Source organism: Streptomyces sp. NPDC031100 (assembly GCF_055570785.1).
Genome location: NZ_JBVIGN010000005.1, coordinates 399,145 through 454,733, shown reverse-complemented (window position 1 = coordinate 454,733; position 55,589 = coordinate 399,145). Strand labels below are relative to the sequence as shown.

General features: G+C 71.5%; 50 protein-coding genes and 1 pseudogene (2 of these 51 only partly in view). 26 read left to right on the top strand and 25 right to left on the bottom strand.

From position 1 onward, the window contains the following. Together ACZ5DS_RS17925 and ACZ5DS_RS17920 are read left to right on the top strand one after the other, a co-directional pair. On the top strand, nt 1–1,229 hold the 3' portion of the coding sequence (locus ACZ5DS_RS17925) for an MFS transporter (protein ID WP_468239180.1). It extends 382 nt beyond the left edge of the window; the window shows 1,229 of its 1,611 coding nt (coding positions 383–1,611); its start codon lies beyond the left edge, outside the window; the stop codon is at nt 1,227–1,229. Between the two features lie 113 nt (nt 1,230–1,342). Then, a complete protein-coding gene (locus tag ACZ5DS_RS17920; RefSeq protein WP_468239177.1) occupies nt 1,343–2,533 on the top strand; it encodes an acyl-CoA dehydrogenase family protein in 1,191 nt (396 codons plus the stop codon). Nucleotides 2,534–2,571: 38 nt separating this feature from the next. Here the strand turns inward: ACZ5DS_RS17920 and ACZ5DS_RS17915 are convergent, their stop codons facing one another. Together ACZ5DS_RS17915 and ACZ5DS_RS17910 are read right to left on the bottom strand one after the other, a co-directional pair. Next, on the bottom strand, nt 2,572–3,006 hold the full coding sequence (locus ACZ5DS_RS17915; protein ID WP_468239174.1) for a cell division protein SepF: 435 nt from the start codon (nt 3,004–3,006) through the stop codon (nt 2,572–2,574). Between the two features lie 294 nt (nt 3,007–3,300). After that, nucleotides 3,301–4,203: an ABC transporter substrate-binding protein gene (locus ACZ5DS_RS17910; protein WP_468239171.1), complete on the bottom strand. Its 903-nt coding sequence runs from the start codon at nt 4,201–4,203 to the stop codon at nt 3,301–3,303. Nucleotides 4,204–4,616: 413 nt separating this feature from the next. Here ACZ5DS_RS17910 and ACZ5DS_RS17905 point away from each other — a divergent pair, with 413 nt between their 5' ends. From ACZ5DS_RS17905 to ACZ5DS_RS17855, 11 genes and pseudogenes are all read left to right on the top strand, one after another. Further along, complete coding sequence (locus ACZ5DS_RS17905) at nt 4,617–5,474, top strand: amino acid ABC transporter permease (protein WP_468239169.1); 858 nt, start codon at nt 4,617–4,619, stop codon at nt 5,472–5,474. After that, nucleotides 5,471–7,255, top strand: coding sequence for an FAD/NAD(P)-binding protein (locus tag ACZ5DS_RS17900; RefSeq protein WP_468239166.1), 1,785 nt, complete (start codon nt 5,471–5,473; stop codon nt 7,253–7,255). The genes ACZ5DS_RS17905 and ACZ5DS_RS17900 overlap by 4 nt, the downstream gene beginning before the upstream one ends. Nucleotides 7,256–7,275: 20 nt before the next feature. Next, entirely contained in the window at nt 7,276–8,331 is a 1,056-nt protein-coding gene (locus ACZ5DS_RS17895; protein ID WP_468239307.1) for an LLM class flavin-dependent oxidoreductase, read from the top strand. Next, a complete protein-coding gene (locus tag ACZ5DS_RS17890; RefSeq protein ID WP_468239162.1) occupies nt 8,328–9,623 on the top strand; it encodes an NtaA/DmoA family FMN-dependent monooxygenase in 1,296 nt (431 codons plus the stop codon). The genes ACZ5DS_RS17895 and ACZ5DS_RS17890 overlap by 4 nt, the downstream gene beginning before the upstream one ends. A gap of 30 nt (nt 9,624–9,653) precedes the next feature. Then, nucleotides 9,654–10,204: pseudogene (locus ACZ5DS_RS17885) on the top strand (DUF1684 domain-containing protein); the annotation flags it as partial. Between the two features lie 215 nt (nt 10,205–10,419). Next, a complete protein-coding gene (locus ACZ5DS_RS17880) occupies nt 10,420–11,319 on the top strand; it encodes a S1 family peptidase (RefSeq protein WP_468239159.1) in 900 nt (299 codons plus the stop codon). 339 nt (nt 11,320–11,658) lie between these two features. Next, nucleotides 11,659–12,741, top strand: coding sequence for a S1 family peptidase (locus ACZ5DS_RS17875; RefSeq protein WP_468239155.1), 1,083 nt, complete (start codon nt 11,659–11,661; stop codon nt 12,739–12,741). A gap of 229 nt (nt 12,742–12,970) precedes the next feature. After that, the gene (locus ACZ5DS_RS17870; RefSeq protein WP_468239153.1) at nt 12,971–16,423 is read left to right on the top strand and encodes a DNA polymerase III subunit alpha; all 3,453 of its coding nucleotides are present in this window, start codon (nt 12,971–12,973) and stop codon (nt 16,421–16,423) included. After that, the gene (locus ACZ5DS_RS17865) at nt 16,420–17,418 is read left to right on the top strand and encodes a DNA polymerase Y family protein (RefSeq protein WP_468239150.1); all 999 of its coding nucleotides are present in this window, start codon (nt 16,420–16,422) and stop codon (nt 17,416–17,418) included. The genes ACZ5DS_RS17870 and ACZ5DS_RS17865 overlap by 4 nt, the downstream gene beginning before the upstream one ends. Nucleotides 17,419–17,468: 50 nt before the next feature. Next, a complete protein-coding gene (locus ACZ5DS_RS17860; protein WP_468239148.1) occupies nt 17,469–17,591 on the top strand; it encodes a hypothetical protein in 123 nt (40 codons plus the stop codon). An 11-nt stretch (nt 17,592–17,602) separates the two neighbouring features. Then, on the top strand, nt 17,603–18,040 hold the full coding sequence (locus ACZ5DS_RS17855; protein ID WP_468239145.1) for a response regulator transcription factor: 438 nt from the start codon (nt 17,603–17,605) through the stop codon (nt 18,038–18,040). Between the two features lie 7 nt (nt 18,041–18,047). Here the strand turns inward: ACZ5DS_RS17855 and ACZ5DS_RS17850 are convergent, their stop codons facing one another. Beyond that, complete coding sequence (locus ACZ5DS_RS17850) at nt 18,048–18,701, bottom strand: response regulator (RefSeq protein ID WP_468239142.1); 654 nt, start codon at nt 18,699–18,701, stop codon at nt 18,048–18,050. 215 nt (nt 18,702–18,916) lie between these two features. On the opposite strand from ACZ5DS_RS17850, the gene ACZ5DS_RS17845 reads away from it, so the two are divergent. Together ACZ5DS_RS17845 and ACZ5DS_RS17840 are read left to right on the top strand one after the other, a co-directional pair. Beyond that, complete coding sequence (locus ACZ5DS_RS17845; protein WP_468239139.1) at nt 18,917–20,419, top strand: sensor histidine kinase; 1,503 nt, start codon at nt 18,917–18,919, stop codon at nt 20,417–20,419. A gap of 84 nt (nt 20,420–20,503) precedes the next feature. After that, complete coding sequence (locus tag ACZ5DS_RS17840) at nt 20,504–20,917, top strand: hypothetical protein (protein ID WP_468239137.1); 414 nt, start codon at nt 20,504–20,506, stop codon at nt 20,915–20,917. Nucleotides 20,918–21,150: 233 nt separating this feature from the next. Here the strand turns inward: ACZ5DS_RS17840 and ACZ5DS_RS17835 are convergent, their stop codons facing one another. Then, nucleotides 21,151–21,525: a cupin domain-containing protein gene (locus ACZ5DS_RS17835; protein ID WP_468239134.1), complete on the bottom strand. Its 375-nt coding sequence runs from the start codon at nt 21,523–21,525 to the stop codon at nt 21,151–21,153. A gap of 85 nt (nt 21,526–21,610) precedes the next feature. On the opposite strand from ACZ5DS_RS17835, the gene ACZ5DS_RS17830 reads away from it, so the two are divergent. Both ACZ5DS_RS17830 and ACZ5DS_RS17825 read left to right on the top strand, forming a co-directional pair. Further along, nucleotides 21,611–22,057: a MarR family winged helix-turn-helix transcriptional regulator gene (locus tag ACZ5DS_RS17830; protein ID WP_468239132.1), complete on the top strand. Its 447-nt coding sequence runs from the start codon at nt 21,611–21,613 to the stop codon at nt 22,055–22,057. A gap of 170 nt (nt 22,058–22,227) precedes the next feature. After that, nucleotides 22,228–23,091 carry an esterase/lipase family protein gene (locus tag ACZ5DS_RS17825; RefSeq protein WP_468239130.1) on the top strand — a complete coding sequence of 288 codons (864 nt, stop codon included), beginning with the start codon at nt 22,228–22,230 and terminating at the stop codon, nt 23,089–23,091. A 55-nt stretch (nt 23,092–23,146) separates the two neighbouring features. On the opposite strand, the gene ACZ5DS_RS17820 is transcribed toward ACZ5DS_RS17825, so the two are convergent. Then, entirely contained in the window at nt 23,147–24,124 is a 978-nt protein-coding gene (locus ACZ5DS_RS17820; RefSeq protein ID WP_468239127.1) for a lytic polysaccharide monooxygenase auxiliary activity family 9 protein, read from the bottom strand. A 168-nt stretch (nt 24,125–24,292) separates the two neighbouring features. On the opposite strand from ACZ5DS_RS17820, the gene ACZ5DS_RS17815 reads away from it, so the two are divergent. After that, a complete protein-coding gene (locus ACZ5DS_RS17815) occupies nt 24,293–24,742 on the top strand; it encodes a GNAT family N-acetyltransferase (protein ID WP_468239125.1) in 450 nt (149 codons plus the stop codon). A gap of 41 nt (nt 24,743–24,783) precedes the next feature. Here ACZ5DS_RS17815 and ACZ5DS_RS17810 read toward each other — a convergent pair whose 3' ends face one another. Then, nucleotides 24,784–24,918, bottom strand: a complete 135-nt coding sequence (locus ACZ5DS_RS17810) for a hypothetical protein (RefSeq protein ID WP_468239122.1) — start codon at nt 24,916–24,918, stop codon at nt 24,784–24,786. Between the two features lie 138 nt (nt 24,919–25,056). Here ACZ5DS_RS17810 and ACZ5DS_RS17805 point away from each other — a divergent pair, with 138 nt between their 5' ends. Next, nucleotides 25,057–25,677, top strand: coding sequence for a class I SAM-dependent methyltransferase (locus tag ACZ5DS_RS17805; RefSeq protein ID WP_468239120.1), 621 nt, complete (start codon nt 25,057–25,059; stop codon nt 25,675–25,677). A gap of 19 nt (nt 25,678–25,696) precedes the next feature. On the opposite strand, the gene ACZ5DS_RS17800 is transcribed toward ACZ5DS_RS17805, so the two are convergent. Then, nucleotides 25,697–26,233, bottom strand: a complete 537-nt coding sequence (locus ACZ5DS_RS17800; RefSeq protein WP_468239117.1) for a ribonuclease FAU-1 family protein — start codon at nt 26,231–26,233, stop codon at nt 25,697–25,699. Next, a complete protein-coding gene (locus ACZ5DS_RS17795; RefSeq protein ID WP_468239115.1) occupies nt 26,214–27,143 on the bottom strand; it encodes a GNAT family N-acetyltransferase in 930 nt (309 codons plus the stop codon). Before ACZ5DS_RS17795 ends, ACZ5DS_RS17800 begins: the two co-directional genes overlap by 20 nt. Nucleotides 27,144–27,215: 72 nt before the next feature. On the opposite strand from ACZ5DS_RS17795, the gene ACZ5DS_RS17790 reads away from it, so the two are divergent. Next, nucleotides 27,216–27,584 (top strand): GntR family transcriptional regulator, encoded by a 369-nt coding sequence (locus tag ACZ5DS_RS17790; protein ID WP_468239113.1) that lies wholly within the window; start codon nt 27,216–27,218, stop codon nt 27,582–27,584. Between the two features lie 12 nt (nt 27,585–27,596). Here ACZ5DS_RS17790 and ACZ5DS_RS17785 read toward each other — a convergent pair whose 3' ends face one another. Together ACZ5DS_RS17785 and ACZ5DS_RS17780 are read right to left on the bottom strand one after the other, a co-directional pair. Further along, nucleotides 27,597–28,367, bottom strand: a complete 771-nt coding sequence (locus ACZ5DS_RS17785; protein ID WP_468239111.1) for a DUF72 domain-containing protein — start codon at nt 28,365–28,367, stop codon at nt 27,597–27,599. Between the two features lie 66 nt (nt 28,368–28,433). Further along, nucleotides 28,434–29,528 (bottom strand): DUF5925 domain-containing protein, encoded by a 1,095-nt coding sequence (locus ACZ5DS_RS17780; RefSeq protein WP_468239108.1) that lies wholly within the window; start codon nt 29,526–29,528, stop codon nt 28,434–28,436. A 110-nt stretch (nt 29,529–29,638) separates the two neighbouring features. Here ACZ5DS_RS17780 and ACZ5DS_RS17775 point away from each other — a divergent pair, with 110 nt between their 5' ends. After that, the gene (locus ACZ5DS_RS17775) at nt 29,639–31,063 is read left to right on the top strand and encodes a GH39 family glycosyl hydrolase (protein WP_468239105.1); all 1,425 of its coding nucleotides are present in this window, start codon (nt 29,639–29,641) and stop codon (nt 31,061–31,063) included. A gap of 18 nt (nt 31,064–31,081) precedes the next feature. Here ACZ5DS_RS17775 and ACZ5DS_RS17770 read toward each other — a convergent pair whose 3' ends face one another. The 5 genes from ACZ5DS_RS17770 to ACZ5DS_RS17750 form a co-directional block, all read right to left on the bottom strand. Continuing rightward, nucleotides 31,082–34,819 (bottom strand): lipopolysaccharide biosynthesis protein, encoded by a 3,738-nt coding sequence (locus ACZ5DS_RS17770; RefSeq protein WP_468239102.1) that lies wholly within the window; start codon nt 34,817–34,819, stop codon nt 31,082–31,084. Further along, on the bottom strand, nt 34,812–35,612 hold the full coding sequence (locus ACZ5DS_RS17765; RefSeq protein WP_468239100.1) for a polysaccharide deacetylase family protein: 801 nt from the start codon (nt 35,610–35,612) through the stop codon (nt 34,812–34,814). The genes ACZ5DS_RS17770 and ACZ5DS_RS17765 overlap by 8 nt, the downstream gene beginning before the upstream one ends. Next, on the bottom strand, nt 35,609–36,649 hold the full coding sequence (locus ACZ5DS_RS17760; protein WP_468239097.1) for a glycosyltransferase family 2 protein: 1,041 nt from the start codon (nt 36,647–36,649) through the stop codon (nt 35,609–35,611). The genes ACZ5DS_RS17765 and ACZ5DS_RS17760 overlap by 4 nt, the downstream gene beginning before the upstream one ends. Next, complete coding sequence (locus ACZ5DS_RS17755; RefSeq protein ID WP_468239094.1) at nt 36,646–37,467, bottom strand: glycosyltransferase family 2 protein; 822 nt, start codon at nt 37,465–37,467, stop codon at nt 36,646–36,648. The genes ACZ5DS_RS17760 and ACZ5DS_RS17755 overlap by 4 nt, the downstream gene beginning before the upstream one ends. A gap of 389 nt (nt 37,468–37,856) precedes the next feature. Continuing rightward, entirely contained in the window at nt 37,857–38,291 is a 435-nt protein-coding gene (locus ACZ5DS_RS17750; protein ID WP_468239092.1) for a hypothetical protein, read from the bottom strand. A 272-nt stretch (nt 38,292–38,563) separates the two neighbouring features. Between ACZ5DS_RS17750 and ACZ5DS_RS17745 the strand changes: the two genes are divergently transcribed. Further along, nucleotides 38,564–39,373: an SGNH/GDSL hydrolase family protein gene (locus ACZ5DS_RS17745; protein WP_468239089.1), complete on the top strand. Its 810-nt coding sequence runs from the start codon at nt 38,564–38,566 to the stop codon at nt 39,371–39,373. 4 nt (nt 39,374–39,377) lie between these two features. Here ACZ5DS_RS17745 and ACZ5DS_RS17740 read toward each other — a convergent pair whose 3' ends face one another. The 4 genes from ACZ5DS_RS17740 to ACZ5DS_RS17725 all read right to left on the bottom strand — a co-directional run bounded on the left by ACZ5DS_RS17740 (nt 39,378) and on the right by ACZ5DS_RS17725 (nt 46,811). Then, nucleotides 39,378–40,985: a serine/threonine-protein kinase gene (locus ACZ5DS_RS17740; RefSeq protein ID WP_468239087.1), complete on the bottom strand. Its 1,608-nt coding sequence runs from the start codon at nt 40,983–40,985 to the stop codon at nt 39,378–39,380. Nucleotides 40,986–41,029: 44 nt separating this feature from the next. Beyond that, the gene (locus ACZ5DS_RS17735; protein ID WP_468239084.1) at nt 41,030–42,592 is read right to left on the bottom strand and encodes a HoxN/HupN/NixA family nickel/cobalt transporter; all 1,563 of its coding nucleotides are present in this window, start codon (nt 42,590–42,592) and stop codon (nt 41,030–41,032) included. Further along, nucleotides 42,589–44,166, bottom strand: a complete 1,578-nt coding sequence (locus tag ACZ5DS_RS17730; protein WP_468239082.1) for a tetratricopeptide repeat protein — start codon at nt 44,164–44,166, stop codon at nt 42,589–42,591. The genes ACZ5DS_RS17735 and ACZ5DS_RS17730 overlap by 4 nt, the downstream gene beginning before the upstream one ends. 1,103 nt (nt 44,167–45,269) lie before the next feature. Beyond that, nucleotides 45,270–46,811: a DUF4331 domain-containing protein gene (locus ACZ5DS_RS17725; RefSeq protein WP_468239079.1), complete on the bottom strand. Its 1,542-nt coding sequence runs from the start codon at nt 46,809–46,811 to the stop codon at nt 45,270–45,272. Between the two features lie 211 nt (nt 46,812–47,022). On the opposite strand from ACZ5DS_RS17725, the gene ACZ5DS_RS17720 reads away from it, so the two are divergent. The 3 genes from ACZ5DS_RS17720 to ACZ5DS_RS17710 all read left to right on the top strand — a co-directional run bounded on the left by ACZ5DS_RS17720 (nt 47,023) and on the right by ACZ5DS_RS17710 (nt 48,776). Further along, a complete protein-coding gene (locus ACZ5DS_RS17720) occupies nt 47,023–47,565 on the top strand; it encodes a sigma-70 family RNA polymerase sigma factor (RefSeq protein ID WP_468239077.1) in 543 nt (180 codons plus the stop codon). Next, nucleotides 47,562–48,380: an anti-sigma factor gene (locus ACZ5DS_RS17715; protein ID WP_468239074.1), complete on the top strand. Its 819-nt coding sequence runs from the start codon at nt 47,562–47,564 to the stop codon at nt 48,378–48,380. The genes ACZ5DS_RS17720 and ACZ5DS_RS17715 overlap by 4 nt, the downstream gene beginning before the upstream one ends. Nucleotides 48,381–48,506: 126 nt before the next feature. Beyond that, nucleotides 48,507–48,776 (top strand): hypothetical protein, encoded by a 270-nt coding sequence (locus tag ACZ5DS_RS17710; RefSeq protein WP_468239072.1) that lies wholly within the window; start codon nt 48,507–48,509, stop codon nt 48,774–48,776. Between the two features lie 77 nt (nt 48,777–48,853). Here the strand turns inward: ACZ5DS_RS17710 and ACZ5DS_RS17705 are convergent, their stop codons facing one another. From ACZ5DS_RS17705 to ACZ5DS_RS17695, 3 genes are read right to left on the bottom strand one after another with little or no spacing between them, the layout of a single operon-like run. Further along, complete coding sequence (locus ACZ5DS_RS17705) at nt 48,854–50,050, bottom strand: CaiB/BaiF CoA transferase family protein (protein WP_468239070.1); 1,197 nt, start codon at nt 50,048–50,050, stop codon at nt 48,854–48,856. A 44-nt stretch (nt 50,051–50,094) separates the two neighbouring features. Continuing rightward, complete coding sequence (locus tag ACZ5DS_RS17700; RefSeq protein WP_468239068.1) at nt 50,095–50,877, bottom strand: ABC transporter permease; 783 nt, start codon at nt 50,875–50,877, stop codon at nt 50,095–50,097. Beyond that, entirely contained in the window at nt 50,874–51,830 is a 957-nt protein-coding gene (locus ACZ5DS_RS17695) for an ATP-binding cassette domain-containing protein (RefSeq protein WP_468239066.1), read from the bottom strand. Before ACZ5DS_RS17695 ends, ACZ5DS_RS17700 begins: the two co-directional genes overlap by 4 nt. 63 nt (nt 51,831–51,893) lie before the next feature. On the opposite strand from ACZ5DS_RS17695, the gene ACZ5DS_RS17690 reads away from it, so the two are divergent. After that, nucleotides 51,894–52,604 carry a TetR/AcrR family transcriptional regulator gene (locus ACZ5DS_RS17690; protein ID WP_468239063.1) on the top strand — a complete coding sequence of 237 codons (711 nt, stop codon included), beginning with the start codon at nt 51,894–51,896 and terminating at the stop codon, nt 52,602–52,604. 112 nt (nt 52,605–52,716) lie between these two features. Here the strand turns inward: ACZ5DS_RS17690 and ACZ5DS_RS17685 are convergent, their stop codons facing one another. The 3 genes in view from ACZ5DS_RS17685 to hmgA are tightly spaced (at most 45 nt apart) and all read right to left on the bottom strand, a layout consistent with a single transcriptional unit that may run on beyond the window. After that, complete coding sequence (locus tag ACZ5DS_RS17685; protein ID WP_468239061.1) at nt 52,717–53,871, bottom strand: type ISP restriction/modification enzyme; 1,155 nt, start codon at nt 53,869–53,871, stop codon at nt 52,717–52,719. Between the two features lie 26 nt (nt 53,872–53,897). Continuing rightward, nucleotides 53,898–54,647 carry a GntR family transcriptional regulator gene (locus ACZ5DS_RS17680; protein WP_468239059.1) on the bottom strand — a complete coding sequence of 250 codons (750 nt, stop codon included), beginning with the start codon at nt 54,645–54,647 and terminating at the stop codon, nt 53,898–53,900. Between the two features lie 45 nt (nt 54,648–54,692). Beyond that, a protein-coding gene (gene hmgA, locus ACZ5DS_RS17675; RefSeq protein ID WP_468239056.1) for a homogentisate 1,2-dioxygenase crosses the window boundary here: on the bottom strand, nt 54,693–55,589 show its 3' portion. Its footprint extends 417 nt past the window's final position; 897 of the gene's 1,314 nt are visible here — the last part of the coding sequence; the start codon falls outside the window, past its right edge; it ends in the stop codon at nt 54,693–54,695.

The window sequence follows — 55,589 nt, the reverse complement described above, 5'->3', positions numbered from 1 at the left end:
TGATCATGCCCGCGACCCTGTCGATCCTCCGCCAGGTCTTCCCGGACCGGCGCGAACGTGCGCTGGCGATCGGCATCTGGAGCGCGGTCGCGGCCGTCGGCGCCGCGGTCGGACCGCTGCTCGGCGGCTTCCTGCTGGAGCACTTCTGGTGGGGTGCCGTCTTCCTCGTCAACATCCCGCTGATGCTCGTCAGCCTGCCGGTCGGCCGGATGCTGCTGCCCGAGTCGCGGGGCGACCGCGACGGCCCGTGGGACGTGGTCGGCGCGCTGCTGGCCGCGGCCGGCCTGTTCGGTGTCGTGCTGGGCGTGAAGCGGCTCGGCGGCGGCGAGCCGGTGGCGAGCCCGTTCACCCTGGTGCCGCTGCTGGCGGGCGCGGCACTCCTCTTCTTCTTCGTACGACGACAGGGCCGGCGCCCGCATCCGCTGGTGGACCTGCGGATGTTCCGGCGGCCGGCGTTCAGCACGTCGGTGGGCTGCATCGTGCTGGCGATGCTCGCGCTGGTGGGCCTGGAGCTGATCGCGGCCCAGTACCTGCAACTGGTGCTCGGCCTCTCGCCGCTGGAGACGGGCCTGAGGCTGCTGCCGCTGACCATCGCGGCGATGGCGGCGGGCCTCGCGGGCGCAGGGATGCTGCGCCGCTTCGGACCGCGCCGGATGGTGTGCTTCGGCTTCTGCCTCACTGCGGCGGCGGTCCTGACGCTGACGGCGATGGGCGGCAGGGACAACGCGGGCCTGCTGCTGTGCGGCTTCGTCCTGCTCGGCTTCGGCCTGGAGACCACGCTCTTCGGGGCGTACGAGTCGATGCTGAGCGAGGCCCCGGCCGAGCAGGCCGGCGGCGCCGCGGCGATCGGCGAGACGTCGTACCAGCTCGGCGCCGGGATCGGCATCGCGCTGCTCGGCAGCGTGATGAACGCGGCCTATGCGCCCGGTCTCGCGTCGGTGCCGGGCGTCCCGCCGCACGCTTCGGACGCCGCGGGCCACTCGCTCGGCGAGGCCTACGAGGTGGCCGGACGCCTCGGCGGTTCCGCCGGGGCGGCGCTGCGCCGAGCGGCGCGGGACTCCTTCGTGCACGGTCTGCATGTGACGCTGCTGGTGAGCGCTGGTCTGCTGCTGCTGGGCGCGGTGATGGCGCTGCGGCTGCCCCGGGTCATGCACTGCGGAGAGATCGAGGGCCCCGAGGTGGAGCTGCCGTCCCCGCGGGAGGCGGAGCTGCCGAGGGTGTCGGCCTGACCCCTGCTCTGGACGTACGGGACACTGCACCGTAACGTCGGGCCCAGAGTCGTAACTAGCGTTGCTAGTTTTCACTGTGCCTCAGCGTGCCTCAGTGTCCCGGAGGGTGTTCCATGTCCGCGTCCGCGAAGTTGCCCCCGTTCGATGCCGCCGACCCGCTCGGGATCGACGACCTCCTGGAGCCGGAGGACCTGGCCGTTCGGGACACCGTCCGCAGCTGGGCGGCCGACCGCGTGCTGCCCTACGTCGCCGACTGGTACGAGCGCGGCGAGCTGCCCGGCATCAGGGACCTCGCGCGCGAACTCGGCGGCATCGGCGCCCTGGGCATGTCCCTCACCGGGTACGGCTGCGCGGGCGCGAGCGCCGTGCAGTACGGCCTGGCCTGCCTGGAGTTGGAAGCCGCCGACTCGGGCATCCGTTCCCTGGTCTCCGTGCAGGGCTCGCTGGCCATGTACGCGATCCACCGGTTCGGCAGCGAGGAGCAGAAGCAGGAGTGGCTGCCCCGCATGGCCGCCGGCGAGGTGATCGGCTGCTTCGGCCTCACCGAGCCCGACCACGGCTCCGACCCGGCCTCCATGCGCACCCACGCCAAGCGCGACGGCGACGACTGGGTGCTGAACGGCCGCAAGATGTGGATCACCAACGGGTCGGTCGCCGGGGTGGCCGTCGTCTGGGCCCAGACCGAGGAGGGCATCCGCGGCTTCGCCGTCCCCACCGACAGCCCCGGCTTCTCGGCCCCGGAGATCAAGCACAAGTGGTCCCTGCGCGCCTCGGTGACCAGCGAACTCGTCCTCGACGACGTACGGCTGCCCGCCACCGCCGTCCTCCCCGAGGTCACCGGACTGCGCGGCCCGCTCGCCTGTCTCTCGCACGCCCGCTACGGCATCGTCTGGGGCGCGATGGGCGCGGCGCGCAGCAGCTTCGAGGCGGCCCTGGAGTACGCGAAGACGCGGGAGCAGTTCGGGCGGCCCATCGGCGGCTTCCAGCTCACCCAGGCCAAACTCGCCAACATGGCGGTCGAACTGCACAAGGGGATCCTGCTCGCCCATCATCTGGGGCGGCGGATGGACGCCGGCCGCCTGCGGCCCGAGCAGGTCAGCTTCGGCAAGCTCAACAACGTCCGGGAGGCCATCGAGATCTGCCGCACGGCGCGGACGATCCTCGGCGCCAACGGGATCTCCCTGGAGTACCCCGTGATGCGGCACGCGACCAACCTCGAGTCGGTGCTCACCTACGAGGGCACCGTCGAGATGCACCAGCTCGTGCTGGGCAAGGCGCTCACCGGGCTCGACGCCTTCCGCTGACCCCTGGGGCCGAGGCGGGGCCGGTGAGCGGCCCTGCCTCAGCTCTGGTTGAAGAAGCCGTCGTCGCGGCGCGCGGGCTCGCCGCTGATGATCTCCGTGTTCGAGGGCGTCAGCAGGAAGACCCGGTTCGCGACCCGCTCGATCGTGCCCCGCAGGCCGAAGGTCAGCCCGGCTGCGAAGTCGACGACGCGCTTGGCGTCGGCGGGCTCCATCGCGGTGAGGTTCACGATGACCGGGACGCCGTCCCGGAACAGCTCGCCGATGGCTCGGGCGTCCCGGAAGCTGTCCGGCGTGACCGTGCCGATCCGGCGGCCCTTCTCCTCGGCCGTGTCCGTGGCCACCTTCACCCGGGGGTCCGTGACCCATGCGTCCCCGGACTCGGTGCCCTCGGTGTAGTCGTCGTCGTAGTAGCGCTCGTCATCGTTGTCGTCGACGAGGCCGAGCCACGCACTCGCCTTGCGTACCGATCCCATGGACGCCTCCTCTCACAGCGGTCCTTCTTGCTTCCGCATCCCTATGGTCATCCATGATGCGGACGGCGCGCCAAGTGGATAGACGCCGCGCGGGGGGTTTGTGACGGTACTGGTGCACAGGCGATCCGTCGAGAGTCCTTGTGTCCCAAGGGTCCTGACTCTTACGGCTGCTGACTGAGAGTGAAATATGATTGTCGTCGGCGGATGGGTGATGTGCCGTGCGTATGGGTGAACACGCCACGACGGGCTGCTGGTTCTCGGTTCTGACGGAGACTCAGACGTGGCCCCCTTCCTTCAGTTCTTCAGTTCGGGTGGGGAGATCCGGGACTTGTCGATCGCCGAGCCCGTCGTCCCCCACTTCTTGAGGATCTTGTCGTACGTGCCGTCGGCGATCAGCGAGTTCACCGCCGCCTGGAAGGCCGGGGCGAGCTTCGTGCCCTTCTTGAAGGCGAAGCCGACGTCCAGGCGGTGGAACTCGTTGAGGAATTTCACACCCTGCTGGTGGGCGACCGCGTAGCGCAGGCCGTTGATCGTGGACATCACGACATCGCTGCGGCCCTGCTGCACCGAGGACCAGATCGCGCTCTGCTCGGCGTATGTCTGCACCCGATACGCCTTCTTGCCCGCGTCGGTGCACACGTGCTTGTTCTCCTCCAGCGTGGCCTCGAAGGTCGTACCGGCGCCGGTCGCGACGTCGAGGCCGCACAGCTGGGTGAGGTCGGTGATCCTGGTCAGCTTGCTGTCCTTGCGGGTGGCGAAGCCCTGGCCGTCGTTGATGTACGTGACGAAGTCGACGGTCTTGCGGCGCTCGTCGGTGACCCCGAAGTTGCTCGCACCGACGTCGTACTTGCCGCTGTCCAGGGCCGGCAGGATCGCCTCGAAGCTCGCCTGCTCCACCTTGAGCCGGAGACCGAGCACCTTGGCGACCGCCTTGGTGAAGTCGACGTCCTGGCCGGTCAGGGTCCTGCCGTCGGACAGATAGGTGGTGCCGGGCGGGGTGCCGCCGACGCTGAACGCGACGGTGAGGTCGGTGACGCCCGCCGGCAGCAGCTTCACGGCCGCGTCGTTCTTCTTCTCGGCGGAGACGACGTCCGTCCCCTCCGAGCCACCGGACCCGGACCCGCAGGCGGTGAGCAGCAGAGCAGCCGACGTAATGGCGGCAAAGGGCAGGAAATGGCGATGAGCAGGCGTACGCATCGGGCAGCGGTCTCCTGGAGCAGAGGGGTGTGAAGGAGTGCGAGGGGAGGGGTGCGCGTGTGAAGGCGAATGAAGAAGGAGGAAGGGAGAACGCACAAGACGCCCACCCAGGAGGGCAGGCGCGCAGGGGGTCAGCTCAACAGGACGAGGACCACACGCGACCGAAGTCGATGTGGGAGCGGGTGACCAGCCACTGCTGTGGATGCATGGGCCAAGTGGAACAGGCATCCGGTTCTGCGTCAACTGACGTGAGACGTACGGCTCATAGTGTGGACGACCTTGACAGCGCACCGAAACTCGCACGTACTCTCGACGGACGGCCCTGCTGAGGGGCTCGGCCGTATCCGCGCCACATGGCGCCCCCGTGTGAAGGCACCCACCGTGTTCGACCTACCGTGTCACGGAGCCTTCGCATGTCATCCGACACCCTCGCCAAAGTCCCCGCCGCACCCGAGGTGCCCGAGCGCGCGGACACCCCGACGATCGTCCCGCAGCGCCATTTCGGCCAGTGGACCGCCGCCGTCGTCGTTCTCGTACTTCTCGGCCTCGCCGTCACCTCGGTCCTGCGCAACGAGGCGTTCCAGTGGAACGTCGTAGCCGACTACTTCACCTCGGACTCCGTGGTGCGCGGACTGTGGCTCACCCTGTGGCTGACCGCGGTGGTGATGGTTCTCGGGTTCGCCCTCGGCACCCTGCTCGCCGCCTTCCGGCTCTCCGCCAACCCGGTGCTGCGGGCGGTCGGTTGGGGGTACGTCTGGCTGTTCCGGTCGATCCCGATCCTGGTGCAGCTGCTGCTGTGGTTCAACATCGGGGCGCTGTACCCGCAGGTCTTCGGGGTGAAGACCGTGAACCTGCTGAGCCCGGTCGCCGTCGCGATCGTCGGGCTCACCCTGCACGAGGCCGCCTACGCCGCCGAGGTCGTCCGGGGCGGCATCCTCTCCGTGGACCGCGGGCAGATCGAGGCCGCCCAGGCCCTCGGCCTGAGCCACTGGCAGCGCCGGCGGCGGATCGTGCTGCCGCAGGCGATGCGCTCCATCGTGCCGCCCGCCGGGAACATGCTGATCGGCACCCTCAAGGGCACCTCGATCGTCAGCGTCATCGCCGTCGACGACCTGCTGTTCTCGACCCAGTTGATCTACCACCGCACCTACCAGGTCATCCCGCTGCTGATGGTCGCCACCCTCTGGTACACCCTCGTCACCTCGGTGCTCGGCGTCGGCCAGTACTACGTCGAGAAGCACTACGCGCGCGGCACGGAGTCCGCCCGATGAGGCCGCAGCTGGTGATCGTGGGAGCCGGGCCGCGGGGGACCGGACTCCTCGAACGCATCGCCGCCAACGCGCCCGAGCTGTACGCCGGTTCCGGCCTCGACATCCATCTGGTCGACCCCCATCCGCCGGGCGGCGGACGCATCTGGCGCCAGGCGCAGTCGCCGCTGCTGTGGATGAACTCGCACGCCGAGGACGTCACCATGTTCACCGACGAGACGGTGCTGATGGCCGGCCCGGTGCGCGAGGGCCCCACCCTGCACGAGTGGGCAGGGCTGGACGGCCGCACCTTCGCCGACCGGCAGCTCCAGGGCCGCTATCTGCGCTGGGTGTACGAGCGGGCCGTCGCCGAACTGCCCCCGGGCGTCACCGTCCACCACCATCCCCGGCGCGCCCTGCGGATCGGCGGCTCGCGCGAGGGGCGCCAGCAGGTGTGGCTGGAGGGCCGCCCGCGCCCCCTGCCCGCCGACCTGGCCGTCCTCGCCCTCGGCCATCTCGACTCCGAACTCGACCCCGATCAGGCCGAGTTGGCTGCCTACGCGCAGGCGCACGGCCTGGTCCACCTGCCGCCCGACTTCACCGCCGACAGTGACCTGTCCCCGCTGAAGGCCGGCGAACCCGTCCTCGTCCGCGGCTTCGGGCTGGCCTTCGTCGACCTGCTGGTGCTGCTGACGGAGGGGCGGGGCGGGCGCTACGAGGGCGACACCTACGTTCCCTCGGGGCGCGAGCCGGTGCTGTACGTCGGCTCGCGGCGCGGAGTGCCGTACCACTCGAAGATCGGCTACGACTGGAGCGGTGAACGGCCGCCGCTGCCCCGCTTCTTCGGTCCCGCCGAGGTCGAGGCGCTGCTGGCCAGGCCGGGAGGCTTCGACTTCCGGCGGGATGTGTGGCCGCTGGTGGAGAAGGAGCTGGGCTTCGCCCACTACCACCGGCTCTTCACCGCCCACGTCGAGCGTACGGCGATGACCTGGGCCGACTTCGAGGAGAAGTACGCGGCCGCCGCCGACCCCGCCGAGACCGGGGCGCTCGTCGTCGCCGCCGTACCGGACCCGGCCGACCGCCTCGACCTCGCCGCGCTCGACCACCCCCTCGACGGGGTGCGCTACGCCTCGCACGAGGCGTTCCAGGAGGGACTGCGCGGCTATGTCGAGGCGGACCTGAGCCGTCGTCACGACCCGCAACACAGCGCCGACCTGGGCGTCTTCCTCGGGCTGCTGTCCGTCTACGGGCAGCTGGTGCGGCTCGGGAACATCGGCCCCTGGTGGCACGGCTTCTTCAGCTACCTGGCGTCCGGGCCGCCCGGGCCCCGGCTGCGGCAGCTGCTCGCCCTGTCCCGGGCCGGCATCGTACGGTTCGTCGGCGCCGACATGACCGTCACTGCCGAGGACGGCGCGTTCCGGGCGGCCGGCCCCACCGTGCCCGGGTTCTCCGTGACAGCACGGGCGCTGGTCGAGGCCCGGCTGCCCGAGCCGACCGTGGGACGGGCCCGCGACACCCTGCTGCGCGAGCTGCACGCCGACGGGGCCGCCGAGACCCCCGACGGGCTGCTGCGCGTCGACCCCGCCGACGGCCGGATCCTCGACGGGGCCGGCCGACCGCATCCCCGGCGCTTCGCGCTCGGCCCGTTCACCGACGGCCGCACCCCCGGCGCCTTCACCCGGCCGCGCACCGGCGGGCCCGCGTTCCGGCAGAACGACGCGACGGCCCGCGCCGTGCTCCGGTTCCTGTCAGGTGAAGGCGGCCGGCGGGATCCAGGTGTGCGGAAGCAGGAGGTGCCGTCGTGAGTGTGCGGTACGGGCGTGGGATGGTGCATCTCGGCGTTGCCGTCGATCAGCCGGAGTGTTGTGACGCCGCCCCGTACGTCGAGCTGGCGCAGCTCGCCGAGCGCGGTGGGCTCGACTTCGTGACGCTGGGCGACTCCTTCGCGCGCCCCGGGCCCGACGCCCTCGCCGTGCTGTCACGCGTGGCGCCCGCCACCCGGCGGATCGGGCTGGTCCCCACCGTCACCACCACGCACACCGAGCCCTTCCGCGTCCAGGCCGCCGTCGCCACCCTCGACTGGGCCAGCAGCGGACGGGCCGGCTGGCGGGTCGACGTGTCCGCCACCGAGGGCGAGGCCCGCCTCTTCGGCCGCAGACACGCGGCCCCCGCCGAGGTGCTGTGGCAGGAGGCGGGCGAAGTCGCCGACGTGGCCGCGAAGTTGTGGGACAGCTGGGAGGACGGCGCGGAGATCCGGGACATCGCGACCGGCCGCTTCCTCGACCGGGACCGGCTGCACCACGTCGACTTCACCGGCAGTGCCTTCTCCGTCCGGGGCCCCTCGACCCTGCCCCGGCCCCCGCAGGGCCACCCCGTCCGCGTGGTCGACGTCACCGAGGAACCGGCCAGGCCCACCGCGGCCCGGCACGCCGACGTGGCCCTGATCCGCGCCGCCGACCCCGCGCAGGCCGCCGCCGTACGCCGTCAACTACGGGACCAGGCAGTGGAGTTCGGGAGGAGCGCGGACAGTCTGCGGGTCCTGGTGAGCCTGCTCGTCGACCTCGGCGACGGCGAGTACGCGGCCGAGCCCGGGCACGGCGGGGGAGGGCCCCGGCCGACCGCGCAGGGTCCGTTGTACCGGGGCGGGCCCGTCGACCTCGCGGAGCTGATCGCCGCCTGGCACGCGCAGGACGTCACCGACGGCTTCCACCTCATCCCCGTCGAGCCGCGCCGTGACTTGGAGCGGCTGGTCAACGGCACGGTGGCGCTGCTCCAGCACCGCGGCCGGTTCCGCACCTTCTACCCGGGCAGCACCCTGCGCGAGCACCTCGGCCTGGCCCGGCCCGCCAACCAGTACACCGTGACCGGGGGAACGTCATGACCGTACGACGGCAGGTCCATCTGGCGGCCCGTCTCCCGGCGGACGACGAGAACGCCGTATGGACGGATCCGCGCTTCGGCTCGCCGCTCGCGTTCGGCTCCTTCGAGCAGCCGGCGCGCACCGCCGAGCGCGGGCTGTTCGACTTCCTGCTCCTCTCGGAGCAACTGCGGCTGCCCGAGCACCGGGGGCGGATCCACGACCTCCACGCCACGGGCCGGCCGGAGCCGGTCACCGTACTGAGCGCACTCGCCGGCGTCACCGAACGGCTGGGGCTCGCCGCCACCGTGCACACGGCCTTCACCGAGCCGTACGACCTCGCCCGCAGGCTCGCGACCCTGGACCATCTCAGCGGGGGCCGGGCCGCCTGGCACGTGGAGCCCTCCTCGGACGCCCTCACCGGCGCCAACGTTCGCCACCGTCGCCGTATCGCCCCTGCGGAGCGAGAGGAACGGGCCGCCGAATTCGCCGTCGCAGCGAGGCGGTTGTGGAACTCCTGGACGGCCGACGGGGTGCCCCGGCCGTTCGCACACCAGGGCCGGCACTTCGACATCGCGGGCGAGTTCGGACTGCCCCGCTCACCGCAGGGCCACCCCGTGGCGATCCGGGCGGGTGACGCGGAGCAGGACCGGGAGTCCGCGGCGGCCTCGGCCGACGTACTCCTCGCCCGGCACCGCCCGCCCGCGGCGGGCCGCGCCTTCCGGGCCGACGTCCGACGCCGGCTCGCCGCGTACGGCCGGGCACCGGAGGACCTGAAGATCATGCCCGGTGTCACGGTCGTGCTCGGGGACACCGCCGCCGAGGCCCAGGAGCGGGCCGCGGAGATCAGACGGCAGCAGATCACCCCGCAGGGCGCACTGCACCGCCTGGAGCAGATCTGGGGCCTGGACCTCTCCGGCCACGACCCGGACGGCCCGCTCCCGGCAGCCGATCCGGTGCCAGGGGCGGGGACCACCGCGGACCGGACTCGGCTCACGCTCGCCGAGCAGTGGCGGGCACTGGCGAAGGAGAAGGGGCTGTCGATCCGGGAGACCGTGATCGAGGCGGGCGGCCGCCCGTCCTTCGTCGGTACCCCGGACGCGGTCGCCGCCGAACTCGCGGCGCACGTGGAGGAGGACGCCGCCGACGGCTTCGTTCTCCTCCCGCACCGCACCCCCGGCGGTCTCGACGAGTTCGTGGACCGCGTGGTGCCGCTGCTCCAGGAGCGCGGCGCGTTCCGCACGGAATACCAGGGCACAACGCTGCGCTCACACCTCGGGCTGCCCGACCCGGCAGGAGAGGAATGGACCGTATGACGACGGACGCCTCAGACGCGTGGAAGCGGTCCGGAGGGTCTACTTCCGGACATTCCCGGGACGTGGGGGACGGATGGTGAGGGGGTGGTGCTCACCGCCGCCGAGGGCGACGGCCTGACCGTGGAGGGCCGGCCCTTCTCCGGGGAGGTCCGCCTCGCCGCGGACACCGGACCGGTGGCCGGGGCACGGGTCGCGCTGGGCGAGAAGCGGCTGGCCGTGCTGGTCCGCGAGGGCGTCTGGGGGGGGGGGTGCGGGTCTACGACCCCGCCGCCGAAACCCGCCGCGCCTTCCGGGGCATCGAGGCCACGTCGTACGACCCGCGCTGGTCCGTGCCGGGGCGCTTCACACCGTACGACGACACGCGCACCGTGCGGGTCGGCAACGCGGACGGTCGGAAGCGGGGGCTCGACCTCGTCGGTGAACTCGCCTTCCACCTGGCCGGCCACGCGCTGACGCTCCAGGTCGGGCAGCAGGGCGACGGCCGGCTGTGGGCGGTGTTCGCCGATGCCACCAGCGGTGACGCCGGCTTCCGGTTCCTCTTCCCGCAGGCACCGGACGCGGAGGGCCGCACCACGGTCGACCTGACGCTCAAGTGGCCCCAGGTGGCTGGTCCGTTCGGGTGGTTCAAATGTTGACGGCCGAAAGGCACCCTTGTCCGGACCGGGCGTTCGGCCGAATACTCCCCCCAGCGCTTGTCAGGGGCATGCGTGTTCGGAAACCAGGACCGGCCCCTGGCTGCGCCTCACGGGCCCCGACCCCACGCGGGCCCCCGACTTCCCCTGGGAGGGAACGAAAAGTGAGGATCAAGCGCACCACCCCCCGCAGTGGCACCGCGAGACGGACCCGGCTGATCGCCGTGGCCACGGGCTTCCTGGCCGCGGCTGCGTTCGCCGCCCCCACCGCGAACGCCAGCGACTCCGACACGTTCAGCGTCAGTCAGCTCACCAAGGCGAGCGACTCCGTCCTCAAGGCCGACATCGCCGGTACGGCCTGGGCGGTGGACAGCAAGACCAACCGTGTCGTCGTCACCGTCGACAGCACGGTCTCCCGGGCCGAGATCGCCAAGATCAGGCAGCAGGCCGGCAGCAACGCGGGCGCGCTGACCATCAAGCACACCCCCGGCAAGTTCAACAAGCTGATCAGCGGCGGCGACGCCATCTACGGCGGCTCCTACCGCTGCTCGCTCGGTTTCAACGTGCACAGCGGCAGCACGTACTACTTCCTGACCGCCGGTCACTGCGGCGAGGTCGCCTCGACCTGGTACAGCAACTCCAACCACACCACGACGCTGGGTACGAACGTCGACTACAGCTTCCCCGGCAACGACTTCGCGCTGGTGCGCTACACCAACTCCTCGATCTCCCACCCGAGCGCGGTCGGCAGCCAGACCATCAGCAGCGCGGCCACCCCGTCCGTGGGCACGACCGTCTACCGGCGCGGCTCGACCACCGGCACGCACAGCGGCCGGGTCACCGCGCTGAACGCGACCGTCAACTACGGCAGCGGTGACATCGTCCGCGGCCTGATCCAGACCACGGTCTGCGCCGAGGGCGGCGACAGCGGCGGTCCGCTCTACGCGGGCACCGTGGCCTACGGGCTGACCTCCGGCGGCAGCGGTGACTGCTCCTCCGGCGGTACGACCTTCTTCCAGCCGGTCACCGAGGCGCTGAGCTACTACGGTGTGACCCTTCCCTGAGGCTGCGGCCGAGTTCGGCTGGTTCGGCTTGACGAGCCCCCGCGCGCGGGTTGCGTGCGGGGGCTCGTTCGTGTCGTGGCGGAGGGGTGCATTCCGGCCAGGGGTAACCGTCACTGTCCGCCGATGAGCTACTCGCACGTGGTGTTTGCAGTGCGAATTCCCTGAGGTGACCGTCGTCCGTCAAGTCGACGGGGGCGTGCGGCCACTTCGTGTGCGCGTCCTGAAGTCGACCTTGTGTGCTCCCTGTGCTGTTCGGAAGAGTGGGCGCCCGTCAACCAGCCTTCCGGTCCTCGAGGTCCCCACAACCTTCCGGACCGATCCCCCACAGGAGGACGTGAGTTGAAGCACCGACGCATACCCAGACGGCGGGCCGCCATGGCCGGCGCGGGAATCGCCGCACTGGTCGCAGCGGGTGTCACCTTCCAGACTGCGAACGCCAGCGAGCCCGGGAAGTCCGCTTCGGAACCGCAGGTTCTGTCGGTCCCGGCGGCCGGAAAGCTCGCCGCTGCGCTCGTGAAGGACCTCGGGTCCGACGCGGCGGGCACGTACTACGACGCCCGGGCGAAGAGCCTCGTCGTCAACGTGCTCGACGCCACCGCCGCCAAGGCCGTCCAGGCGGCCGGGGCCAAGGCCAGGATCGTCTCCCACTCGCTCGCCGAACTCGATGGTGCGCGGGCGACGTTGAAGAAGGACGCGACCATCCCCGGAACCTCGTGGGCGACCGACCCGGTCACCAACAAGGTCGTCGTCACCGCCGACAAGACCGTGTCCGGGACGGAGTGGGCCAAGCTCAGCAAGGTCGTCGACGGGCTCGGGGCCAAGGCCGAACTGAAGCGGTCGAAGGGGGAGTTCAAGCCCTTCATCGCCGGCGGCGACGCGATCACCGGGTCCGGCGGGCGCTGCTCGCTGGGCTTCAACGTGGTCAAGGACGGGCAGCCGTACTTCCTGACCGCGGGGCACTGCACCGAGGCCATCTCCACCTGGTCGGACTCTTCCGGCAACGTCATCGGCCAGAACGAGCAGTCCAGCTTCCCGGGTGATGACTTCGGGCTGGTCAAGTACACCTCCAGCACCGACCACCCGAGCGAGGTCGACCTCTACGACGGGTCCGCCCAGCAGATCACGGGCGCGGCCGAGGCCACCGTGGGGATGAAGGTCACCCGCAGTGGCTCCACCACCCACGTGCACGACGGTACGGTCACCGGGCTGAACGCCACCGTCAACTACTCGGAGGGCACCGTCAGCGGTCTGATCCAGACCGATGTGTGTGCCGAGCCCGGTGACAGCGGTGGCTCGCTCTTCTCGGGGAGCAACGCTGTCGGGCTGACCTCGGGTGGCAGTGGTGACTGCACCTCCGGTGGGGAGACCTTCTTCCAGCCGGTCACCGAGGCGCTGTCGGCCACGGGCACGCAGATCGGCTGACCTGTAGTTCGTCGGAGTCCCGCCCCGTGAGGGGCGGGACTTTTGCGTTGTCATGCCTGCGGCGGCCTGTTGCTCGCCATTGAGCCGGCCGCTTGCCTCGTCAAAGAATCGCTGATGTGTTCGAATCTGAGTCGCTGACCGGGGCTGATGGGGTTAGAGTAATCGAACGAGAGTACGATGAACGTATTGGGCAAATGACCGAAAAGGGGTGGAGTGATGGAGGTGCGGCATGGTGGGCTTCGCCCATGTGCACGTCGCGTCCGGTTACTCCGCTCGCTACGGCGCCGCCCATCCGGAGCACCTTGTTCGAAGGGCGGCCGAGCGGGGCATGGCGGCGCTCGCGCTGACTGATCGGGACACGGTCACCGGTGTCGTCCGGTTCGCTCGGGCGTGTGCGAAGGAAGGGGTTCGGCCGGTCTTCGGTGTCGATCTGGCCGTGGAGGCCATCGCGCCTCCGCCGCCCGGGCAGCGGCGTCGTACTCCGGCGCGTGGTGGTGCGCATGTCGTCGAGCCGCCGCTGCGGTTCGTGCTGCTCGCGCAGGACCGGGAGGGGTGGGCTCGGCTGTGCCGTATCACGTCGGCTGCCCATGCGGGTGCAGTGGGCGGTAGGGCGCCGGTGGTGCCGTGGGAGGCGTTGCGTGAGTACGGCGGTCCGGGGCTGGTGGTTCTGCTGGGTCCGCTTTCGGAGCCGGTGCGGGCGCTGTCGGTGGGGCGGGAGGACGTTGCGGTGAAGCTGCTGGCGCCGTGGCGGGAGATCTTCGGGAGGGGGGTCAGGTTGGAGGTTGTTGCGCAGAAACGTTTTGGCACCGGGCCGGGATCTCTTCGGCTGGCTGCTCGGACGCTGGCGCTGGCCGACCGTACCGGTACGACCGCCGTGCTCTCCAACGCCGTCCGCTACGCCGACCCCGACCAGCACCGTCTCGCCGACGTCCTGGACGCCGCGCGGCTGCTGCGCCCCATCGACCGGCGCCGCCTGGACAGCGGGCAGCGCTGGCTCAAGGACGAGGGAAGGATGGAGAGCGTCGCACGGATGATCGTCGAGTGCGCCGGAGGCGATGTCCGGCGGGCGCGTCGTCTGATGGCGGACACCGCCGCCACGGCGGCCGCGTGCACCGTCGATCCGGTGGCGGATCTCGGGCTGGGCGCCCGGCACTTCCCGGAACCGTCGCTCTTCGGCGCTGATCCGGGGGCAGGCGGTGCGGCCCGGCTGCTGCGTCTGCGGTGCGAAGAGGGTTTGGCCCGGCGTGGTCTGGCCCGTGACCGCGCTGCGGTGGAGCGGCTGGACCAGGAACTCGATGTGATCTCCCGGCTGGCCTACGACTCGTACTTCCTCGCCGTCGGCCAGGTCGTCGCCGACATCCGGGCCAAGGGCATCCGGGTCGCGGCCCGTGGCTCGGGCGCCGGGTCGATGGTCTGTCACGCGCTGGACATCGCCACGGCCAATCCGCTCGACCACCGCCTGCTGTTCGAACGCTTCCTGAGCGTGCGCCGGGCTTCGCTGCCCGACATCGACATCGATGTGGAGTCGGCCCGACGGCTCGAGTGCTACGACGCGATCTTCGAGCGGTTCGGGAAGGAGCGGGTGGCGGTCACCGCCATGCCCGAGACCTACCGGGCGCGCCGGGCCCTGCGCGACACCGGCCTTGCCCTCGGCATCGCGCCCGCGGACGTCGACCGGATCGCCAAGAGCTTCCCGCACCTGCGGGCCTGCGACATCACCGGTGCGCTCGCCGAGCTGCCCGAGCTGCGGCAACTGGCCGCCGAGGCGCACCGGTACGGGCCCCTGTGGGAGCTCGCCGAAGGCCTCGACTCCCTGGTCCACGGCATGGCCATGCACCCCTGCGGCGTGGTCATCAGCGACGCGACCCTCCTGGACCGGCTGCCGGTGCAGCCGACCCCGCAGGGCGACTATCCGATGGCGATGGCGGCCAAGGAGGAGATCGAGGCGCTGGGCAACATCAAACTCGACGTTCTGGGTGTGCGGATGCAGTCCGCGATGGCTCATGCCGTCGCGGAGATCGAGCGGACGACCGGCCGGCACATCGAGCTGGACGATCCGAAGCAGGTACCGCTCGACGACGTCTTCGCGTTCAAGCTCATCCAGGAGAGCCAGACCCTGGGGCTGTTCCAGTTGGAGTCGCCCGGTCAGCAGGATCTTCTGTCCCGGTTGCAGCCGCGTAATCCGCAGGACGTCATCGCCGACATCAGTCTCTTCCGTCCCGGGCCGGTCGCCGGTGGCATGCCCGAGCGGTACATCGCCGCCCGGCACGGCGGCGCACCCTCCTACGCCCACCCCGACCTGGAGCCGGTGCTCGCCGACACCTACGGTGTGACCATCTGGCACGAGCAGATCATCGAGACGCTGTCCGTGATGACCGGCTGCGACCGGTCCTTCGCGGAGATCACCCGGCGGGCGCTCGGCGACAAGGACCAGCTGCCGAGGATCAAGGACTGGTTCCACCAGCTGGCACGCGCGCGTGGCTACAGTACGGCCGTACGGGACGAGGTCTGGAAGACCGTCGAGGCTTTCGGGGCGTACGGCTTCTGCCGGGCCCACGCGGTCGCCTTCGCCGTGCCCGCTCTGCAGAGTGCCTGGCTCAAGGCGCACTATCCGGCTTTCTTGCTGGCCGGTCTCCTCGAACACGATCCCGGTATGTGGCCCAAGCGGGTCCTGGTCTCCGACGCCCGTCGGCGTGGTGTCCCTGTCCTGCCCGTCGACATCAACCGCTCCAAGGTGAAGCACACCGCGGAGATGGCCGAGGGGGAGCAGTGGGGTGTGCGGCTTGCGCTGTCCGCGGTGCACGGCATCGGCGAGGAGGAGTGTGCGCGGATCGAGGAGGGGCAGCCGTACGGATCGCTGTCCGACTTCTGGCAGCGGGCCCGTCCCAGCAGGCCCACTGCCGAACGCCTCGCGGAGATCGGCGCCCTGAACTCCCTCCACGACGGCCGGCTCACCCGGCGTGACCTTCTGCTCCAGATCGCCGAACTCCACCGGCAGTCCCGCAACCGAACCGCGAGCAAGGGGCAGCTGCCCATCGACGCGGGTGCGGTCGGTGGGGCGGAGCCGAGCGGTCTGCCGGAGATGACCGGTCGTGAGGCGCTGAACGCGGAGCTGAGCACCCTGGGCATCGACGTCTCCAAGCATCTGATGGAGCACCATCACCGGCTGCTGCGGGAGATCGGCGCGACGGACGCGGCGCACCTGGCCGGGATGCGCGCCGGTCAGCAGGTGCTCGTCGCCGGTGTGCGGGCCTCGACCCAGACCCCGCCGATCGCGAGTGGCAAGCGGATCATCTTCGTCACGCTGGAGGACGGCTCCGGCCTGGTCGACCTGGCCTTCTTCGAGGACTCCCACCCGGCCTGCGCGCACACCGTGTTCCACAGCGGGCTGCTGCTGGTCCGTGGCACGGTCCAGGTACGCGGCACCCGCCGTACCGTCGTCGGCACCATGGCCTGGGACCTGGACCGGATCGCCGCGGCCCGCCGTGACCACGGCCCCGAGGCCGCGCTCGCTCTCCTCGGCGAGAGCCGTCCGCATCCGACCCCCGCACAGCCGCAGCGCACCCTGGTCAACGGCACCACCGGTGCCCGGCTGCACCCGTACGCCGATCTGCAGCCCGCCGGCAGCCGTTCGGCCGACCTGAAGAAGTTCGGTTACACCAGTCCGGGGAGTGCGGGATGACCACACGTCAGCGGCACATCGCCCACCTCTATCTGCACGCCTCACTGACGGAGGATCAGTACGGTGATGTAATCGAACTGATGTCTGGTATCACGCCTCATGTGCAGGCCGTCCCGCCCAACGCCGTGCAGATGGACCTGACATCGGCGCTCAGGTACTTCGACCTGTCTCCCTACGACGTGGTCCAGCTGGCGAAGATCAGGCTGAAGGCCCTCTACGGCATCGACTGCAGCGCCGGGCTCGCGGGCAACCGCATGCTGGCGGCCATGGCGGCCGACGCCTCCGCTCCGGGAGAGACCACCTGGGTCCCCGCCGAGCGGGCCGCCGAATGGCTGTATCCGCGGCCGGTCACCGCGCTGCCCGGGATCGGCCGCACCACGGCCACCACGCTCGGCAGATACGGCCTGCACACCATCGGCCAGGTCACCGACCTGCCCTCGGGGACCCTGCAACGGCTCCTCGGCGTCGGCCAGGCGCGGCTGCTGGCCGAGCGCGCCCGCGGCCACGACCCCCGCCCGGTCACCCCCATGGAACCAGCGATGTACCTGACCGCCGATCTCGTGCTCGACCGGGACTGCCTCGATCCGGCACAGCATCACCGAGCCGTTCTGGGGCTCGCCGACCGGATCGGTCAGCGCCTGCGCGGTGAAGGCCAGGTCGCCGGCCGCATCGCCCTCACGGTGCGGTACGCCGACCGCAGTTCCACCACGCGCGTGCGGACGCTGCCGGAACCCACCAACCACTCACCGGCCCTCGCCGCAGCTGCTGTGGGTCTGCTGACCGCCCTCGGGCTGCAACGCGCACGAGTCCGTGCCTTCGCCGTCCGCGCCGACGACCTGCTGCCGGCCGGCGATGCTTACCGCCAGCTCTCCCTGGACCCCGGTGACGCCCGGGCCCGCGCCGCCGAAGCCGCCGCAGACCGGGCCCGTCGGCGTTTCGGAGCGGAGGCCGTACGTCCCGCCGCCCTGGCTGCTCCGACCGCACTCAGAGCCTGAACCCGATCCGTGTGTGTCACAGCGTCGGCTCCGCCCAGAGGTCGGGCGGGATGACGCCGGCGGAGCGGCCATGGGGTCCAGGAGGTGTCCGAGCAGCACTGCCGGCCGAGGCCGGCCTGCTCATGGCCGTCGACGGCTACCCCACCCTCGCCGACCTCACCCCTGACACCTGAACACACCGGATATGGCGGACAGCTGCAATGCCTGCCCTACCCGGATGTGGGACGCTCACGCTGTGGTGCGCTGCCTCATCGTCGACGACAGCCTCTGCTTCCTGACAGCCGCTCGCGATCTGCTGGAGCGCGAGGGCGTCACGGTGGTGGGGGTTGCGTCGACTGGTGCCGAAGCGGCCCAGCGGGTCGAAGAGCTACGGCCGGACGTCGTCCTGATGGACATCGAACTCGGTGCGGAGAACGGCATCGAACTCGCGGATCGTATCCATCAGCACGCCACGGCCGAACCGCCTCGGACCATCCTGATCTCCACGCACGCGGAGCAGGACTACGCGCACCTGATCGCCGCCTCCTCGGCGATCGGGTTCCTGTGCAAGACATGCCTGTCCGCCGCGGCGATCCGCGCCCTGCTCGGCGAGGGGCGGAACAGCCGCGCCGGCGAAGGGTGAAACTCTGTCAGGGGGCCTGCAGAAAGGTCAGCACAGCCCGTACCCGCCGGTGGTCGTCGTCGGTCTCGGACAGGCCCAGCTTGCCGAGGATGCTGTGCACGTGCTTCTCCACGGTGCCCTCGGTGACCCAGAGACGGCGTGCGATACCGACGTTGGACCGGCCCTCCGCCATCAGGGCCAGCACCTCGCGCTCGCGGTCGCTCAGCACGTCGAGGGGATCCTCGCGCCGTTGCACCGACACCAGTTCCTGGATCAGGGCGGGATCCACGACGGATCCGCCCTTGGCGATCCTCCTGACCGCCTCCAGGAACTCCTCCGCATCGGCGACCCGGCTCTTGAGCAGGTAGCCGATCTGCCGACCGCCCGCCAGCAGCTCCATGGCGTGCTCGACCTCGACGTGCGCGGACAGGACCAGGATGCCGACGCCCGGCAGCTCACGGCGGATGACGCGGGCCGCCTCCAGTCCCTCCGTGGTGTTGGTCGGCGGCATGCGGATGTCGACCACCACCAGGTCGGGCACGGTTTCCCTGGCGAGTTGCAGCAGCGCGCGGCCGTCCCCGACCTGCCCCACGACGGACACCTCGGACCGCTCGAGCAAGCTGGCCAGGCCCTGGCGGAGCAGGACGTCGTCGTCCGCCAGAACCACCCGCAACTGCGTCATACCGTGCCTTCCGCCGTCCTGTGCGGCATGGACGGCCGGCCTCCCGGCCCATGGCAGGGTGGCCCGCCTACCAGCAGGCTCTCACGGGCATCGGCACCGAGGCGACCGCGGAACCGCCCCGCCGCGGGGCCGGTGCCACGGCCCGCGATGCCGCCGGGATTCGGTGTCACACTTGATGGACGAAGTCTGACAAGCCGGGCAAGGGAAGCGACGCGATGGCGCATCGCGTGACGGAGGTGCTGAGCCGGCGCCGGCTGACGGGGCTGCTTGCCGGTACGGCGATGGTGGCTGCGGTGACAGCCCTCCTGGACGCCCTCGACACGTACGTTCTGCCATTGCACCTCATGGCGCTCTATCTGCTCGTGGTCCTGGCCGTGGCGGTGGTATGGGGAGCCGCACTCGCTGTCGTCACCTCGGTACTGAGCGTCGCAGCCTATGTGTACCTGTTCGCCGGGCCGCACGGATTCCAGATCGCCGACGCGCAGACGGCCGTCGCTCTGTCCGTCTTCCTCCTCACTGCGATGGTCGTGGGACGGCTGGCGGCCCGGTTGCGGCAGGCGGCGCTCGTGTCGGCGCAGCTGTCGCAGGAGCAGTCCGCCCTGCGCCGGATCGCGACCCTCGTCGCACGGTCGGCTCAGCCGTCGAGGGTGTTCGGGGTCGTCACCCGCGAGGTGGGGCTCCTCTCGGGCGCCGATCTGGCCTGCATGGAGCGTTACGAGCCGGACGGCACCGTGAGGGGCGTCGCCGCCTGGTGCCGCCGGAGAGGCCTGGATCCGCCGACCGTCGGCAGCCGCTTCGCCCTCGACGGGCTCGGCCTCGCCTGCAGGGTCCGGCAGACCTGCGATCCGGTCCGCATCGAGGACTTCCAGGACGCCGCGGGTCCGGTCGCCCGGGAGGCGCGTGCCGTGGGCATCCGCTCGTCGGTCGCGTGCCCGATCATCGTGGCCGGGCAGGTGTGGGGGGTGATCGCCGCGTCGAAGACGAGCGACAAGCCCTTCCCGGCGAACACCGAGTCACGGATCGCCGCATTCACGGACCTCGTCGCGATCGCCATCGAGAACGCCAAGTCCCATGCGGAACTGACCGCCTCGCGGGCCCGCATCGTCACCGCCGCCGACGAGGCGCGCCGCCGCATCGAACGTGATCTGCACGACGGCGTCCAGCAGCGGCTCGTCTCGCTGCTCATCCTGCTCACCAACGCGCAGGCGACGGTCCCCCCGCATCTGGACAGACTCCGCGCGGAACTCCATGACGTCGCCGCCGGGCTCGGTGACACGTTCGACGAACTCCGTGAGGTCGCGCGCGGCATCCATCCGGCGATCCTGGTTCAGGGGGGCCTCGCTCCCGCGCTCAAGGCGCTCGCCCGCCGATCGGCCGTTCCCGTCGAACTCGAGGTGCACGTGGAGGACCGACTGCCCGAGCCTGTCGAAGTCAGCGCGTACTACGTCGTCTCCGAGGCGCTGACGAACGCGGTGAAGCACGCGCAGGCCTCGACCGTCACCGTCACCGTGGACGCCGACTCCGAGGTACTGCGTGTCCGTGTGCAGGACGACGGCGTCGGCGGCGCCGACCTGGCCGCCGGCACCGGCCTCGTGGGCCTCAAAGACCGGGTGGAAGCGCTCGAGGGCAGGATGTCGCTGGACAGTCCGCGGGCCGCGGGGACCACCCTCAGCGCGGAGCTGCCGCTTGTCGGGACCGGCCGCGCCGGACGCGACTAGAAGGCTCGGCGGAAAGGCGCAGCAGAGGGGGCCGGCTTCAGGCCGGCCCCCTTGGCGACGGGGCTACCACCCCCAGTCGTCGTCGTGGTCGTAACCGCCGTGGTCGTGGTCGTCATCGTCGTGGCCGTGGCCGTAGCCACCGCCGCCGTGGTCGCCGCCGTGGCCGTAACCACCGCCGCCGTGGTCGCCGCCGTGGCCGTAACCACCGCCGCCGTGGCCTCCGCCACCGTGGCCTCCGCCACCGTGGCCTCCGCCACCGTGGCCTCCGCCACCATGGCCTCCACCTCCACCGTGGCCTCCGCCTCCGCCGCCGTGGTCGCGTGCGAAGTCGACGTAGGCGACGGTGTAGCCCTGGTGGTGGTCTGTATGCACGGAGGCCGGCGCGGCGAAGGCCGACGTGGCGGCACCTCCCAGGGCCAGAGCGAGGCCTGCAAGGGCGGCGAGAGGCCATTTGACATTACGCATGATCAATCTCCTGGAACGGATGGAAGAAGCTGAGAGCACACCGAAGATGCGCACGGTGGAGGGGGCGGCAGGCCCTGGGCCTGGAACGTGCCCTGGACGGGCAAGGGCCCTTGTGGATCGGACACAGACCTCGTGTCAGGAACATCCGTTTGGTTCCTTTTATGTGCCTTCCACGGTGCCTTTCGGGCAAAGTGCGGGGCAACCCCGGAGGCTGCAAGCGGCTCTACCGGCCAGCTGTAATGAGGTGTCCCTAACGGCGGAACAGGTCAGTTGGCCCAGGGAGGGGCGATGAGCGTGCCGTCGGCCATTTCCGCCGTGAGGCCGACGGAGGTGGTGACCCAGGAGATCGCGGAGTGGTCGGTGGGGTTCTCCACGGTCAGGGTCGCGCCCGGGTTGACGATCGCCGTGTCGCCGGCGGAGAGGCGTTCGGTGCGGCCGTCGAGGGTGATCAGCAGCTCGCCGACGAGCAGATGGAAGATCTCCTCCCGGCTGACGGTGTGCGCGGGGGCCTTGTGCCTCGCGGGGATCTCGCCTCGCCAGGCGCACAGCTCCCTGCTCCCGGCGAGCGGGGAGGCGTACGAGACGAAGCGGGCGCCGTGGATCTCGTGGGTCACGGCCTCGGACGAGCGGACGACGGGCATCGGGGTCTCCTGTTCGCATGGTCAAGTAGCTTGACTATATGGTCAAGCAGCTTGACCTGTTCGTCAAGGGTGTTTCAATGCCTCCGTGCAGAACTCCGAAGCCATGGCCCTGTCCGCCGCCCTGCTCGCCGTCGCGGGCGACCTCACGCAACGCATCAACGACGGGGTCGTGGCCCGCGGCTTCACGGACATCCGGCCGGCGCACGGCTTCGCCTTCGCGCGGCTCGCGCCCGGCGGCGCCACCGTCACCGATCTCGCCGCGCACCTCGGCGTGACCAAGCAGGCGGCCAGCCAGCTGGTGGACGAGATCGTACGCAAGGGATACGCCGAACGGCGCCCGCACCCCGAGGACGCGCGGGCGCGGCTCATCGTGCTCACCGAGCGCGGGTGGGCCTGCACCCGCGCGGCGGAAGAGGCGGCCGGTGAGGTGGTCGGGCAGTGGGCCGAACTGCTCGGCGAGCGTGAACTGGGCGTGCTGCGGGAGCGTTTGGTGCAGATCGCGCCCTACGGCCCCATCAGGCCCGCCTGGTGACGGTTGGTCAGTGATCGAGTGGGGCTCCGGTTATCACTGGAAGTTTTTACTGGCGCGTAACTTCACATCCGCACTACTCGCCCGTAACTTGACGAGTGAACAGCATCCTCGTGATCCGGATCACAAGGTTAGGCCGTCGCACCTCCCTTGAGCCGCAAGGAGATCACACGATGCTGCCCTGGAAGCGAGTCTTCAGACCCCTCGCCGCGCTGCTCCTGACCGCCGCCGTGGCCGCCGTTCCCGCCGCCACCGCTCATGCCGCCGACGCCGCCCCGAGCAGCGGCTGGAACGACTATTCCTGCAAGCCTTCCGACGCCCACCCCCGCCCCGTCGTCCTGGTCCACGGGACCCTGGGCAACTCCGTCGACAACTGGCTGTCCCTCGCCCCGTATCTGGAGAGCCGCGGATACTGCGTCTACTCCCTCGACTACGGCCAGCTGCCCGGCGTCCCCTTCTTCCACGGCCTCGGCCCCATCGACAAGTCGGCAGAGCAACTGTCCGCCTTCGTCGACAAGGTGCTCTCCGCGACCGGAGCCGCCAAGGCCGACCTGGTCGGCCACTCCCAGGGCGGCATGATGCCCCGTTACTACCTGAGGTTCCTCGGCGGAGCCGCCAAGGTGAACGCCCTCGTGGGTATCGCCCCCGACAACCACGGCACCGACCTGGACGGCCTCACCAACCTGCTGCCGTACTTCCCCGGCGCCGCGGACCTGATCAAGGCCACCACCCCCGGTCTCGCCGACCAGGTCGTCGGCTCCGCCTTCCTCACCAAGCTCAACGCGGGCGGCGACACCGAACCCGGCGTGCACTACACGGTCATCGCCACCAAGTACGACGAGGTGGCGACCCCCTGGCGCACCCAGTACCTGAGCGGCTCGGACGTCCACAACGTCCTGCTCCAGGACCTGTGCCCGCTCGACCTGTCCGAGCACGTGGCGATCGGACTGTTCGACCGGATCGCCTTCCACGAGGTGGCCAACGCCCTCGACCCGGCCCACGCCAAGACCACCACCTGCGCATCGGCCTTCAGCTGACGCGCCGCCGGGGCCTGTCCGACCTGAGCCGCCGGACAGGCCCCGGAGTCCTGGATCACCGCCCGTGCCGGCCACCTGCGGCACGCCGCCGCACCGACAGGAACAGCGCCGCCGAACCGAGCGCCAGCGCCGCCGCGCCGCCGATCGCGACGTACGAGGTGCCGGTGGAGGCACCTGTCTCGGCGAGGTTCTCCGAAGTCCCTGCGGCCTTGGGCTCGTTGGCCGGGGCCGCCGGGATCGCGGTCGTCGGCTCCGCCGAGGTGCTCGCATCGTCGTCCCCGTGCCCGTGGTGCTCGATCGTCGACTTGTCGGCACCGTCCGCGATCTGCTCGTCGGAGGGCGCGGAGGCGCTCGGGACCGGGGTGGCGCCGCCGGCCGTGTCCCCCTTGCCGGTGCCGCCGCTCGTGCCGCCGAAGTCCACGTCGGAGCAGGAGTAGAAGGCCTCCGGGCTGTCCGAGCGCTGCCACACCGCGTACAGCAGCTGCTTGCCCGTGCGCTCCGGAAGGGTGCCCGAGAAGGTGTAGAAGCCGCCCGAGGCGGCCGGGTCGGTGGCCGTGGCGACCGGGTTCGCCAGGTCCAGGTCTCCCCAGGCCAGCGGCTGCGACGGGTCGTAACCGGGCTTGGTGACGTAGACCTTGAAGGTGCCCTTGTGCGGGGCGGTCACGCGGTACTCGAAGGTGTACGACCCGCTGTGCACGTTCGTCGCCGGCCAGTCCGCGCGGGCCAGGTCGAGCCCCTTGAACTCCTCGTTGTTCGCGCTGCAGAGCTTGCCGTCCGGGATCAGCTCCTGGTGCCGTCCGGCGGCGTCGCCGATCCGGATGCCGTTCCAGTCGTACAGCGCCTGCGTGCCGCCCGCCGCCACAGCCGCCTTGCACGCGCCCGACTTCGGGCTCTCCGGGCCCTCCGCGTAGCACTGCGAGACCCGGCTGACCGGATCGCCCATCGAGCCGTGCGCGGACGCGGGCACGACGGAGAGTGCGAGCGCGGTGCTGCCGAGGGCGGCGACGACGGCGACCTTGCGGCGTGCGGACATGGGGAACTCCTCGGAACGGTCCTCGGGGGGTGGGGTGAATCCCGTGGGGGCGATCAGAAGCTAGCCCCAAGAAACCGCGAAATCGCCTGCTGAGGGCGGGGGATGGAGATCCTTATGGTGGCGTTAAGGGAGTGCTCAGGCTGCGCTGAGGTAGATAGCGTGCGCGTCATGACGAACGACGAGATCCGGCCCGCCCGGCACGCCGACGTGCCGGCCGTGAAGGCCGTGACCGATGGGGCGTACCACCACTACATCGAGCGCATCGGGGTGGTGCCGCAGCCCATGGAGGCGGACCACGCGGCGAACGTGGCCGCGGGCAGGGTGTTCGTCCTGGGGGAGCCGGTGATCGGGCTCGTCGTCATCGAGGCTCACGACGGCCACCTGTTCCTCGACAGCATCGCCGTCGATCCCGACGCGCACGGCAAGGGGGTGGGGCGGCGCCTGCTGGAGTTCGTGGACGCACGCGCGCGTGCGCTCGGTCTGCCCGAGGTCAGGCTCTACACGAACGCGCTGATGTGGGAGAACCAGCAGATCTATCCGCGGTTCGGCTATGAGGTCGTGGAGCGGCGCGTGGACGGGCCGTACGACCGCATCCACTACCGGAAACGGCTGGTCTGAACCGGGCACGGCTGGTCCGACACCGGGAACGGCCGGTCCGGTCAGCCGTCCGGCCACCAGGTGCGTGCGATGTCCTTGCGCACCTCCGGGCGCCCCGCGGGGCGTTCCTCCGCCTCTTCGCGGGTCCGGCGGCTGTCGGTCCTCTTCAGGGGCTTCTGCACGGTCATGCGGCGCATGGCTGCCTCCTTCAGTGCCTACCGATGTCCGTGGTGTCACGGCGGTAGACCCTTTCGGGGAGAGTTCCTCATCGGTGCCCGTCTGTCAGTGGCGGCTGTCACGTCGGGACTGTCAGTGGCAGGTGTCACTCTGGGGGAATGACGAACGGGAGTGAGCACATGGTTGCGGTGGGTGCCGAGGTGGACTGGGACGCGGAGGCCGCCGCGTTCGACGACGAGCCCGATCACGGCCTGCGCGCACCCGAGGTGCGTGCCGCCTGGGCGGACAGGCTCCGGTCCTGGCTGCCGGAGCGTCCCGCCGACGTCCTCGACCTCGGCTGCGGCACCGGCAGCCTGTCGCTCCTCGCGGCCGAGCAGGGACACCGGGTGACCGGGGTCGACGGCTCGCGCGCCATGGTCGAGCGGGCCCGGGCCAAGCTCGCCGGACGGGACGCAGTCGTCCTGCACGGGGACGCCGCCGCCCCGCCGGTGGGGGAGCAGCGCTACGACGTCGTCCTCGTCCGGCATGTCCTGTGGACCCTGCCCGACCCGGCGCGCGTGCTGCGGCACTGGCGGAGCCTGCTGCGGCCGGAAGGCCGGTTCGTGCTGGTCGAGGGCGTCTGGGGCACCCTCAGCCCGGTCGGCATACCCGCCGACCGCCTCACCGCGCTGCTGGCGCCGGTCGCCCGGCGGGTGCACGTGGAGCGGCTGTCCGACGACCCCGTGCTGTGGGGGAAGGCCGTGGACGACGAGCGGTACGCGGTGGTGGCGACCGTATAGCCGAGCGGGCCGGTGGCCCTCAGGCCAGCAGGTCCTCGAAGCCGCCCCGGCGGGCGAGCGTCTCCAGCTCGTCCAGGGCGGCCACGGCGGCGGCCGCTGCCTCGGGATCCGTCCGGGCCAGCCCGCTCTCGGCGAACTCGTCCTCGTCGAGGCGCCGTACGTCCTTGCCGTCGGCGGAGCGCCACAGGTCCAGGTCGAGGTCCTCGACGACCAGCTCGGCGCCGATGGGGGTCCCCCCGCTCGAGCATGTCCGAGAGTGGGAGAGGACGGCCGGGCGGGTGATGTCGCAGTACCAGCCCTTGACGGTGCCGTCGCCGGCCCGGACCTCCTTCACCGAGTACCAGCGGTCCCGCCAGTAGTGCTCGGTGAACACGTCGCCCGCCTCGAAGCGCACGAAGCCGAAGTCGCGGGCGCCCTCGCCCGCCCACGGGGCGCGGACGGAGATGCGGACGCCGTCGTCGGCCAGCAGTTCCGCGGGGTAACGGATCTTCGTACGGCCGCCCTTGACGAGGACGACCTCCACCCGGGCCGTGGGCTCAGCCGAGTTCGCGGACATAGCGCACCTCCGTCGCGCAGATCTCGTACCCGATCCACTTGTTGATCGCGATCATCGGATCGTTCCCGGCGTCGTTGCCCGTGAAGGCCTCGGTGATGCCGGCAGCGCGGGCCCGGTACAGGGAGTGGATCTTGGCGAGCTTGGCCAGGCCGCGCCCCCGGTGAGCCCGGGAGGTGCCGGTCATCGCGGTGGAGTACCGGGTGGCGCCGTCGGTGTAGGCCACGCTGAAGGCCACCGGACGGCCGTCGACGACCGCGGCCATGGTCAGCTCGCGGTCGAGCAGCGGATGTTTCCAGTACTGATCGAGCCATGCGTCGTAGTCCGTGAACTCGACGGAGACCTCGCCGGGTTCGTCCGACACCGTCTCCGCGTCCAGTTCGAACAGCGGGCGCGGGTCGTCCGCGAAGTCGGCGGCCGGGCGCAGCTCGACGCCCTGCGGGACCTCCGGGAGCGGCGGGAGGGTGCCGTTCGCCAGGTCGAGGCGGAGGAAGTGGGCTGTGCTGCCTCTGGTGTAGCCGTGCCGCTCCGCGAAGGGGTGGTTGGCCGGCTCGTCGAGGACCCAGGTGAACACCTTCGTCGCGCCCTCGGCGGCGAGGTGCTCCTCGCCGGCCCGCAGCAGGAGCCGGCCGGCACCGCGCCCGGTCCGGTCCGGCCGGACGTAGACGTTCAGGAGGCCCTGGCCCGGCTCGGGGCTGTCGTGGGCGAGGAGCACCTGGGCGGTGCCGATCACCTCCCCGTCCTCCTCCGCGATCAGCGGGCGGTAGCGGGCGTCGGGGTGCGTGTGGACGGCGTTGTGACGGACCGAGTCCGCGGTGAACAGGATGTACGGAAGGGCGAGCCGGCGGACCCGGGCGAAGCCCTCGGTGTCGGCCGGGACGTCGGGTCGGAGGTCGCGCACGATCACTGTCATGAGGAGGCACCGTACGGGGTGATGTGCCGGTGATGCCTCTGATTTTCCTGCGGGTGCGGGACAATCGGCCCTGTGAGCCTGAAGATCCACATCGATGACAGCGCGCCGCCGTACGAGCAGGTGCGGGCGCAGATTTCCGAGCAGGCGCGGTCCGGGGTGCTGCCGGTGGGGTACCGGCTGCCGACCGTGCGCGGGCTGGCCGAGTCGCTGGGGCTCGCGGTGAACACGGTGGCCAAGGCGTACCGGGCGCTGGAGGGCGACGGGGTGATCGAGACGCGGGGGCGCAACGGAACGTTCGTGGCTGCCGCCGGCTCGGCAGCGGTGCGTGAGGCGTCCTTGGCCGCTCAGGCATACGCCGAGCGGGTTCGGCGGCTTGGGCTGACCGAGGACGAGGCGTTGGTGGCCGTGCGGGATGCCCTGCGGGCGGCTTATGGGGAGTAGGGGGTTTTCGGTTTACCGGTGTGTCGTCAGCTCCGGTGTTCGCGTCACCGTCAACCCCGCCCTTCCCGCCGCCCTCCCGAACACCACCGCATCCTCCACCGCCGCCCCGCCCGGATCGTTGTTGAAGTACGCATACACATCGTGGCCGTCGGACCAGGTCGTCGCGATGCGGTCCACCCATGTCTCCAGGGACCGTTTGCCGTAGCGCGGCCAAGGCTGGGCCCGGCCCTCGTGGAAGCGGACGTAGCCCCAGTCGGCGGTGCGCCACAGCGGGATCACCGGGTGCGCCTGGACGTCGGCCCAGCACAGGGCCGCGCCCCGGGACTCGAGCACCGTGCGCACCTCCGGCGTCCACCAGGAGTCGTGGCGCGGCTCGACGGCGACCCTCGTGGCCGAGGGGAACGCGGCCAGGCAGGCGTCCAGCAGGGGCGGGTCCGCGCGCAGGGTCGGCGGGAGCTGGAGGAGGACCGGGCCCAGGCGGTCGCGCAGGCCCGCCGCGTGGGTCATCAGGCGGTGGACCGGCTCCTCGGGGTCCTTCAGGCGCTTGATGTGCGTGAGGTACCGGCTCGCCTTCACCGCCACCACGAAGTCGTCCGGCACCCGGTCCCGCCAGGCCTCGAAGTTCTCCCGCGTCGGCAGGCGGTAGAAGGCGTTGTTGATCTCCACCGTGGCGAAGCGCGTCGCGTACTCCTCCAGCCACAGCCGGGTCGGACAGTCGCCCGGGTACAGCACCCCCCGCCAGTCCTTGTACTGCCACCCGGACGTGCCGACGAACAGGGTCATACATCCATCAAAGCACCCGAAGCATCCGTCACAGCACCCGAAACCGGCTCCTGCAGATCTACCGATCTACAGATACAGCCCCGCGTCCGCCCCGTCCCGCGCCCCCGGCACCGACGTCGGCGCCGTGCCCCGGCGCAGCGCGTACAGCTCGGCCAGGGTCGCGCCCTCCCGCCCGACGCCCTCCTCCGAGCCGAGCCAGTTCACCGCCTCGCGGCGGGTCAGCGGGCCCACCTCGATACGGGCCAGGCAGCGGCCGGGGCGGACCACGGCCGGGTGCAGGCGCTCCAGGTCCTCGTTGGTGGTCACGCCGACCAGGACGTTGCGGCCCTGGCCGAGCAGGCCGTCGGTGAGGTTGAGCAGCCGGGACAGGGCCTGGCCCGCGGTGTGCTTGGCCTCGCCGCGGATCAGCTCGTCGCAGTCCTCCAGAAGGAGCAGTCGCCAGCGGCCCTTGCCCGCCGAGTCCTCCTCACCGATCGCGATGTCCATCAGATAGCCGACGTCGGAGAACAGTCGCTCGGGATCGAGGACGCAGTCCACCTGGCACCAGTCCCGCCAGGAACGGGCGAGCGTGCGCAGGGCCGAGGTCTTGCCCGTGCCCGGCGGGCCGTGCAGCAGGAGCAGCCGGCCCGCGATGTCCTCCGGGGTCGTCTTCATCAGGCGGTCCATCGCGTCCGCCACGGGAGCCGTGTAGTTGGGGCGCACCTCGTCCCAGGTGCCCGCGGAGATCTGGCGGGTGGTGCGGTGCGGGCCACGCCGCGGGGACACGTACCAAAAGCCCATGGTCACGTTCTCCGGCTGCGGCTCCGGCTCGTCGGCCGCGCCGTCCGTGGCCTGGTCGAGGACCCTCTTCGCCAGCTCGGCGGTGGTCGCCGTCACCGTCACGTCCGCGCCGCGGTTCCAGCGGGAGACCAGCAGGGTCCAGCCGTCGCCCTCCGCGAGGGTCGCGCTGCGGTCTTCGTCGCGGGCGACCCGCAGCACCCGGGCGCCGTCCGGCAGCAGGGTCGCGCCGGAGCGCACCCGGTCGATGTTCGCCGCGTGCGAGTACGGCTGCTCGCCCGTCGCGAAGCGGCCGAGGAACAGCGCGTCGACGACGTCGGACGGCGAGTCGGAGTCGTCGACGTGGAGCCGGATCGGCAGAGCGTCGTGTGGGTTGGCAGACATGCCGCCATGATCCGGCACAGGTGCGCTCCGCGCACGGCATTTCCTCCGCTTGTTCCGGGTGTTCCCAAGACCTGCCCCCACCGCGCTGTCCGCCCTTACTGTTGTCCTTGATGGGACGTCATGGGTGGTATACGAAGATGGGGCGTTGGCGGCTCACCGCCCTGCTCGGTGTGGGTGTGGCCGCTCTGGCCCTGGTGGTGACCCTGGTCAACACGCTGCCCGGGAGCGGCGCGAGCACCGAAGGGACCTCGCGCGAGGGCGACAAGGTGCACGGCACGCCCGCCACCCCGCCCGCGCGCCCGCAGCCGTACGTGGGCTGGGGGTTCACCCACACCCGGCACAGCGCCGACGAGGGCAGCGGCACGGCCGTCGCGCGGGTCGAGCAGCTGCTGGCGAAGGACGGCGGGCTGCCGCAGGACCAGGCCCTCATGGGCTGGGGCGCCGACAACCCCGAGCCGGTGAAGGGCCGTTACGACTTCGCTGCGATGGACCGCCGGATCGACTTCATCCGCAGGTCGGGCGGCACCCCCGTGGTCACGCTGTGCTGCTCGCCGGACTGGATGAAGGGCGGCCGGGCCGGCGTCGGCAACACCGACTGGAGCCAGACCGCGCTGGAGACCGCGCCCACTCGCGACCACTACCAGGACTTCGCCGACCTCGCCGCGACCGTCGCCAGGCGCTATCCCGACGTGCGCCACTTCATCGTGTGGAACGAGTTCAAGGGCTTCTGGAACAACGTCGAGGGCCGCTGGGACTACGAGGGCTACACGGCGATGTACAACCTCGTCCACAAGGCGTTGAAGAAGGTCGACAAGGACATCATGGTCGGCGGTCCGTACCTCGTCATGGACAGCGTCGACCCACGCAGGAAGGAGAACGCCTCGACCACGTTCCGGGGTGCCTGGGGAGCCATGGACCAGCGGGTTCTCGACGCCTTCGACTACTGGAACCGCCACAAGGCCGGCGCCGACTTCGTGGTCGTCGACGGTGCCAGCTACACCGACGACGACGATCTGCTGCCCGACGAGTTCGCGGCCACCGACAAGCTCACCGCGGTCGGGGAGTGGGTACGGCAGCGGACCCACGACCTGCCCCTGTGGTGGGCCGAGTACTACGTCGAGCCCGCCGACGGCAACGACGAACGCCGGGGCTGGTCCGAGGCCCGTCGCCTCGCCGTCCACGCCACCGGTCTGATCGCCATGGCCAAGGGCGGCGCCGACTCCGGCTTCTACTGGAACCCGGAGGAGGAGAAGGGCACCGACTGCCCCGGCTGCCTGTGGACCCCGACGGACGGCGCCGACGGGGGCAAGGCACTCCCCATGTACGACCTGCTGTCCCGGTTCGACCAGGCGTTCCCGCCGGGGACCGCGTACCGGACCGTGCCCGTCGCCCAGGACGACGTGCCCAACGTGCGCGTGCTGGCCAGCGCCGAGAAGGTCCTCGTGGTCAACACCCTCGACCGGGCGATCAGCGCGCAGGTCGACGGGAAGCGGTTCGACCTGCACGCCTACGAGGTGAAGTGGCTCGACCGCTGAGCCACCACCCCGCACCCGTCACTTCAGCGTCAGGAACCGCTGCACCAGCGAGGCCAGCAGCACCGCCAGCAGCGGCAGCGAGAACCAGAAGCTGCCCTGCAGCCGGCGCAGTCGCCGCGAGCTCGGCCGCATCGCGACCCGGAGGACCACCTCGCGCGCGGTGAGCAGCAGGATCAGCGCGACGGCGGCCAGCGCGCCGACCACCGACCACGGCGTCCAGGTCACCTGCGGCCCGATGGGGCCCGGGTTCGGCTTCGGCACCGGGCCCGCCGGCTGCCTGCGCAGCGCGTAGACGGTGACGTCGTCGTTGACGAGGACCTTCGTCAGCTCCTGCCGGTCGTCCAGGTGGTGGATCAGCCGGGACTCCCAGGTCGGCGAGTAGCCCGCGTCCAGCTCCAGATACGTCACCTGACTCTCGTTGATCATCAGGTACGAGTCGGGGCCCGCGTCCTTGAGCGCCTTGACCAGGCCCGACACCAGCACCGGGTCGACCGGTGCCTGGGTCGGCAGGTAGTTCACCCGTTCCATGTCGCGGGCGCCCCACGGCAGCGCCGGAGTCACGTCGTTGACCGGGTCCTGGCTCAGCCACAGCAGCCGCAGGGTCGGCCGGTCGTGGGCGTACACCCAGTCCATGGCCGCGACCTCGCCGGGCCGGGTCCGCTCGAACGTCTCGTTGCCCCACCGGGCCACCAGGAAGCCGCCCATCAGCAGCAGCCCGGCCAGCAGCGCGGCCAGCGGAGCGAGGCCGACCCGCTCCTTCGCGCGCTCCTGCGCGGTGGCACCGGTGCGCGGGAACAGGGCGAGGCCGCCCAGCAGGGCCGCGCCGGGCACGGCGAACATGAAGACGCGCAGCGCCATCTCGCCGCCGTACGACTGCATGCCGAAGCCCAGGAACGGGACGAAGGTGAGCACCAGCAGGGACCGCTCGCGGTACCGGTGCAAGCGCCGCCGCCACCAGCCCCAGCAGGCGAACGCCATCACCGAACCGGCCAGCAGCACCCTGGTGTACAGGACCAGCTTGTGGGTCGAACTGCCCCCCTGGATACGGCCGGAGACGGAGGTCGAGACATTGCTGCCGACCCCGCCGACCCCGCCGAAGAGGTCGTCGAAGTGCCCGGACCAGTACGGCTCCGCCATGAAGCCGACCCAGACCGCGACCAGCACCGCGAACAGCAGCGGCAGGCCGCGCAGTTCGGAGCGGCCGAGCAGCACCAGCGCCGCGAGCACGCCGAGCATCACGAACGGGGTGAGCTGGTGCGCCGGGACGCTCGCCGCGTACAGGCCGATCACCACCATCAGCAGCACGGCCCGCTGACGCCGGTCGGTGGGCTGCACCTCGGCTTCCCCGGGGCGGAACTTCACCCAGATCACCTGCGGAGCACGGAACCAGACCAGCAGGATCGCCACGAAGACGAGGTAGAGGAGGTAGGTGAAGCCCTGCGGGGAGAAGTAGTCCTGGCCGACCCAGCCGCTCAGCACGAAGATCCAGACGCCGGTCCACTTGGCCCGCCAGCTCGCCCGCAGGGAGCGGGTGAGCAGGAACAGCGGGGCCAGATAGGCGAGTTGGATGGCCGTCGGCCACCAGCGGATGATCTCCGTGAAGTCGTCGACCCCGCACGCCCTGGCGACGAACGCGGCCGCCGCGAAGAAGCCCGGCCAGCTCCAGCGGGCGTCCAGGTCGGGCACGGCGGATCCGGTGCGGTCGATGTAGTCGATGAAGCCCAGGTGCTGCCAGGCCGTGGGGAAGCGTGGCTCGGTCTCCAGCACCGCGGGCAGCGCGTGCAGGGACACCACGGTCGCCAGCAGCGTGACCAGCAACAGGGCCCGGTGCTCGCGGCGCAGCCAGAGCAGCGAGGCGAACACCGTGATCAGCAGGCCGGCCCCGACCAGCGTCGGCAGCGGCAGCACGGAGACCAGGCCGAGCCCGCCCATCCCGGCCAGGTCGGCCTCGCCGAGCCGCAGCGCGGGCACCCAGTACAGCAGCAGCGCGGCGATCAGCAGACAGCCGAGGACGACTCCGGAGCGGGTGGGCGTCGGCCGGGCGGCCGGCTCCTCTTCCACGACGTCGTCGGCTACGGCGTCGGCGGGGGGTGCCGCCTCCTCGAACGGCGCGTCGGCCCCCGCCTCCCTCAGCAGCGCCGCCTCGGCCGGACCCAGCGACGCCTCGGCACCCGGTTCCGTCCCCCACTCTCGGCCCCGCTCGACCGGCGGCGGTACGGGCGTGCCCGCGGGCGGGGTGCCGGGGCCGGGGCGGACGTCCGGCCGGCGTTCGACGTGGTCGAAGTCGACGTGGATGCCGAGGGCGAGGGTGTCGTTGTCCAGCGCCCAGGCCGGGCTGTGCCGGTGCGCCGGGGCGGTCGCAGGGACCAGGTCGGCGAGGTCTCCGTCCGGTGCCGCCGTCTCCGGCGGGTCGGCAGGTGCGGACCGGAGGGTCTGCCACAGTTTCGGCGCGGCGATCGCCACGATCACCGCGAGGCTGGAGATCTCGGCGACGCCCGCGCCGGTCAGGCCCATGCGGGGCAGGAGCAGCAGCGTCAGACCCAGCACCAGCACGCACAACAGGCCCTGCAGCCAGGCGAGTCCGGCGGTACGGCTCTGCGCGCGCAGCACCGCGAAGTACGTCTCCATGACGACCCGCAGCACCGCGCCCACCGCGAACCAGCGCAGCAGCGGGGTCGCCGCGTCCGCGTAGCCGTCGCCGAAGACGCCCAGGATCCAGGGCGCGCCGGCGAACAGCACGCCCGCGATCGGCAGCATGATCCGGGCCATCCGCCTGAGCGCGGCGCGGGTGTCGGCGGCGAGCCGCCCCGGGTCGTGCGAGCCCTCGACGGTCAGGGACGCGCCCATGTTGATGGCGAGCAGGTTGGTCGTGCCGCCGATGGTCGTCGTGATGTAGAAGTACGCGTTCTCCTCGGAGCTGACCTGCGAGGCGATGATCACCGGGACCAGGTAGACCACGGCGAGCGAGAACAGGGAGCCGGTGTAGTCCCCGGCCAGGAACCGCCCGATCTCCTTCAGCGCCGGCGGTTCGGCGTGGCCCTCGGTCGCCTTCACGTGCCGGGGCACCAGCCGCCGGAACACCAGCCAGCCCAGCGGCACCACCGAGGTGGCGATCGCGGCGACCCAGGACACGAAGACGCCGGTGGCCGGGATCGCCACGGCGAACGCGACCAGCAGCCCCAGCTTCACCGCCGAGAACAGGGTGTTGCCCACCGGCACCCAGGGCGCGCTGCGCAGCCCGGTCAGCACGCCGTCCTGGAGGGTGAGCAGGTTCCAGGCGACGACTGCCGCGATGAAGCCGAGCCCGTTGACCGGCCCGTGCAGGAAGCGGTACGACGGCCCCCACACGTCCAGGGTCAGCAGGAACACGCCCGCCGCGACCGCCACGACGAGCGAACTGCCCGCGTACGTACGGAAGATCAGCCGTCCGGTGCGCCGGCCGGACACCGGGATGAAGCGGGCCAGGGCACCGGTCAGGGTCACCGCGGTGAGTCCCGCGAGCAGCTTCATCGCGGCGATGGCGGCGGAGCCCTGGCCGACCGCCGACTCGGAGTAGTAGCGTGCCGCGGCCAGCCAGAAGCCGAGCCCGAGGACGGCGGAGATGCCGGTGTTCAGCATCAGCGCGTAGGCGTTGCGGAACAACGGGCTGCCGCCGGACGACCGGCCCGTCCCGGGCAGCCGAAGACGGCGCCCGGAGGATGCGGGCGCCTCGGGCCCGGACGTCGCGGACTCGGTTGTGGTGGTCGTGTCAGACACGGGAACGGATGGCCTTCCGGCGGACCTGGCGTGCTCTGCGGAGGAGGGCGTACCCCTTGGTGAGGGCACGGTCCCTGGCGAAGGTGCGGGCGATCGCGCGGCCCTGGAGCAGCCGCTCGAACTCCTCGACGCCCGTGCTGCGCCGGACCGTGACGCGGTGCAGGGCGTAGGGACCCTGCCGGCGGCGGGCGAGGCCGTTGCCGACGGCGAGGGCCTGGGCGTACCCGGCAGCGCGCACCGCGGTGCGGACCCGGCGGCTGGAGTAGCCGTACGGGTAGGCGAACGACACGGGACGCGCACCGAGTTCGCCGGTGACGATCTCCGTGCAGCGGACCAGCTCCGCGCGCAGGGTGGCGTCGTCGAGCTGGTCGAGCTGCGGGTGGGTGTGGCTGTGCCCGCCGATCTCGACCCCGGTGTCCGCGAGGTCGCGCACCTGCTGCCAGTCGAGCATGGCGTCCAGGCCGCCTCCGGTGTCGTACGCGCCCTTGATCCAGCCGGTGGAGACGAACAGCGTGGCCGGGAAGCCGTGCTTGGCGAGCACGGGCAGGGCATGCCGATGGACACCTTCGTAGCCGTCGTCGAAGGTGATCAGCACCGGCCGGTCGGGCAGCGGGCGGCCGGACCGCCAGCGCGCCGCGAGGTCGGCGGTGGTGACCGGGGTCAGGCCCAGGTCACCGATGACCGCCATCTGCTCGGCGAAGGCCTCCGGCGCGACCGACAGAACCCGGGTGGCGTCGTTGGGCGCGCTCGCCACCGCGTGGTACATGAGGATCGGTACGGCCGTGTCACTCATGGGCGTTCCCCCTCGATCCGTCCGCCCCTGTCGCTCAGGTCCACCCCTTCGCTCCCCGCGCCCGTGCCCACCGGCACCACGGAGAACGTCGGCGCACCTCGTCGTGCCCGTACGCTGCCGATCACGTACCCGCCCGCCGCCGTGAGCGCCCCCGCGACGATCGCGCCCGCGCGCCCCGCGCCGCCCGGGCGGGCCAGCAGGGCGTCCCGCAGGCCGCGGGCGACTCCGGCGGGCAGGACCCGGGTGGTGTAGCGGCGTTCGGACTCCAGCCCCTTGTCCGCGCCGACGCTGCGGGCCACCAGCGCCTTCGACAGTCCCTCGGCGTAGGCGCGGGTGCGGAAGTACGCGAAGTGCTCGCGGTTCTCGGGCACCCGGTGGTGGATCACCGCGCGGTCGTCGATGAGCAGGACCGCGTCGGGGCGGGCCCGGGTGAGGCGGATGCACAGCTCCGTCTCCTCGCAGCCGAGCGGGCGCCGGTCGCCGTCGCGGCCGATGCCGGTCGCGAAGCCGCCCGCCGCCTCGAACGCCGTACGCCGGAAGGAAGCGTTTCCGCCCAGCACGTTGCGGACCCGGACCCGGCCGGGCGGCAGCCCCCGGTAGGTGCAGCCCACCACCCAGTCGAACTCCTCCGGGAACCAGGCCGGGCGCCGCCCGGACGCCCAGACGGGCACCGTACGGCCGCCGACCGCCATCACGCACGGATCGGCGTATCCCTCGGCGAAGCGGCGCAGCCAGTCCCGCTCGGCCACGGCGTCGTCGTCCAGGAAGGCGATCACCTCGCCGCGGGAGCCGGCGATACCGGTGTTGCGGCCGGCCGAGAGGCCGCGCGGCCCGGCGTTGGCGAGCACGCGCACACCGGTGGCGTCCTGGTACTCGCGGGCCAGCCGGTCCAGCAGGGCCGGGTTGTGGTCCACGACCAGGAGTGTCTCCAGCGCCGGATACGACTGCGCGCGCACCGAGGAGACCGCTGCGAGGATGTCCTCCCAGCGGTCCTCGGTGTACACACAGATCACGACGGAGATGTCGGGATCTCTCAAGACACCTCTCCCTGCCCGGTGTTCAGCAGTCGCGCGTGTCGGGCCTCGCGGCGCAGGGCACGCCGGTTGGAGCGCTCCCCGAGGATGACCTTCAGCACCCGGAACCCGTCCCGCACGGCCCGCAGGTTGCTCGTGCCGTGGATGCGCAGGTACTCGTGGCTGGGTATCTCCTGCACCTTCAGCCCCGCCTTGACCACTCTGATGTTCATCAGCGTCTCGACCTCGAAGCCGGTGCAGTCGAGGTCGATCTTGTCGAGGCAGTGCCGCCAGAACGCGTTGTAGCCGTAGCAGAGATCGGTGTAGCGGGCGCCGAACTTGCCGTTGACGATGGTGCACAGCGCCCAGTTGCCGAGTTTGCGGATGAAGGTCATGTCGTCCGTGCCGCCGCCGTTGGCGAAGCGCGAGCCCTTGGCGAAGTCGGCGCCCGAGACGAGGGCGGAGACGTACGACACGATCTCGTTGCCGTCGGCCGAGCCGTCCGCGTCGACCATCACGATGATGTCGCCGGTGCACGCCTCGAACCCGGTGATCAGGGCATCCCCCTTGCCCTTGCCCTGCTGTTCGACGACCCGCACCTCGGGCCACAGCGAGCGGGCCACCTCGACGGTGTCGTCGGTGGAATTGCCGTCCACGAGAACCACTTCGTGTATCCAGTCCGGAAGGGTCTTGAAGACGTAGGGCAGATTCTCCGCCTCATTCATGGCGGGAATCACCACGCTCACCGGCGGAGTGATCGCCAGGTGAGAGGAGATGGGCCGATAGTGGGCGGCCAGTAAAGGATCACGGCCCGAACTCGGCGGATGCAGAACAGAACTCATGAGTGTGGTCCCTCTCGTCCGGTGGACCGCCCGCCCCTGGGCGGCCCGGCTCTGTGTCCGGTTCGAAAGGGGGGTTCTCATCTTCGGCACGGCGAAATGATCTCCGTGCATTCGGACGAGCTGGCAAAGCTGGCCGGTCTGCCGGAAAGAGACGGCAGCCGGTCGCGCGGCACGACTCGGTCACAAGTGCGGTCACCGAGCACGGCACCCCCCTACCGCGCCCCGCGCCGGAACGTCACGGCCCTGAGCCCTCCCCTGAACCGTGTGCTGACGGACCGATGCGGGTGAGATGTACGACGGTATTGACGATTGAAGCAGAATGGCAAGACCTGGAACGGCGTCTCACGTTTTTGTTGGTTTGGCCGTTACGCAACTTTGGCCACTGTTCGTCACCCTTGTGGGTGTTTCCTCGAACGGAATTTCTCCCGGCCGAGGACGAGCAGGAGCAGTGACAGGCTGAGCGCGGTCATGGCGACGACCCCGCCCCGGGCCGACCAGCGGTGCACGGCCAACATGCCCTGGGCAACCAGCATGTTCACTACGACCGCGCCCGCAAGCGCGGTGACCGCCCGGCCGAAGCGTTCCAGCCCGCGCAGCGCCGCCCAGATCGGCACGGCCGGCGCCATGAGCAGGAAGGACAGCGTGCACGGTCCGCGCAGCGGTGAGCCGATGTCGGCGAGCGCGAGCAGGGCGCCGACCGCGCCGACGGCGGTGGCCGCCCCTGCGAGCAGCGGCGACAGGTCCCTCCCCGGCCCTGACCCGGCTCGCTCGGTGTCGTCCCCGGCGCCGTCTGATGAAGGTGTCTTGATGCCTAACGTCTGCATTGGCGACTTTGCCCCCCGACGCGCCGGATGCCGGACTTCAATGTGGCGCAGGGCGACGCGGGCCGTCAAGACGACGGTCCTTGTCGGAAGTCGGTGAGCTGACGAGCTGTCAACCGATCTGACATGCACACGCTATAACCGGAGCGTGAACGTCCTGGATCGATCCCGTCGAGACGTCGTTGAGGCATGAAAAGTCTTGGCATGAACACTTCCCGTCAACACGCGTAGTTGCTACGACAGTTGTGGCAGAGATCCTGCTAAAGGGAGGTTCCATGAGACGTTCCCGATTTGCGGCATACGTGACCTCACTCCTCCTCGCCGCCGGCCTCGCCCTCACCGGGGCCGCCACGGCGCAGGCGTCTTCGACGGCCGCGACCGGTGGCTATGTGGCACTCGGCGACTCCTACTCCTCCGGAGTAGGAGCGGGCAGCTACATCAGCTCCAGCGGCAGCTGCGACCGCAGCACCAAGGCGTACCCGTACCTGTGGAACGCCGCGCACAGCCCGTCCTCGTTCGCCTTCAACGCCTGCTCGGGCGCCACGACGGACGACGTGCTCGCGGGCCAGCTCGGCTCGCTCAACTCCGCCACCGCCCTGGTCTCGATCACCATCGGCGGCAACGACGCCGGTTTCTCCGACGTCATGACGACCTGTGTCATCTCGTCCGACAGCAGCTGCCTGTCCCGGATCAACAGCGCCAAGGCGTACGTCGACTCGACGCTTCCGGGCAAGCTCGACGCCGTCTACAACGCGATCAGCGCCAAAGCCCCGTCCGCCCGGGTGGTCGTCCTCGGCTACCCCCGCTTCTACCTGCTCGGCCAGAGCTGCCTCGGCCTCTCCGAGACCAAGCGCTCCGCGATCAACAACGCGGCCGACTACATCGACGCCGCCATCCAGAAGCGTGCCCTGGACCACAACTTCGTCTTCGGCGACGTCCGCACCACGTTCTCCGGCCACGAGATCTGCTCCGGCAGCTCCTGGCTGCACAGCGTCAACTGGCTCAGCATCGGCGAGTCGTACCACCCGACCGCGTCCGGCCAGTCCGGCGGCTATCTGCCGGTGCTCACCAACGCGGCGGCCTGATCCGTCAGGAGGCTGACGGCGAAGGGGAGGCCCCGTCCGACGGGGTCTCCGTCGCCGCCGTCGCACAGGTCACCGAGAACGGCACCGCGTTCGACGTGGTCCGCACCGGACTGCGCACCTCCACGCTGATCTCGTTCTCGACCGTCCCGCTGTCGGAGTAGGCGGTCACGACCACCTGCGCCTGCTGGGTCCTCCCGCCGTCCGCCGGGAACGACAGCGTCTTCCACCCCGGGTCGGAGACCGACCCGTGTGCCAGTACCCACCGGTACTCCACCTGTGCGGGCAGCCGCCCCACCGTGAACGTCGCGGTGAACGCGGGCGCCTGCGCGGTCGGCGGCGGGCACGGTCCGTCGTACTCCGTGTGCGAACCCGTCAGCGTGACCCGCACGGACTGGGCCGGCTGACTGCTCGGCGCACTGCTGCTCGGTGCGGGCGGCGGCGCCCCGGTGTCCGACTGGGGGCTGGTGCTCGGCGAGGCGGAGCGTGCGGTGGTGCTCGCCGTGCCGGTGGGTGCGCCGGCGTTCCCGTCGCCGCCGCTGTTGTCCCGGTTGAGCAGCGCGTACGTCAGACCGGCCACCGCCAGGACGACCGCGAGAAGACCGGCCACCAGCACGATGCCGGCCCGCCGGCCGCGCTCCGGCTCGACGGCCGTGGTCTGCGGCTCCGGGTACCCGCCGGAGAGAGGCATCGGCGGTGTGTTCTGCCGGGCGGGGGACGGCCGCTGCGGCTGGGCCGCGACCGTCGGGGCGTACGGCGAGACCGGCGCCGCCTCCGTGCGGGCAGCCCCGCCCGCCGCGACGAGCCGCAGATCCCGCTCGGCCCGCTCGGCGGACAGCCGCTCGGCGGGGTCCTTGCGCAGCAGGCCCTCGATGACCGCAGCGAGCGGTCCGGCCCGGTACGGCGGCGGCAGTTCCTCGTCCACCACGGCCCGCAGGGTGCTCAGCGGAGTGTCCTGCCGGAACGGGGTGTTGCCCTCGACGGCCGCGTACAGCAGCACACCCAGCGACCACAGGTCCGACTCCGGGCCCGGGGTACGCCCGAGCGCCCGCTCCGGCGCGAGGAACTCGGGGGAGCCGACCACCTCTCCGGTCATGGTCAGTGCCGAGCTGCCCTCGACCGTCGCGATGCCGAAGTCGGTGAGGACCACCCGGCCGTCGTCGGCCAGCAGCACGTTGGCCGGCTTCACGTCCCGGTGCAGCACCCCGGCGGCGTGCGCGGCGCGCAGCGCGGACAGCACCTCGGCACCGATCCGCGCGGCCCGCTGCGGGGTCAGCGGACCCTCGGACTCCAGCTGGTCGGCGAGGGACAGCCCGCGCACCAGCTCCATCACGATCCAGGGGCGGCCGCCCTCCATCGCCACGTCGTACACCGTGACCACGTTGCGGTCGGCGACCCGGGCCGCTGCCCATGCCTCGCGCTCCAGGCGCGCGTACATCCGCTCCACGTCCGAAGCGGGCAGCCCGGCCGGGGCCCGTACCTCCTTGACGGCCACCTCGCGGTGCAGCACCTCGTCGCGGGCGCGCCACACGGTGCCCATGCCGCCCTCGCCCAGCGGGGACAGCAGGCGGTAGCGGCCCGCGATCACACGTTCACGGCCCGGCTCTTCGGACACGGGCGCCCCCCACGGAATCTGACGTGTTTCTCCGCAAAAGTAGCTCAGCCGAGGGCGGATGCGGCCCCCTTGAGCACCAATCCGGCACCCAGGGCGACGACGGTCAACGCGGAGACGAGCGGCAGCGTCCGGCGCACCACGGCGGCCGCCGGGTGGGCGGTCCAGCGCGGGCGCCGGTCCAGCACCCGGGTGACGCCCGAGCCCAGCTTGACGACGGCGAACCCGGCCGCCGTGAGCGTCAGTGCAAGACCGGCGCCGTACGCCACGACGAGCAGCAGACCGAACCAGGCCTTGCCGAGCGCCGCGGCACCGACCAGTACGACGACCGCGGAAGGGCTGGGCACCAGACCACCGGCGAACCCGAGCAGGATCGTGCCGCGGAGGGTGGGGGCGGTGGGGTGGGTGTGGGTGTGGCCGCCGTGGGTGTGTTCGACGGCGTGGTGGTGAGAGTGCCCGTGATGGTGATCGTGATGATGATCGTGATGGTCATGGGCTGTTCCGTGGTGAGCGCCCACGCCGGCCAACTGACGCTCCTCCGCCTCCTCGTGGACATGGGTATGGGTGTGTGCGTGCGCACGGTTGCGCCAGGCCCGGCGTACGAGGTTCGCGCCCGCCACGAGGACCAGGGCGCCGCTGGCGATGCCCAGCCAGGCGATCACCGAGGGCGTGGCGGCGGAGCCCGCCGTGACGAGCAGGCCCAGCGCGACCACGCCGAGGGTGTGGGTCACCGTGACCGAGGCGGCCAGGGGAAGCACGTCCCGCAGCCGGGCGCGGCCCCCGCGGGCGGCCGCCGTCGCGGCCATCAGGGTCTTGCCGTGGCCCGGCGCGAGGGCGTGCATAGCGCCGAGGACGACGGCGATGAGCAGGGCGAGCGCGGCGAAGCCGACGGTGAGGTCGTGGTGGGCGACGAGGTCGTCCAGGGCGCGCGTCCAGCGGTCGGCGCCCCGGGGCAGCACGGAGGCGCCCGGGGCGTCCTGCCGCTCCTCGGCGAGGGCCGGGCCGCCGGGGCGCACGCGCAGGGAGGCGGTGGCGGTGTCGGCGGGGGAGGACAGCAAGTCCTTGGGATAGCTGGTGAGTTCGTGCGAAACCGACTTCTTCGGTACGTCCGTCGCGGTGAGCGTCATGCGGTCGCCGCGCGCGGTGATCTCCCGCCAGCCGGGCCCGCTGGTGGCACCCGCGCTGTGAAAGCCGAGGGCGACGGACTTCCCCTGGGGCAGCGGCGCGGTGAACCGGCACTCCACGCGCAGCGTGTTCAACCCGGCCTGCCCGGGCCGCAGCTGGGCGTGGGCGGAGCCGGAGGCCAGCGGGGCGGCGCGTCCCGCGATGGTGAGCCTGCTGTCCTGCGCGGCCTCGGCGCAGCGCCGCTCGGCCCACGCGGTGAGTCCCAGCCGCTGGATGTCGGGCTTGGCCTGGGTGGCCGGGATCTCCGCGAGGTCCTCGACATGGTCGACGCGGAGCCGGCCGGGGGCGGCGACGAGACCGTCGTAGCGGTTGACGGTGAAGTTGCCGAGGGGGTGCGCGCTCGCGGCCGTGGCCGGGGTGAGCGCGAGGGCGCAGGCGGCGGCGAGGACGGCCGCGGCGGAGGCGAGCGGGCGGCGCAGGTTCACTTCGCGGCCTCCAGGGCCTTGCGGGCCCGCTCCGCGCCCAGGGGCGAGAAGCCGGGGTTCAGCTTCAGGGCGGCCGTCAGGGAGGCGCGGCTCCCCTCCTTGTCGCCGGTGGCCAGCTCGATCATGCCGCGGTGATAGAGGAAGGCGGCGCTGCGGTAGCCGGTCGCCGTGGCCCGACGGGCGTACGAAAGGGCTTCTGCGTCATGGCCGTTGACGTGCAACGCCCAGGCGAGGGCGTCCGCGGTGTGCACCGTGTGGCGGCGAGCCCATTCGGCGCGGGCCGCGCGCAGGGCGGACGCCTTGTCGCCGTGGTCGGCGGCGGCCAGCGCGGTGTCGAGGTCGGCGTTCACGCCGTTGGCGCGGGCCAGGGCGGTCCAGGCGTCCACGAGCGCGTACTGGTCGCGGGCCCTGGCCCGGTCGCCGGCCGCGCCGCGGGCCTCGTACAACTCCCCGAGTTCGACGAGCGGTCCGGGCAGCGGATAACGGGAGACCACGGTCTGCAGTCCCCTGATCGCCGCGTCCCGGTCACCGCGCGCCGCCTGGGCGCGGGCCCGGCCCTCCAGCGCGGGGAGGTAGTTCTCGTCGGCGGCCAGCGCTCGGGCGTAGTAGGTGAGTGCGGAGTCGTAGTCGCCCTGATTCCAGGCGAGTTGGCCGAGCTGGGCGGACACGTAGGCGACATCGCCCGGCGAAGTGGCCGCGGCCAGGGCCTGCTTCAGCACGCGCCGGGCGGTCGTCACGTCGCCACCCAGCTCGTGTACGTACGCGTACCGCGTGAAGACCGGCACCCCCGGCTTGCGCGCGTCCGCGGTCTCGGCGGCGCGGGCCGCCTCGGCGTACCGGCCCAGTTCGACCAGTGCGTCGATGCGCGAGGACAGGGCGCGTTCGCTGTACGGATTCTGCTCCAGGGCTTGGTCCGCATAGGTGAGGGCGTTCTTGAAGTCGTGCCGGGCGGCGGCGAGTGCGGCGCGCCCGGCCAGGGCCTGGTCGTTCCCGGGCGCCAGTTCCAGGGACCGCTTCAGGGCCTTCTCGGCCTGCGGATACCGGGCGGGGTCACCCTTGGTCCGCGCCTGCTCGACATACGCCAGCCCAAGAGTGGCCCAGCTGCCGAAGTCCCGTGGCTGAGACCGCAGATGCGACTGGAGAGCGGCAATACTCGCGTCCAGATCACCGCCGCCCAGCACGGCGGGGTCGACACCACTGGAAGCGGCCGCCACCGACACCGGCCCGCTGTCCCGCGCGGCCCCGACGGCAATCGCCCCACCGGTCATCGCCACGGCCAACAGGGCTGCACATCCGAGAAGTTGCACAGCCCGCCACCGTCGCCCAGCAGCGGCGACCCGACGAACGGCCGCCACACGCTGATCGCCCCCGGCTCCGGAAGACGGCAACTCAGAGACACCGGAGGCGGTCCCTGCCGCGCCGAACTCCCCTGCGGAAACGGTTGACCCCGCCCCCGATACGGCGGGCGCCGTTGCCGACTCGACAGGCTTGGAGATCGACTGGCTGGGCTCCGGCGCCGACGTGGCGGCGGCTGCGGCCGGCTCGGCGGGCTCGGAGGCGGGCTTGGCGGGCATCGGCTCCGGCAGGGCCGGCGCCGAGGTCGGCTGGGTGGGCTCCGGCGCTGATGTGGTGGGCGCGTTTGCCGACTCGGCGGGCCTGAAGGCTGGCTCGGTGTGCTGCGGTGCTGACAGGGCGGGCCCGGCGGTCGACGAGGCGGGAGCCATTGCCGGCTCGGCGGGCTCGGAGGCGGGCTTGGCGGGCTCCGGCTTCGACAGGGCTGGTGCCGAGGTGGACTGGGTGGGCTCCGGCCCTGACGCGGCGGGCGCCGACCCCGACACGGCAGGCGCCGACCCCGACACGGCAGGCGCCGCGGCCGACTCGACAGGCATCGTCGCCGATGCGGCGGGGGTCGCGGCTGACCGGGGAGGTTGGGAGGTCGGCTTGGTGGGCTCCAGCTCGGACAGGGCAGGCCCGGAGGCCGGCTCGGTGTGCTCCGACCCCGGCAGAGCAGGCACCGCGGCAGACTCGGCTGGATGCAAGGCTGGCTCGGTCGGCGCCGCTGCCGGCACGGCAGGCTCCCGCCCCGCCGAAGCGACCGGTTCCGGCGCCGACTTGGTGGGTGCGGCGGCCGGCTCGGCGGGTTCCGCCGGCGCGGGCGGCTCCGGCGCCGACGCGGCAGGCTCCGACCCCGGGAGGGTGGGTGGCGCGGCCGACTCGGCAGGCTCCGGCCCCGGGAGGGTGGGTGGCGCGGCCGACTCGGCAGGCTCCGGCCCCGGGAGGGTGGGTGGCGCGGCCGACTCGGCGGGCTCCGGCCCCGGGAGGGTGGGTGGCGCGGCCGACTCGGCGGGCTCCGGCCCCGGGAGGGTGGGTTGCGCGGCCGACTCGGCAGGCTCCGAGGCGGACGAGGTCGGCTCCGACCCCGATACGGCAGATGCGCTCAGCGCAGTCTCGGCGGGACCCCGGTCAGGCCCGGGCTGCGGGCCGGTTCCGGGAGTGGCGGGTGTCGAGGTGGCACCCGCGGTCGCGGCCCTGCTCTCCGTGGGCCCGCCGGTCTCCTCGTCATTGGTGCGCGGGGCCATGCCCTCTCCTAGGTCGCCTGATCATGGTTCGGAAGGGGAAGGGCGCGGCCCGCCGTGGGGGAGGGGGAAACGGGCCGCGCCGGTCGGTGGGGTGGGGGTCAGTACGGGCGCTGCATGCGGCGGCGCCACCAGGCGAAGGCGGTGCCGATCAGCAGGATCCCGGCCGCGCCCGAGGCCGCCGAGGCGGCGATGAGCACGGTGTTGCCGGAGCCGGAAGAAGAGGACCCGGCCGGCTGCAGGGCGTCGCCGAGCTGGCTGCGTACGTCCGTGCCCGAGGTCGTGCCCTTGGCGAGCGGGCCGCGTGAGCCCGAGGTGGGCTGGGCGACGTACGGGAAGTACTTCTCGAACTTCTTGTCGTTCTTGTCGACCGCGTCGCCCAGGTCGTTCTTGGAGCCGACCAGTTCACCCTCCACGACCTGGAGCGCCTCGTCCACCACGTCGTCGGTGAGCCGGCGGCCGTTCGGGAAGCCCGCGTTGTCACCGTCGAGGACACCGAGCCGCTTGGGGTGCATGCTCGGCTTGATGGAGGTGTTCAGCCGCAGCTCCTCCGAAGGCTTCACCTTCGGCGGCTGGTTGAGTCCCTTGACGCCCTTGAGGAAGACGTCGACGAGGTCGTTGCGCGGCTCGGCCGGCGCCTTGATCTTGTAGATCCCCTCGATGAGCTTCGGCAGCTCGGGGTTGGTGACGTTCTTCAGGAACTGCGCGTCGTACCAGGGCTGGGACGCGTTGAACTTGTCCTTGTCCTTCTGCGGGTTGACGACCTCGTTCACCAGCGGGTTGCCCAGGCGCGAGACCTGCGAGTAGTAGCCCTGCGCGTTCCGGCGCTGGGTGGTGGACCAGATGCCCACGATCGGCTGCTTCGACGACTCGCGGATCAGGTCGTTCGGGACCTGCAGCGCGATCGTGTTGACGTTGTAGCCCTTCAGCGTGTCCCGGCCGACCTCGGTGAGGTTGCCGCCGTAGAGCAGGTCGAAGACGCGCAGGTCCAGGAAGAAGGGGTCGTCGGCCTGGCCGGCGAAGGTCGCGGCACCGCCCGCCGTCTTGTACACCGCCTGGGCGCGCAGCTTGCCGTAGTCCGGCATGGACGCCTTGCCCACGTTCGACGGAGCGACCGGTACGTCGTCCGCGAGCTTCGTCTTCGACATCACGTGCTGGTTCTTCAGCCGGATCAGGTCGATGTCGTACGTCTGCGTGACGTTGAGGTCAGGGTCGTCCAGGCTGGTGACCGCACCCGTGTTGTAGAGGAAGGTGTTGCCGTTCTTGGTGTGCGTCTTGAAGGTGTAGCGGAACAGCAGCTCGCCCTGCGCGTCACCGTTGTTGTCGATGTGGATGTCGTACTGCGCGTCGTCCGCGAACGTGTAGAAGTTCGGGCCGCCGGCCGGTTCCTCGAACGGGATCCAGTTGGCCACGATCGTCGTGGTGTCGGGCTTGTCCGGGCTGACGAACGCGTACAGGTCCGTGTTGTCGTACTGCGGGGTCCCCGAGATCAGCGGGGCCTCCCGGTGGGAGGAGGCGGAGGCCGCCCCGGGTTCCAGCGTGGCGACGCCGGCGGCTGCGAGCCCTCCGGCGGCCAGCGCACCACAGATGAGCGAGACCAGGCCCTTGCGTCCCGTGCCGCTCCTGGAGAAGAGAGGTGTCATGCCGTCCGTCCTCAGTGCCAACTTGCCTTGACGGACGGGTATACGGAGCCGAGGAGCCGATCGGCTTGGTCCGGCGGAAGAATTTTTTTCGGCGTTTCGGACCCGCGTTTTCGGTCCTCCGATCCGTATCACCCGCCGGAGGTGTGCGCTCGTGCGGATGCGTGGGGTCAGAGGCAGGGCGGCCGGATGCGGCCACAGAGGGGGGAGCGGTGTGGAGGCGGACGAGCTTCTGGTGCTCGTGGCGGGCGGTGACCAGCAGGCATTCGAGGATCTCTACGGACTGGTGTCGGGACCGGTGTTCGGTCTCGTGCGACGGGTCGTGCGCGATCCCGCCCAGTCCGAGGAGGTCGCCCAGGAGGTGCTGCTCGAACTGTGGCGCTCCGCCGCCCGGTTCGACCCCGGCCGGGGCAGCGCCCTGTCCTGGATCCTCACCCTCGCCCACCGCAGGGCCGTCGACCGGGTGCGCAGTGCCCGCGCGGCCGGCGAACGCGAGCAGCGCGAGGCCCTGCGCGCCGGGGAACCCGCCTTCGACCAGGTCGCCGAGGAGGTCGAGGCAGGCCTCGAACGGGAATGGGTGCGCCGCTGCCTGGACCGGCTCACCGCCCTGCAACGCCAGTCCGTGACCCTCGCCTACTACGACGGCTACACGTACCGTGAGGTGGCCGAGCGGCTGTCGTTGCCGCTGGGCACGGTCAAGACGCGGATGCGCGACGGACTCACCCGGCTGCGCGAGTGCCTGGGAGGTGCCGCATGAGCATCCTCGGCCGCCTGCTGGGCCGCAAGGACCTGCACTCCCTCGCCGCTCCCTACGCGCTGGACGCCCTCGAACCCGGCGAGCGGCGCCGCTTCGAGAAACACCTCAAGGGCTGCGACCGCTGCGCCGCCGACGTCCGGGCCCTGTCCGAGGACGCGCTGCGCCTCGCCTGGTCCACGGCCGCCCCCGCACCGGCCGCCCTGCGCGACCGGGTCCTGGCCGCCGTCCGTACCACCCCGCAGGAGCAGGCGCCCACGCCCGCGCGCGAGCGCGCACCGCAGTTGCCGCCGCACGTCTGGGGCACCCAGCCCCCGCCCTCGCGCACCCGTACACCCCGGACGCGCCCTCTCTTCGTGCCCTTCGCCACGGCGACCGCCGCCGCGGCCCTCGTCGTCGCTTCTCTTTTCGCGGTCCAGGCGAACCGCGCCGAGGACCGGCTCGACGCCGAGCGGGCCCGGGCACGTGAGATCGCCCACGTTCTCGCAGCTCCCGACGCTCGCGCGGTGGGCAGCAAGGACGCCCGGGGCCGCAGTATCGGAGTAATCGCCTCCGCATCGGAGGGCCGGGCCGTCGTCACGCTCAGCGGATACGGCACCCCGTCCGGCGGCCGCGTACACCAGCTCTGGCTCATGCGCCCCCACGTGCAACCGCGCTCCCTGGGGCTCTTCGAGGGCGACACGCCCTTGATCGCCAAGGGGCTGGACAAGTCCTCGACGTCACTCGCCGTAACCGTCGAACCGAACGGCGGTTCAGCGCAGCCCACCAGCCAGCCGGTTGTCCAACTCACCTTGAAATCGGTCGGATTCGGAGAGTAGCCAAAGAGGGTTGGTCAACCTCCTTGCAGGGAAGGTGAATCCTGTGGGCGAGATACCCGCATGCCCCACTGGGGCGATAGGGTTACCCTGCCCGGGCCGGGTGGACTCGTACGGGTGGGGAGTGACATGGAGCAGATAACAGTGCGCAGCAGGGCCAGGGTCCCTGCGATCACCTGCGGGAGCAGCGCGACCAGTTCGCGCCTCGACCGCCATCTTTCGGTGCTGGCGGGTCCCGCCATACCGCAGCAGAAGGCGGCCGAGGCGACCTTGCTGATGCGTGAGCTGACGGCACGTGACACCGCGCACAAGCGCAGCGACCGAGGTGCGCGGGTCAGCCGCGTCTCCCTCTTCGCGCCGCTGCGCCGGCTGCGCCGCTCGCTGTTCGGCGGGCACTGAGCGGTCACCGAGCGCACCGCCAGTCGAACCGTCAGCCGAACCGTCAGTTCCTGGAGCCTCTTCCAGGAGGCCCGCGCTCAGGCGGCCACACCCTCCCGGCGCAACGCTGCGATCTCGTCGTCCGTCATCCCCACGGCACGCAGCAACGCCCCGGTGTGCTGTCCGAGCGCGGGCACCTCGCCCATCCGCGCCTCGTCCCCGCCCGGCAGAGTGATGGGAGGCAGCAGCGCCCTCAGCGCTCCGACCGGCGACCCCACCTGACGCCACCGCTCCCTGGCCGCCAGCTGTGGGTGGTCCGCCAGCTCGTGCAGATCCCTGAGCCGGGCGCAGGCGATACCGGCCTGCTCCAGCCGGGCCAGTGCCTCGTCGGCGTCCAGCGCGCTCAGCGCCCGCGCGACCAGCGCATCGGTCCGCTCCCGGTGCGCCACGCGCGCCGCGTTCGTCGCGTAGGCCGGATCCGTCCCCACGTCAGGCTGTCCTATGACCTGTTCGGCCAGCCGCCGCCACTCCCGGTCGTTCTGCACCGACAACAGCACCCGCCCGCCGTCCGCCGTCGCATAGGCGTCGTAGGGGGCGATGACGGCGTGCGCGAGCCCGGTACGAGCCGGGGGCTCGCCCCCGTGCATCGCGTGGTGCAGCGGATGCCCCATCCACTCGGCGAGCGCCTCCAGCATCGACACCTCCACCGGCCCGCCCCGCCCGGTCGTGCCGCGCCGCACCAGCGCGGCCAGCACCCCTGAGAAGGCGTACATGGCCGCCGCGATGTCCGCCGCCGGGATCCCCGCCTTGACCGGCTGCCCGGGCGTCCCGGTCACCGACACCAGCCCCGCCTCGCACTGTACGAGCATGTCGTACGCCCGCTTGTCCGCGTACGGTCCCGAGCTGCCGTAGCCCGAGATGTCCACGGCGATCAGCCGCGGGTGCGCCGCGCACAGCGTGGCCGCGTCAAGACCGAGCCGGGCCGCGGCTCCCTGGGCGAGGTTCTGCACGAACACGTCGGCGTCCGCGATCAGCCGTCGTACGACGTCCAGGCCGCGCGGGTCCTTGAGGTCCAGGGCGAGGGACTCCTTGCCGCGGTTGCACCACACGAAGTGCGAGGCGAGGCCGCCGGCCGCGGTGTCGTAGCCGCGCGCGAAGTCGCCGCCGTCGATCCGCTCCACCTTGATGACCCGGGCGCCCAGGTCGGCGAGCTGCCGGGTCGCGAAGGGCGCGGACACGGCCTGTTCGACGGCGACGACGGTGATGCCCTCCAGGGGCAGCGGGAGACGATCCATGGGGTGGATGATCTCCCCTGACCGGCGGCTTTGTCAGTAGCCGGTCACTGCTCGCCGTGCGCGTACCGGTGTACGGCGAGGGGCAGGAACAGTGCGGTCAGGGCGAGGCTCCACAGCAGTGACCCGGCGACGGGGTGGGCCACCGGCCAGGCGGAGTCCCGCGGGATCGGCGCGTTGCCGAACAGGTCCCGCAGGGCGGTCGTCACCGCGCTGATCGGATTCCACTCGGCGAGGGTGCGCAGCCGGCCCGGGAGGTTGGCGGTGGGGATGTAGGCGTCGGACAGCAGCGGCAGCACGAAGGAGGCGGCGCCGAGCTGCCCGGCGGCGTCCTCGCTGCGGGTGAGCAGCCCGAGGAAGATCCCGGCGCAGGTGCAGGCGAACCGGAAGAGCAGCAGCAGACCCACCGCGCCGACGGCCGCGGGCGCGGAGCCCTCGATCCGCCAGCCAACCGCGAGCCCCACCAGCAGCAGGGGCACGGTGCCGACGGCCGTGACGACGAGGTCCGCCGCCGCCTGCCCGAGGGGTACGGCGGCCCTGCTCACCGGCATCGTGCGGAAGCGGTCCATCACGCCCCGGTGCGTGTCCTGGGCGGCCTGGAACATACCGGTCATCAGCCCGCCGGCCGCGGTCGCCACGAGCAGTCCGGGCACCAGGAAGGAGCGGTACTCGCGGCCGGGCATCGCCAGGGCGCTGCCGAAGACGTAGCCGAAGAACAGGAGCATGGTGACCGGCATCGTCTGGGTCAGGACGGCGAGGCCGGGGTTGTTGCGGACCCGGCGCAGCTGCCGGCCCGTCATCGCCCGGGCGTCGTGGGCCAACGCGCTCACGGCACCAGCTCCTTGCGGTCGGCGGGCTCCCCGGTGAGTCGGAGGAAGACCTCGTCGAGGGTCGGCGGGCGCAGCCGCGCGTCGAGCAACGGCACTCCGGCCGCGTCGAGTTCGCGCACCAGGCGGGGCAGGGTGAGGGTCGGGTCGGTGGTGACCGCACCGACGGCGTTGCGCTCGCGGTGGAACACGGGGGCGGAGCCGGTGAGTTGGTCGAGGACCGCGGCCGCTCCCGTCAGCGCGTCGGCATCGGCGACGACGGCTTCGGCGTACGAGCCGACCAGCGCCTTGAGTTCGGCGGGCGTTCCGGAGTGGGCGACCTGCCCACGGTCCATGAGGGCGATGTCGTCGGCGAGTCGGTCGGCCTCCTCCAGGTACTGGGTGGTGAGCAGCACGGTGGTGCCGTCCGCCTTCAGTTCGCGCACCGCCTGCCAGATGCGGGTGCGGCTGGCCGGGTCCAGTCCGGTGGTCGGCTCGTCGAGGAAGAGCACGTCGGGCCGGCGGATCAGGCTCGCCGCGAGGTCGAGTCGGCGCCGCATGCCGCCCGAGTAGGTGGACGCGTTCCGGTCCGCGGTCTCGGCCAGCCCGAACCGCTCCAGCAGTTCGTCGGCCCGGCCGGCCGGTCCTCGCACCCGGTGCAGCCGCGCGAACAGACGCAGGTTCTGCCGGCCGGTGAGGTCGCCGTCGACCGAGGCGTACTGCCCGGCGACCCCGATCCGGCGGCGCACCGCGGCCGGGTCCCGGACCAGGTCGTGCCCGGCGACGCACGCCGAGCCCCCGTCGGGCCGGAGCAGCGTGGTCAGCAGCCGTACGGCGGTCGTCTTCCCGGCCCCGTTCGGCCCGAGCAGTCCGCAGACCGTGCCCTGCGCGACGGCCAGATCCAGCCCTCGCAGGGCGTGCACGGCACCGAAACGCTTCTCCAGTCCTTCACTGAGTACAGCGTACGTAGTAACCATGCGGCGACCATACCCCACTACGTACGCTGTACGTAACTAGGATGGTGGCCGAGGTGATGATCGATGGGAGTCCGAGGGGCCGTCCCCGAAGTGATCTGGGCGCGCCCCGAGCGCACGGGCCGGGGCCCGAAGCCCGCCTACACGCGCGACGACATCGCGGCGGCCGCCGTCCGGATCGCCGACGTGCAGGGGCTCGACGCGGTGTCGATGCGGCACGTCGCGGCCGAGCTGGGCTGCGGCACGATGTCGCTGTACAACTACGTCCCCCGCAAGGAGGACCTGTACGAGCTGATGATGGACGTGGTCAGCGCGGAGCACGAGCCGTGGGAGCCGAGCGGGGACTGGCGGGCGGATCTGCGCCGGGTGGCTCATGACACGCGCGCGCTGATGCACCGGCATCCGTGGGTGCCCCGCCTGATGTCCCCGGTCTACGGCTTCAGCCCGCACGCCCTGGGCTACCTGGAGCACTGCCTGACCTGCTTGGATCCGCTGGAGGTGGCGTACGGCACCAAGCTCGAACTGATCGCCATGCTGAACGGTGTGGTGACCGCCTACGTCCGCAACGAACTCGACACGGCTGAGCGAGTACGGGCCCTGCCGTGGTCGGAGGACGAGGAGAACGCGGCCCGCGCCGCCTACCTGAGCACTCGGATCGCGTCCGGCGCCTACCCGAGGATGGCAGCGGCGTTCGCGGAGGATGCCGGCCCGATCGATCTGGAGGCGGTGTTCCAGCGGGCGCTGGAGCGGGTCCTGGATGCCTTTGCGCCGCGCTAGCTCGGCTGGTGCGGGGTGTGGGTGGCCGGTCGCGCATGACGCCCGTCCGGGATCCTTCCCGGCCCCGCCGTGCCGAGGACGTCGCGCGGCTGGAGGCCGCCCTGCGGTGCCGCTAGAGCAGGGCGAACTGGCCCTCCGGGCCCTCCTCGTGGTGGTCGAGGACCGAGGCGGGGCGGCGGGAGGACTCCGGCACCGGGAGGATGTCCGCCTGGCGGAGGTCGGCCGCCGTGATCGTCGAGGGTGGCTTCAACTCATCACGCTGTGGGCTGAGTTCGGCCAGCAGGGCCAGGACCGTGATCAGTTCGAGGAGTTCCGATGTCCAGGGCTGGCGCCAGGTGGTCGGGCGGATCGCTGCCAGGGTGCCCGGCTCCGCCGGAGTCGTGCGGGCCGCGAACCAGGTCTCCAGGACGCGCACTCCGGCCAGCTCGTACTCCCAGGCCTCCGGCGGGACGGGGGAGATGCGGCCCTCGTCCAGGTGGAGGGTCTCCTCGTCGTGGTCGTAGTCGAGGGTTGGGGGGAGGGCGGGCAGGGGCGCGCGGACGTAGGGGCGGCGGCCGCCGGGGAGTTTGGGGCGTTCGCCGTCGCGGCGCATCAGCCAGAGCATGCGGTGGCCCAACTCGACGCCCCGGGACCAGAGTTCGCCGTCGTCGGTGAGCGGCACGGTGAGGTCGGGGCGGATCGCCGCCAGGATCCACGCCAGGGCGTCGGGCGGGGTGGGGCTGGTGCCCAGGCGGGCGGCGAGGTGGTCCAGCAGGCCCGGCGCCAGGTTCGGTTCCGTGCCGCCCGGGCGGCGGTAGAGCGGGCGGATACGGCCGGCGCGGAGGGTGGGCAGGAGCGAGGTCGCCAGCAGCGGGGCGTCCGCGTCGGCCGTCTCCACCACGAAGACCTGGTGTGCGTCCGCCACCCGCCACAACTCCGGGCGGGCCGTGTCGATCAGCCGGTGGTCCGGGATCAGCCACTGTTCGTCGAAGGGTGAGGAAAGGACTCGTACCGGCTCGGCGCACGGGCCCTCGGCGCGCGCCAGCCGCTCCGTGCCGGTGGACTGGCCGGGCAGCTGCCCCACCGCGGACTGCAGGGTGCGGGAGCGGGTCGGCTCGAACAGGGCCTCCCGGTCCGGCCCGTCGGCCTTCAGCAGGGCGTCCCAGCGGGCCTTCAGGGAGGCCGGATCGGGTGCCGTCGGCCAGGCGCGGCCCGGCCGCAACGGTGCGACGGACCACGGCATGAGGTCCGCCAGCAGCGGAGCGTCGTCGTGCGTCACGCAGGGCATGGTACGGGCTCGCCTCGCCGGCCGGGTCAGGTGGCGTCCAGAGTCACCGTGAAGGAGAAACGGTCGCCCCGGTAGTGGATGACCGCCACGTCCAGCACCCGGCCGTCGGCGTCGTACGTCACGCCCGTGTAGTGCAGGATCGGGCTGAGCAGCGGCACCTGGAGCAGCCGTGCGGTCTCCGGGTCCGCGAGCCTCGCCTCCACCGTGTCCGTGATGCGGCTGATGTCCGCCCCGACGACGTCCCGCAGCACCTTGGTCATCGGCCAGCGGGTCAGGTCGTCCAGGTCGATGCGTGCGGCCAGTTCGGGGCGGACGTGGTTGCGGGCGTGGTTGGTCGGCTCGCCGGTCTTCTCGTCGCTGCGCAGTCGGTGGTACGTCGCCACCTGGGCGAGATCCGGGAAGTACTCGGCGAGTTCGCCGGTCACCGGCGCCGTGCCGTGGTCCAGCAGCTCGGTCGTCATGCCGGACTGCTGGGCCACGATCGCGTCCACCGAGCCGAGCAGCCGCACCGGAGCCCCGCGCCGGACACCCGGCTCGATGAACGTGCCGCGCCGCCGGTGCCGGCTGATCAGCCCCTCGTCCTCCAGCTCCTTCAGCGCCTGCCGCATGGTGAGCACGCTGACCCCGTAGTGCTCGGCCAGCTGCTCCTCGGTGGGCAGGCGCAGCGGGTCCCGCGGCGAGCGGCCGAGTATCGAGGCGCGCAGCGACTGCGACACCTGGTACCACAGCGGCAGCTTGCGGTTCAGGACGATCGAATCCGGAGCGAAGGAGGTCACATGGTTATCCGTACCTGGTGAGGAACGTCCGGTGCAACGGAGGCGTCACAGGGCGCGGAAGTGCCGCTCGAGGCCCTGCCACACGTCGTCGTACCGCTGCTGGAGATGGTCGGCCCGGGCCGCGTGCGGGGTGAGCGTCACCGGCCAGCGCGTCTCGAACATGAACGCCAGCCCGTCGTCGATCTTCTGCGGCCGCAGTTCGGCGGCGCTCGCCTTGTCGAAGGTCTCCCGGTCCGGGCCATGCGCCGACATCATGTTGTGCAGCGAGCCGCCGCCCGGCACGAAGCCCTCCGCCTTGGCGTCGTAGGCACCCTCGATCAGGCCCATGTACTCGCTCATCACGTTCCGGTGGAAGTACGGCGGCCGGAAGGTGTCCTCGCCGACCAGCCAGCGCGGGGCGAAGACCACGAAGTCGACGCCGGCCAGCCCCGGGGTGTCCGACGGGGAGGTCAGGACCGTGAAGATGGAGGGGTCCGGGTGGTCGTACGAGATGGTGCCGATCACATTGAAACGGCGCAGATCGTAGACGTACGGCACATGGTTGCCGTGCCAGGCGACCACATCGAGGGGGGAGTGGTCGTAGGTCGCCGTCCAGAGGTTGCCGCAGAACTTGTTCACCACCTCCACCGGACCGTCCGCGTCCTCGTACGCGGCGACCGGAGCCCGGAAGTCCCGGGCGTTGGCGAGCCCGTTGGCGCCGATGGGCCCGAGGTCGGGGAGCTGGAAGGGCGCTCCGTAGTTCTCGCACACATAGCCGCGCGCAGACTCGTCGAGTAGTTCCACACGGAAGCGCACCCCACGCGGAATCAGCGCCACATGTGCGGGTTCCACATGGAGCCTGCCGAACTCGGTGTGCAGCAGCAGCCCGCCGCGCTCCGGCACGATCAGCAGCTCCCCGTCGGCGTCGGAGAAGACCCGCTCCATCGAGGAGTTGGCGTGATA

Excerpts from the sequence above, each read along its gene's own strand:
- ACZ5DS_RS17785 (WP_468239111.1), bottom strand. The coding sequence starts at position 28,367 with ATGACCCTGTTCGTCGGCACGTCCGGGTGGCAGTACAAGGACTGGCGG.
- ACZ5DS_RS17850 (WP_468239142.1), bottom strand. The coding sequence starts at position 18,701 with ATGACGCAGTTGCGGGTGGTTCTGGCGGACGACGACGTCCTGCTCCGC.
- ACZ5DS_RS17715 (WP_468239074.1), top strand. The coding sequence starts at position 47,562 with ATGAGCATCCTCGGCCGCCTGCTGGGCCGCAAGGACCTGCACTCCCTC.
- ACZ5DS_RS17810 (WP_468239122.1), bottom strand. The coding sequence starts at position 24,918 with ATGCGCCGCATGACCGTGCAGAAGCCCCTGAAGAGGACCGACAGCCGC.
- ACZ5DS_RS17800 (WP_468239117.1), bottom strand. The coding sequence starts at position 26,233 with ATGTCCGCGAACTCGGCTGAGCCCACGGCCCGGGTGGAGGTCGTCCTC.
- ACZ5DS_RS17905 (WP_468239169.1), top strand. The coding sequence starts at position 4,617 with ATGTCATCCGACACCCTCGCCAAAGTCCCCGCCGCACCCGAGGTGCCC.
- ACZ5DS_RS17815 (WP_468239125.1), top strand. The coding sequence starts at position 24,293 with ATGACGAACGACGAGATCCGGCCCGCCCGGCACGCCGACGTGCCGGCC.
- ACZ5DS_RS17825 (WP_468239130.1), top strand. The coding sequence starts at position 22,228 with ATGCTGCCCTGGAAGCGAGTCTTCAGACCCCTCGCCGCGCTGCTCCTG.
- ACZ5DS_RS17705 (WP_468239070.1), bottom strand. The coding sequence starts at position 50,050 with ATGGATCGTCTCCCGCTGCCCCTGGAGGGCATCACCGTCGTCGCCGTC.
- ACZ5DS_RS17750 (WP_468239092.1), bottom strand. The coding sequence starts at position 38,291 with ATGCAGACGTTAGGCATCAAGACACCTTCATCAGACGGCGCCGGGGAC.
- ACZ5DS_RS17915 (WP_468239174.1), bottom strand. The coding sequence starts at position 3,006 with ATGGGATCGGTACGCAAGGCGAGTGCGTGGCTCGGCCTCGTCGACGAC.
- ACZ5DS_RS17845 (WP_468239139.1), top strand. The coding sequence starts at position 18,917 with ATGGCGCATCGCGTGACGGAGGTGCTGAGCCGGCGCCGGCTGACGGGG.
- ACZ5DS_RS17890 (WP_468239162.1), top strand. The coding sequence starts at position 8,328 with ATGACCGTACGACGGCAGGTCCATCTGGCGGCCCGTCTCCCGGCGGAC.
- ACZ5DS_RS17795 (WP_468239115.1), bottom strand. The coding sequence starts at position 27,143 with ATGACAGTGATCGTGCGCGACCTCCGACCCGACGTCCCGGCCGACACC.
- ACZ5DS_RS17725 (WP_468239079.1), bottom strand. The coding sequence starts at position 46,811 with ATGACACCTCTCTTCTCCAGGAGCGGCACGGGACGCAAGGGCCTGGTC.
- ACZ5DS_RS17865 (WP_468239150.1), top strand. The coding sequence starts at position 16,420 with ATGACCACACGTCAGCGGCACATCGCCCACCTCTATCTGCACGCCTCA.
- ACZ5DS_RS17835 (WP_468239134.1), bottom strand. The coding sequence starts at position 21,525 with ATGCCCGTCGTCCGCTCGTCCGAGGCCGTGACCCACGAGATCCACGGC.
- ACZ5DS_RS17780 (WP_468239108.1), bottom strand. The coding sequence starts at position 29,528 with ATGTCTGCCAACCCACACGACGCTCTGCCGATCCGGCTCCACGTCGAC.
- ACZ5DS_RS17745 (WP_468239089.1), top strand. The coding sequence starts at position 38,564 with ATGAGACGTTCCCGATTTGCGGCATACGTGACCTCACTCCTCCTCGCC.
- ACZ5DS_RS17910 (WP_468239171.1), bottom strand. The coding sequence starts at position 4,203 with ATGCGTACGCCTGCTCATCGCCATTTCCTGCCCTTTGCCGCCATTACG.
- ACZ5DS_RS17685 (WP_468239061.1), bottom strand. The coding sequence starts at position 53,871 with ATGCCCTGCGTGACGCACGACGACGCTCCGCTGCTGGCGGACCTCATG.
- ACZ5DS_RS17805 (WP_468239120.1), top strand. The coding sequence starts at position 25,057 with ATGACGAACGGGAGTGAGCACATGGTTGCGGTGGGTGCCGAGGTGGAC.
- ACZ5DS_RS17690 (WP_468239063.1), top strand. The coding sequence starts at position 51,894 with ATGGGAGTCCGAGGGGCCGTCCCCGAAGTGATCTGGGCGCGCCCCGAG.
- ACZ5DS_RS17860 (WP_468239148.1), top strand. The coding sequence starts at position 17,469 with ATGACGCCGGCGGAGCGGCCATGGGGTCCAGGAGGTGTCCGAGCAGCA.
- ACZ5DS_RS17755 (WP_468239094.1), bottom strand. The coding sequence starts at position 37,467 with ATGAGTTCTGTTCTGCATCCGCCGAGTTCGGGCCGTGATCCTTTACTG.
- ACZ5DS_RS17920 (WP_468239177.1), top strand. The coding sequence starts at position 1,343 with ATGTCCGCGTCCGCGAAGTTGCCCCCGTTCGATGCCGCCGACCCGCTC.
- ACZ5DS_RS17870 (WP_468239153.1), top strand. The coding sequence starts at position 12,971 with ATGGTGGGCTTCGCCCATGTGCACGTCGCGTCCGGTTACTCCGCTCGC.
- ACZ5DS_RS17775 (WP_468239105.1), top strand. The coding sequence starts at position 29,639 with ATGGGACGTCATGGGTGGTATACGAAGATGGGGCGTTGGCGGCTCACC.
- ACZ5DS_RS17895 (WP_468239307.1), top strand. The coding sequence starts at position 7,276 with ATGGTGCATCTCGGCGTTGCCGTCGATCAGCCGGAGTGTTGTGACGCC.
- ACZ5DS_RS17855 (WP_468239145.1), top strand. The coding sequence starts at position 17,603 with ATGGCGGACAGCTGCAATGCCTGCCCTACCCGGATGTGGGACGCTCAC.
- ACZ5DS_RS17710 (WP_468239072.1), top strand. The coding sequence starts at position 48,507 with ATGGAGCAGATAACAGTGCGCAGCAGGGCCAGGGTCCCTGCGATCACC.
- ACZ5DS_RS17730 (WP_468239082.1), bottom strand. The coding sequence starts at position 44,166 with ATGCCCGCCAAGCCCGCCTCCGAGCCCGCCGAGCCGGCCGCAGCCGCC.
- ACZ5DS_RS17820 (WP_468239127.1), bottom strand. The coding sequence starts at position 24,124 with ATGTCCGCACGCCGCAAGGTCGCCGTCGTCGCCGCCCTCGGCAGCACC.
- ACZ5DS_RS17900 (WP_468239166.1), top strand. The coding sequence starts at position 5,471 with ATGAGGCCGCAGCTGGTGATCGTGGGAGCCGGGCCGCGGGGGACCGGA.
- ACZ5DS_RS17695 (WP_468239066.1), bottom strand. The coding sequence starts at position 51,830 with ATGGTTACTACGTACGCTGTACTCAGTGAAGGACTGGAGAAGCGTTTC.
- ACZ5DS_RS17765 (WP_468239100.1), bottom strand. The coding sequence starts at position 35,612 with ATGAGTGACACGGCCGTACCGATCCTCATGTACCACGCGGTGGCGAGC.